39 protein-coding genes (2 of these 39 cut by a window edge) are annotated in these 57,671 nt (G+C 43.5%); 26 read left to right on the top strand and 13 right to left on the bottom strand.

Annotated features, from left to right (window positions below):
- On the bottom strand, positions 1-400 hold the 5' portion of the coding sequence (locus HMAT_RS24400) for an Hsp20/alpha crystallin family protein (RefSeq protein WP_104385453.1). The gene continues 47 nt to the left of window position 1, outside the view; only the first 400 of its 447 coding nucleotides appear in the window; its start codon is at positions 398-400; the stop codon falls past the left edge of the window.
- Positions 401-828: 428 nt separating this feature from the next.
- On the opposite strand from HMAT_RS24400, the gene HMAT_RS24405 reads away from it, so the two are divergent.
- The 4 genes from HMAT_RS24405 (at position 829) to HMAT_RS24420 (ending at position 3,655) form a co-directional block, all read left to right on the top strand.
- Positions 829-1,425 carry a hypothetical protein gene (locus HMAT_RS24405; RefSeq protein WP_104385454.1) on the top strand — a complete coding sequence of 199 codons (597 nt, stop codon included), beginning with the start codon at positions 829-831 and terminating at the stop codon, positions 1,423-1,425.
- Positions 1,426-1,546: 121 nt separating this feature from the next.
- On the top strand, positions 1,547-1,816 hold the full coding sequence (locus HMAT_RS24410) for a hypothetical protein (RefSeq protein WP_158656117.1): 270 nt from the start codon (positions 1,547-1,549) through the stop codon (positions 1,814-1,816).
- Between the two features lie 127 nt (positions 1,817-1,943).
- Positions 1,944-2,954 (top strand): hypothetical protein, encoded by a 1,011-nt coding sequence (locus tag HMAT_RS24415; protein WP_104385456.1) that lies wholly within the window; start codon positions 1,944-1,946, stop codon positions 2,952-2,954.
- Positions 2,951-3,655, top strand: a complete 705-nt coding sequence (locus HMAT_RS24420; RefSeq protein WP_104385457.1) for a hypothetical protein — start codon at positions 2,951-2,953, stop codon at positions 3,653-3,655. The genes HMAT_RS24415 and HMAT_RS24420 overlap by 4 nt, the downstream gene beginning before the upstream one ends.
- Here HMAT_RS24420 and HMAT_RS24425 read toward each other — a convergent pair.
- A complete protein-coding gene (locus HMAT_RS24425; protein ID WP_104385458.1) occupies positions 3,622-4,833 on the bottom strand; it encodes a serine hydrolase in 1,212 nt (403 codons plus the stop codon). The genes HMAT_RS24420 and HMAT_RS24425 overlap by 34 nt on opposite strands.
- A gap of 101 nt (positions 4,834-4,934) precedes the next feature.
- Positions 4,935-5,564: a helix-turn-helix domain-containing protein gene (locus tag HMAT_RS24430; RefSeq protein WP_104385459.1), complete on the bottom strand. Its 630-nt coding sequence runs from the start codon at positions 5,562-5,564 to the stop codon at positions 4,935-4,937.
- Positions 5,565-5,932: 368 nt separating this feature from the next.
- On the opposite strand from HMAT_RS24430, the gene HMAT_RS24435 reads away from it, so the two are divergent.
- The 14 genes from HMAT_RS24435 to HMAT_RS24500 all read left to right on the top strand — a co-directional run bounded on the left by HMAT_RS24435 (position 5,933) and on the right by HMAT_RS24500 (position 32,001).
- Positions 5,933-6,496 (top strand): DUF4468 domain-containing protein, encoded by a 564-nt coding sequence (locus HMAT_RS24435; RefSeq protein ID WP_158656118.1) that lies wholly within the window; start codon positions 5,933-5,935, stop codon positions 6,494-6,496.
- Positions 6,497-7,027: 531 nt separating this feature from the next.
- On the top strand, positions 7,028-7,279 hold the full coding sequence (locus HMAT_RS24440) for a hypothetical protein (RefSeq protein ID WP_104385461.1): 252 nt from the start codon (positions 7,028-7,030) through the stop codon (positions 7,277-7,279).
- Between the two features lie 179 nt (positions 7,280-7,458).
- Positions 7,459-9,078, top strand: coding sequence for a DUF6377 domain-containing protein (locus tag HMAT_RS24445; protein WP_199768756.1), 1,620 nt, complete (start codon positions 7,459-7,461; stop codon positions 9,076-9,078).
- A 225-nt stretch (positions 9,079-9,303) separates the two neighbouring features.
- A complete protein-coding gene (locus tag HMAT_RS24450) occupies positions 9,304-10,713 on the top strand; it encodes an SGNH/GDSL hydrolase family protein (protein ID WP_104385462.1) in 1,410 nt (469 codons plus the stop codon).
- Positions 10,714-10,717: 4 nt separating this feature from the next.
- Positions 10,718-13,291 (top strand): glycoside hydrolase family 38 C-terminal domain-containing protein, encoded by a 2,574-nt coding sequence (locus HMAT_RS24455; RefSeq protein WP_104385463.1) that lies wholly within the window; start codon positions 10,718-10,720, stop codon positions 13,289-13,291.
- A 25-nt stretch (positions 13,292-13,316) separates the two neighbouring features.
- Positions 13,317-15,656, top strand: coding sequence for a GH92 family glycosyl hydrolase (locus tag HMAT_RS24460; RefSeq protein ID WP_104385464.1), 2,340 nt, complete (start codon positions 13,317-13,319; stop codon positions 15,654-15,656).
- Positions 15,653-18,346, top strand: coding sequence for a glycoside hydrolase family 2 TIM barrel-domain containing protein (locus HMAT_RS24465; RefSeq protein WP_104385465.1), 2,694 nt, complete (start codon positions 15,653-15,655; stop codon positions 18,344-18,346). Before HMAT_RS24460 ends, HMAT_RS24465 begins: the two co-directional genes overlap by 4 nt.
- A gap of 29 nt (positions 18,347-18,375) precedes the next feature.
- Complete coding sequence (locus HMAT_RS24470; RefSeq protein ID WP_104385466.1) at positions 18,376-20,652, top strand: GH92 family glycosyl hydrolase; 2,277 nt, start codon at positions 18,376-18,378, stop codon at positions 20,650-20,652.
- Positions 20,653-20,739: 87 nt separating this feature from the next.
- Positions 20,740-22,467 carry a RagB/SusD family nutrient uptake outer membrane protein gene (locus HMAT_RS24475; protein WP_104385467.1) on the top strand — a complete coding sequence of 576 codons (1,728 nt, stop codon included), beginning with the start codon at positions 20,740-20,742 and terminating at the stop codon, positions 22,465-22,467.
- Between the two features lie 14 nt (positions 22,468-22,481).
- Positions 22,482-22,934: a DUF5004 domain-containing protein gene (locus HMAT_RS24480; protein ID WP_233789570.1), complete on the top strand. Its 453-nt coding sequence runs from the start codon at positions 22,482-22,484 to the stop codon at positions 22,932-22,934.
- Positions 22,931-23,920 carry a DUF4961 domain-containing protein gene (locus tag HMAT_RS24485; RefSeq protein ID WP_104385468.1) on the top strand — a complete coding sequence of 330 codons (990 nt, stop codon included), beginning with the start codon at positions 22,931-22,933 and terminating at the stop codon, positions 23,918-23,920. The genes HMAT_RS24480 and HMAT_RS24485 overlap by 4 nt, the downstream gene beginning before the upstream one ends.
- A 26-nt stretch (positions 23,921-23,946) precedes the next feature.
- Positions 23,947-27,054, top strand: a complete 3,108-nt coding sequence (locus tag HMAT_RS24490; RefSeq protein WP_104385469.1) for a SusC/RagA family TonB-linked outer membrane protein — start codon at positions 23,947-23,949, stop codon at positions 27,052-27,054.
- A gap of 16 nt (positions 27,055-27,070) precedes the next feature.
- On the top strand, positions 27,071-28,885 hold the full coding sequence (locus tag HMAT_RS24495; RefSeq protein WP_233789572.1) for a RagB/SusD family nutrient uptake outer membrane protein: 1,815 nt from the start codon (positions 27,071-27,073) through the stop codon (positions 28,883-28,885).
- A 71-nt stretch (positions 28,886-28,956) separates the two neighbouring features.
- Positions 28,957-32,001, top strand: a complete 3,045-nt coding sequence (locus HMAT_RS24500) for a TonB-dependent receptor (RefSeq protein WP_104385470.1) — start codon at positions 28,957-28,959, stop codon at positions 31,999-32,001.
- A 137-nt stretch (positions 32,002-32,138) separates the two neighbouring features.
- Here the strand turns inward: HMAT_RS24500 and HMAT_RS24505 are convergent, their stop codons facing one another.
- Positions 32,139-34,736, bottom strand: a complete 2,598-nt coding sequence (locus HMAT_RS24505; RefSeq protein ID WP_104385471.1) for a family 78 glycoside hydrolase catalytic domain — start codon at positions 34,734-34,736, stop codon at positions 32,139-32,141.
- Between the two features lie 298 nt (positions 34,737-35,034).
- Here HMAT_RS24505 and HMAT_RS24510 point away from each other — a divergent pair, with 298 nt between their 5' ends.
- A complete protein-coding gene (locus HMAT_RS24510) occupies positions 35,035-35,559 on the top strand; it encodes a hypothetical protein (protein ID WP_104385472.1) in 525 nt (174 codons plus the stop codon).
- Positions 35,560-35,683: 124 nt separating this feature from the next.
- On the opposite strand, the gene HMAT_RS24515 is transcribed toward HMAT_RS24510, so the two are convergent.
- The gene (locus HMAT_RS24515) at positions 35,684-36,598 is read right to left on the bottom strand and encodes an AraC family transcriptional regulator (protein ID WP_104385473.1); all 915 of its coding nucleotides are present in this window, start codon (positions 36,596-36,598) and stop codon (positions 35,684-35,686) included.
- Between the two features lie 70 nt (positions 36,599-36,668).
- Positions 36,669-37,520: an SDR family NAD(P)-dependent oxidoreductase gene (locus HMAT_RS24520; protein WP_104385474.1), complete on the bottom strand. Its 852-nt coding sequence runs from the start codon at positions 37,518-37,520 to the stop codon at positions 36,669-36,671.
- Between the two features lie 454 nt (positions 37,521-37,974).
- Between HMAT_RS24520 and HMAT_RS24525 the strand changes: the two genes are divergently transcribed.
- Together HMAT_RS24525 and HMAT_RS24530 are read left to right on the top strand one after the other, a co-directional pair.
- Complete coding sequence (locus HMAT_RS24525; protein ID WP_104385475.1) at positions 37,975-41,085, top strand: TonB-dependent receptor; 3,111 nt, start codon at positions 37,975-37,977, stop codon at positions 41,083-41,085.
- A 47-nt stretch (positions 41,086-41,132) separates the two neighbouring features.
- Positions 41,133-42,743: a RagB/SusD family nutrient uptake outer membrane protein gene (locus HMAT_RS24530; protein ID WP_158656119.1), complete on the top strand. Its 1,611-nt coding sequence runs from the start codon at positions 41,133-41,135 to the stop codon at positions 42,741-42,743.
- A 90-nt stretch (positions 42,744-42,833) separates the two neighbouring features.
- Here the strand turns inward: HMAT_RS24530 and HMAT_RS24535 are convergent, their stop codons facing one another.
- A complete protein-coding gene (locus tag HMAT_RS24535) occupies positions 42,834-44,243 on the bottom strand; it encodes an alpha-L-fucosidase (RefSeq protein ID WP_104385477.1) in 1,410 nt (469 codons plus the stop codon).
- 131 nt (positions 44,244-44,374) lie between these two features.
- Here HMAT_RS24535 and HMAT_RS24540 point away from each other — a divergent pair, with 131 nt between their 5' ends.
- The 3 genes from HMAT_RS24540 to HMAT_RS24550 are packed head-to-tail and all read left to right on the top strand — an operon-like array spanning position 44,375 to position 47,079.
- Complete coding sequence (locus HMAT_RS24540) at positions 44,375-45,793, top strand: sensor histidine kinase KdpD (protein ID WP_104385478.1); 1,419 nt, start codon at positions 44,375-44,377, stop codon at positions 45,791-45,793.
- Positions 45,762-46,484: a response regulator transcription factor gene (locus HMAT_RS24545; RefSeq protein WP_104385479.1), complete on the top strand. Its 723-nt coding sequence runs from the start codon at positions 45,762-45,764 to the stop codon at positions 46,482-46,484. Before HMAT_RS24540 ends, HMAT_RS24545 begins: the two co-directional genes overlap by 32 nt.
- A 10-nt stretch (positions 46,485-46,494) precedes the next feature.
- Positions 46,495-47,079 (top strand): Crp/Fnr family transcriptional regulator, encoded by a 585-nt coding sequence (locus HMAT_RS24550; RefSeq protein ID WP_104385620.1) that lies wholly within the window; start codon positions 46,495-46,497, stop codon positions 47,077-47,079.
- A gap of 90 nt (positions 47,080-47,169) precedes the next feature.
- Here HMAT_RS24550 and HMAT_RS24555 read toward each other — a convergent pair whose 3' ends face one another.
- The 3 genes from HMAT_RS24555 to HMAT_RS24565 form a co-directional block, all read right to left on the bottom strand.
- Positions 47,170-47,724 carry a cysteine hydrolase family protein gene (locus HMAT_RS24555; RefSeq protein WP_104385480.1) on the bottom strand — a complete coding sequence of 185 codons (555 nt, stop codon included), beginning with the start codon at positions 47,722-47,724 and terminating at the stop codon, positions 47,170-47,172.
- Positions 47,725-47,739: 15 nt separating this feature from the next.
- Positions 47,740-49,017, bottom strand: coding sequence for an MFS transporter (locus tag HMAT_RS24560; RefSeq protein ID WP_104385481.1), 1,278 nt, complete (start codon positions 49,015-49,017; stop codon positions 47,740-47,742).
- A gap of 74 nt (positions 49,018-49,091) precedes the next feature.
- On the bottom strand, positions 49,092-49,694 hold the full coding sequence (locus HMAT_RS24565) for a TetR/AcrR family transcriptional regulator (RefSeq protein ID WP_104385482.1): 603 nt from the start codon (positions 49,692-49,694) through the stop codon (positions 49,092-49,094).
- Between the two features lie 346 nt (positions 49,695-50,040).
- Here HMAT_RS24565 and HMAT_RS24570 point away from each other — a divergent pair, with 346 nt between their 5' ends.
- Entirely contained in the window at positions 50,041-50,856 is an 816-nt protein-coding gene (locus HMAT_RS24570) for an AraC family transcriptional regulator (RefSeq protein WP_104385621.1), read from the top strand.
- Here HMAT_RS24570 and HMAT_RS24575 read toward each other — a convergent pair whose 3' ends face one another.
- The 3 genes from HMAT_RS24575 to HMAT_RS24585 all read right to left on the bottom strand — a co-directional run bounded on the left by HMAT_RS24575 (position 50,857) and on the right by HMAT_RS24585 (position 55,712).
- Complete coding sequence (locus HMAT_RS24575; protein WP_104385483.1) at positions 50,857-51,981, bottom strand: MBL fold metallo-hydrolase; 1,125 nt, start codon at positions 51,979-51,981, stop codon at positions 50,857-50,859.
- A 287-nt stretch (positions 51,982-52,268) separates the two neighbouring features.
- On the bottom strand, positions 52,269-53,855 hold the full coding sequence (locus HMAT_RS24580; RefSeq protein ID WP_104385484.1) for a sulfatase: 1,587 nt from the start codon (positions 53,853-53,855) through the stop codon (positions 52,269-52,271).
- A 24-nt stretch (positions 53,856-53,879) separates the two neighbouring features.
- A complete protein-coding gene (locus HMAT_RS24585; protein ID WP_305852150.1) occupies positions 53,880-55,712 on the bottom strand; it encodes a hypothetical protein in 1,833 nt (610 codons plus the stop codon).
- A gap of 253 nt (positions 55,713-55,965) precedes the next feature.
- Here HMAT_RS24585 and HMAT_RS24590 point away from each other — a divergent pair, with 253 nt between their 5' ends.
- Positions 55,966-57,671 carry the 5' portion of a hypothetical protein gene (locus HMAT_RS24590; RefSeq protein ID WP_158656121.1) on the top strand. Its footprint extends 904 nt past the window's final position, so 1,706 of the gene's 2,610 nt are visible here — the first part of the coding sequence; it begins with the start codon at positions 55,966-55,968; its stop codon lies off the right edge, out of view.

A 57,671-nucleotide genomic window follows, 5' to 3' on the forward strand; every position in this document is an offset into this window, starting at 1 on the left:
TTTTAGGTATTGTCAATCGTAGCATACCATTTTCATAGCGTGCCTGGATATTATCCTGATCAACTACATCCTTCTGAAGCTCAAAGCCGCGCTGGAAAGATTGGTAACTGAACTCCCGGCGTGTATAGTTGTCTTTATGTTCCTCATTTTGTTCCTCCTTAGCGGAAGCTATGGTCAATAGGTTGCCATCGAGTGTCACCTTGAAATCGTCCTTTGCCATGCCTGGAGCAGCGACCTCAACTTCGAAGGTGTCTCCGTTTTCCTTGATGTTGACCGCAGGAACGGTGGTGCTTGTGGATGAGTAATTTTTGTTGTCCCAGTTTAAAAGCTCACGGTTAAAATTATCAAACATGGGCGAAAAAAGTGAAAAATTGTTCCAGTTTCTTTTTGCAAGTTTCATAGTAACCTCCTTTTAATGAAGTATAACAATAATTAAAATTTGCCAGCCGGCCGACTGTAATAAATAATCTACAAAAAAAATACCGAGCTTAAAAAACTGAAATTTTTGCACCAAAACTGTCAAATTTTACATGATAAATTGACAGAAAAAATAGAGCTTTAGGCAAAAAGGGACCTAATTGTAGCTTTTTTAAACTATTTCCAACTGAATATTGTCCTTATAATAATCCATTTGATGGATAACTTAGTTATAAAGGTCAGGATTCTTGTATGTTCCTGGCCTTTTCTTTTTTGTGGGAAACTTTCAGCTCCCACCGATTGTTTATAAGATAGGTAATCAGCACATCTGATCGTACAAGCTGTCGGATTTGACTTGGTTCAATGTGCATCTTTTGATTAGCGAGTAGGTATTTATTTAAAAATTGATATATGAAACGGGAACAAATTGAAACCTGGATAGCCGAGGGATACAACATTCTGGAACATAAGAAGCCCAAAATCGTCCAGGGGGATGTCTGGGAATATCTGAATAAATGTGATGGACATGGCACCGATGTGTATGCCCTGTCGGAATTGGCAAACTGGTCGGATCGGGAATTGTCGGAATTGGAACTGCGTAAATACGCGAAAGAGTACGGACAATTGGGGGAGAAGCAATTTCTGCGCAATGAAGCCATCCGCACGAAACATGTTGATAAATATGTTGCATTCCTCAAGCTGTTTTATCCCAATAGTGTTGAAAAGGAGCTTGAAGAAGCTAAATTTTTGGCTGAAAGGGTACGGCAAGTTACCAAAGAAGAGATGGAACAATGGGTCGTGTCCAACAATATCAATGTCCTATTGTCTGATTTGAACTGTCTGGATGAATCAGCTATCATGACAGGAATGGTTGTCCCCTCCGAAGAACTGGTCAGCTATACTGATGGGGGACTACAGGATACTATGGACTGTCACGTGACGCCCATGGAATTTTTTAGCCACACGAACCATACTGCTTACTGGATAGATCCAAAAATAAAAGCCTAGCGTATTTATGCTAGGCTTTTAGAGGTGAAGCTGGCTGTCTGGATTTATATGTTTAGCTTAGCCGATGAAATGAGCCTATAATTGTCTTTTACCAGATTCATTATATTTGCTAAAAAAAGCTATGTCCAACGCCAGATTGAGCTTAATCGCTACTTGCCTACATATTGTCGTTTCTATATTGCTGTTTAATTATATGGAGCAGCTGAGCCGGCATGATCTTGATGGGATAGGTATATTTCTAATATTCCTATTGGTGGTATTGGCGCTCATTTTTGCAATAAAATCAAGATTGACGACTTTGGGCTTGTTCCTGCTTTTTGTCAACAGTGTCTTTCTGCTGATCTGGCTCGTTCTCCTTTATTTTGCGCTGACTTTTACCTTTAAGGTATAACTTTGGTCTCAACAATATTTTGCTGAAGTTCGCGAATCGTAACTGAGCTAATGCGGATATTAAAACAGACCTGCCTTCCGCGATGTTATCCCTATCTTTATGACCAAAGAGATTATAAAAGCAAAAAATGAACGTGAAAACAGCAAAGTTGTTAAGTCTGCTGATGTGGATATGCGGTTTGGGAAACAGCCTATTTGCGCAGAAATTCTATCCAAGAAATTTCATTCTTCTCTATACGGATGAAGGGGTTCAAGCGGATAAAATTGCTCAGTTAAATCAAAGTTACCTCCTACCAACGGGATTCCAGCGGGTGAATGATAGCCTTTATATACATCCGCAGACGAAGGAAAGACTGTCACTGTCCACCAGGCAGCAGGATAATAAAAATGAACTGCTGCTGACCTACCTTACTGCTGTTGATCTTAGCGTTTTTAGGGCGCGCTTGCTCGATTATGAGCCTAAGCTTGAGCAGATCGACGCGCATACCTATCAAGCTACATTTAACAATCCGGTGGTTAAGTACATGATCCCCGGGGATACCGTCATTGACAATAAGCGGCTTCATACCATAAAATTTCTGTTGATCTATGATAAAGGACAAAAATTTCCTTTTTCTTCGGATAATTATACATTTCCGGCTACGGAGACTTACCCGCTTCAGCATACCACCTGGTATCTTACAGCCAAATACGAACGATCACCATCAAATTCGGAGTACAATGAGATGAGACTTATATTCGGCAAAGAGAAGACGGCCTATAAGATTGATTTTGTGGATGACATCAATTTTAAGATAACGTATACAGATCCGAAAAAAAAGACACATGTGTATCAGGGCGAATACCAAAACTACAAATCTGACATATCCTTTTTTAACCGTCAGGGAGGATGGTCGGACAAGGATAAATCAGGTAGGGCGCTTGCAACCCCGGGCGAACAGTATATGGGTAAGGAGTCATTTTATGAAGATCCGAAAAAGTTTGCGGAGGCCGCAGGAACGGCCAGATACCTCCGCTTTATCTTTTCAAATAACTATCAGTCTATCTACCATCCTGATTTGGACCTGATGGAATTGAGCAAGCGGGAAGCCAGGGAACAGGAAGATATTTTAAGTATGCCTAAACAGGTGGAAAAATGAGGAAACTACTAATCTTATGTAAGCTGACTGTCTTGCTGTGTATCTCATGTAAACAAAAGCAATTTGATTTGACTGATCTGCGATTTCCAATCGAAAAGAAACAGCTCAATACGCTGGGCGTGAAAACAGATCCGTACAAAACTTTTCTTGAGGAGGAGACAATGAAATTCATCAGTGACAGTAGTTCAGTTATGCGGTTTGGTGGAATAGCATTGGCCGGTAATCTCAATCGTTATGATAAGCATATCTATGCGTCCAATAAGGTGGAATTTTTTGAGGATCGTGAGGATAAGACTATTCAGGCTTATAAAATAGCTATTCAGACGATTGAAGAAACGGAACTATTAGCTGGTTATTTTGATCAGCAATTCGGGACAACAGACTTTTACTACAAAGATAAAGAGGTGAGCTGCAGAGTATGGGAAAAAGAGGGGATGTTGTACTATCTCGGAATACAATTCGATGTATATGACCCCGAGCGGATAGCTAAACATCTCAAAACTGCGCTGCTATTTGTGGTCAACAAAACCAGTCGGAATCTCATCAGAGAAGAGGCTCCCCAAAGTAGCTATTTCCGCTTTTATAAATATTATCTCGAAGCGAAAGAGCAGCCTGAATATAAAACATTTACCTATCGGCAGTATATGCAGCTAAAAAGTAGTCAAGATCAATCCGAAGGTTGGGAAACACCAACAGGATAATACTGCTCCCATTTCCAGGGAGTAAAAGTATCGCCGATCAGCTGTGCGAGCAGGTCTTTAAACAGCATGCTGCCATTGACACTATTGCAGATCATCACAATGGAAATGCCCTGGTCAATAAAATTGATGTTGTAATTTTTCCATGCATCATCACCGCCTTCTTTAAAGAAGGCTCGACCATAGGGTGTTTTGAGTAGTCCCCAGCCCAGTCCATAAGCAAGTTGAATCGCTTGGTTTTCGCTTGTTGTTTCGTTGCTGATTGGCGGGAACTGGGTCTTGGAAAAAATGCGGATCTGTGGACGGATCATTTCCTCAAAGGTATTTTTTCGGATGCCTTTCCCTTGGAGGATATATTCGATAAAGCGCGCATAATCACTGATGGTCGTGACCAGGGAACCGCCCGCAACAGCAACAGTCTTTTTGCTTTTTACATCCTGCTGTCCACGTTCATGGTGACCTATGGCCAGATCATCACCAAAACTGCTGTGCCAGACATAACCCGATCTGCGCATGCCAATGGGATTAAAGATGAGTGCGCTGGCCAGATCGTCAAAACTTTGACCGCTTATTTCCTCCAATACCAATTGAAGAAGTTTGAAGCCTTCTCCGGAATAGGCATAACGTGAACCGGGCTCAAAATAGATTTTGACAACTCCGAGCGAATCATAATCCGGATTGGTTGCTGTAGGATCAAACCATTTTAAATTGGGGAAACCGGTTGTATGGCTGAGGCACATGCGTGCTGTGATTTTTTTCCATCGTTCGTCTCCTTTCAGTCCAACAAAATTCGGATATTCGGGGATCTGTTTTTTGAGGTATTGATACAATGGTCTGTCCAGATCCAATAGCTTGTTATCGACCAATTTCATACAGAGATACCCGCACACGGCTTTGCTGAAGGATGCACCATAGACAATGGATGCGGTATCGAGCAGTTCGCCACGAAGTTTATCCTTATAACCGTAGGTTTTGAGGTAGACAGTCTTTTTTTTATTGAGAATAGCAAGGCCAATTCCGGGTACATTGGCCTTAACCATGAGCGCATTAACGATGCTGTCAACGGAAGCTCCAGTGATCGTCGTGCCATCCAAGTGTGTGATAATGGTACTTTGACAGATCGCTTGCAGGTTATAGGATAGGAGTGCTATCAGGCTGATAAAAAAATAGATCCTTTTCATGGCTTTTTTATTTCAAATATCTGAATAAGCCCATTGAAATTGTGACGACAACTACACGACAACTGCGCGACATGTCGCATGAAAGGCATAAAAACCTAAAACTAGCAGGTTGGAATCTTTAAAAATGGAATTGCAATAAAGTATCTTGGGATTTGGTTGTTCAGTGCACGTATGCCATTGACAATACAGCTGACAAAGGTATAGAGGTATATCAAGATGAACAGGGCGAATCCAACGGGAAAGTAGAAGACAAGCAATACGATCAGCAGCAGCAATAGCAGGCTCATGGTGAGTTGAAAGTTGAGCGATAGCCGTCCGTGGTAGTCGTATAAGCTATTGCGGTCTCTATAATTGATCCAAAGTAAAAGTGGAAGCAATAGATTGCTCAACGGAAAAATAACACCTGCTAAGGGTATAAAATGGAAAAAGCTTAGAATTCTGGTTTCTGCAATTGTTGTTACTTCTTTCATTTCGCTATTTTCGAATGTTGGTATGGTCTCGGCAGGTTCTAAGGTTTGCGTATCGCGGGAACTGGAATACAGTTCGGCCACGGATAGTTCAAGCGCTTGCGCCAGCTTTCGTACAGAATCACCATAGGGGATGACCTCACCTTTCTCGATACGTTGAATCGTACGGCTGGTAAGACCAGACAGCTCCGCTAGTTCCTGTTGCGTGAGTCCTTTCTCCAGCCGTATGCGGGCTAAATCAAAAGTTTGTTTTTCTTTATCCATCGATCGCCAATACTGCCTGGGCTTGTTTTTTAAGGCAACTAAATATAACCATATTTTAAGTTGCGTGCAAGCGGTCTAATGTCTAGAAGCTTGTGCGAAGTTACTGAAAGCGATATCGCGAACTCCCGCAATCAAGGACAGTATCATCAATAATCTCGAAAAGAGGGTATTGGGAAGGAAAAAAAAGGTGTTAAAAATATAAGTGTCTCATTATGAGTGTTCACATTGTTAATTTGTTCATTTTTCTTAAAAGATAAAGATTAAAATGATTATTTAAATGCCCGATGAACGATCTTGGCATAATATCTGTTGATATAGCAGCATATATTAATATAACTAATCTTAAATTGAGAAAAGGGCTACAAGTAATGAGTAAGAAGTTTTTTGCCGTTTTATTGTTTTGTGTCGTTACAGCATTTGTGCAAGCACAATCAATGAAAATAACACCGAAGGATTTTGTAGATGCTAGCGATGAGTCCAAAAACTATGTCGTGTTGAATTTCGCCGGTAGATCACAAAATGATCTCTATAAAGCGGCGCTAAAATATGTGAATTCATATTATAATAATCCGGAGAAAGTTACGACGAAAATAGAAGGAGAGCAGATTGTCATTGATGCTATGGAGCAGAAAGCTGTTTATACCACCTATCTGGGCTCAAAAACATACTATGATTTTTATTATAAAATTACATTAGACTTCAAAGATGCGAAAATAAGACTCGCACCGAATTACAAATATTTTGAGTCACCGGGTGGGATTGAATATCCTCTGAACGGCACGAATAACTTCATGTCAAAAAATGCGTTGTATGGTAGCAATGGTAAAGTGGCCAGAAAGAGCTTACAGGAGGGATTAGATGCGTTCATCAATAAGTATATTGCTGAATTCTCAAAGAGCATCAACGATAGCAAGTCCAATGACAATTGGTAGAAAAACCACCAAATAATATATAATGAGAGAGCCTCCGGATGGAGGCTTTTTTGTTTTCTCAGGCGGCTTTGGTCCGATGGATTTGTTGTATATTTTTACTAACTTAATTATGGAATAATGTCAGTTGCACCACCTGATTATAAAAGGGAGATTATGATTCCCATTATTATGATACGAAAATGTATTCATCTGAATTTTGCGGTTCATGATGATCATCCACCTGATATTCGGTATGTTTTTGTAGATGCTAGGAAAGAAATATAAAGATTATCTTTCAAAAAATCTGATTTATAACGATTAGAAAACTACTGCAGCTTTTTGTCATTCTTTTTGACTTCTTTTTATAAGCTGTAATCAAAAATCCCAAGAGGGAATCATTGACGATCCCGGAGAACGGAAATACCCAACAATGTAGGTGATTCGCTTTGGCGTAGGGTAAATAATGAGGACGATTTCAGTGCTTAAAATAAAGTTTCAACTAATTATTGGCTTGTCTTAAAAATGCCTAAATAATATTACTATGCGCTATTAATGGCGAATAAACACCAATTTCCAGAAGTTTATATGAATTTATATGAAATGCTTATATGGGAGTGGACAATAAGTGGAATAGAAGTTAATGGTAAGGATAGCATCTCTAGAAATCAGGCATTATTTTATCTACTCAAGGCTGATGAGCTTGGTGAAAAAAGTGCCGTTTATAGTGTGTATAAAGAGTTTAAGGATAGTATCAATCCTCCTAAATCGATCACCTATCTAAAGAAAATTCAGAAGTTTTACTAATTATTTTGCCCAGTTACCTAGCTGTATCCTGGCAAAGTGAACCTCTCTTTAATAGCATCAGTGTTTGTCGCATCGTGCGCTATTTTTAATGCAACAATAAAATTAACTAGATAATTGTGGGGTTTCGCGAATGAATTTTTGTTTATATTTGAGTGACGTTGATCAATTATAATAACCTAGTGAAAGCGAGACAACTTATTCTTCTATGCATTTTTGCGATAGCTTACTGTACACCACTGTACGCGACCAAAGTAGATTCCTTATTGCAGGTCCTGGACAAGACAATAGGTAATCGGGCGGTTTATTTAGATGCCAAGATTCACCGGATAGATTCAATTAAAGGCCTGTTAAAAAGCCATTCGGCGGCTAAAGAGCGCTATGAGATCCAAAACCAGTTAATTTTTGAATACCAGACCTTAAACTGCGATTCTTCGCTTACCTATATTGGTAGCAATATCTCGATAGCCAAACAATTGAATGATAAAATGCTTATGACCGAAAGCCAGACCAAATTGGCTTTTGTTCTCTCTATCTCAGGATTATTTACCCAAGCATGGGACGTACTTAAGCAGATCGATTATGATGGACTGCCGCAGCACCTTAAAGTCCTCTACCACTGGAGCTATATCCGCTATTATGAAAACCTGATCAAATATACTGACCATGATACCTACAATAGCGCATACGAGGTTGAAATTGCCAAATCTAGAAATAGCCTTATGAGTCTGCTTGATCCAACTTCGGATATGTACCTCAAAGAAAAATCATTTAAGCTCAAAGCAGACGGTATGTTCAAAGAGTCCCGCGATATCCAGCTGAGATTGTTTAAAAAAGAAAAAATCAATACGCATGGCTACGGGATGTCTGCAATGGGCCTTGCCATGATCGCCAAAGATATGGGGGAAATGAAATTAGCCGAAGAATATCTTGTCATGGCCGCAATAACAGATGTAAGTCTGGCAATTAAAGAAAATGAGTCATTATTGACCCTGGCAATTTACTTAAATAAAAAAGGCAACGTAAATAGAGCCTTTACCTATATTCAGGCTGCGCTAGACGATGCAAACTACTATAATTCGCGCTTCCGCAATACCGTGATCGCACGTACCCAACCTATTATTGAGGCAACCTATCTGGCCAAGATAAACCAACAACAGAAAAACCTGCGTCTTTATGCAATCGTGATCAGCATATTTGCCGTTATTTTAATCCTTACGCTCTATTTCTTGTTTAAACAGATAAAGATTGTATCCCGTGCCCGGAAGAATCTCAATATGACCAATGAGCAGCTGAAGCTCGTCAACCATAAACTGGACGAGGCCAATCTCGTACGTGAACGCTATATCGGCTATTACCTCAATCAATGTGCGGTGTACCTGGACAAATTGGATGATTTCAGAAAAAATGTATACCGCAAGGTCAAAAGCCGCCAGCTCGAAGACCTGCAGCAACTTACCTCTTCCAGTACATCACTGGAAAAATATACGCAGGATCTTTATACTGATTTTGACCGGACTTTTCTGGAGGTATACCCCAATTTTGTCGATGAATTTAATAGCCTACTTAGACCGGACGAACAGTACCAGCTGAAAAAGGATAAACTCAATACCGAACTCCGTATTTTTGCCTTGATACGACTGGGGATTTCTGATGTCAACCAGATCGCCATATTTTTACGTTATTCAATGCAAACCATCTATAACTATAAAAGCAAAGTAAAGAGTAAGGCCATCAATGATGTGGAACATTTCGAAGAAAAAGTACGAAAATTGGGTGCAGTATCCACAAATCAATTCTAAATCATTTACCAAAATAGTTTTCTTGTTATTTTGTAACTGATTGTGTGTTAGATTTTTGATTTAATTTCTCTGTTTCAATAGTTTACTAAGAGCCCTACTTGCAGTTGCAAGTAGGGCTCTTGCGTTATACATTTGTTTCCAAAGGAATGCCGATAGAACCAATACCAATTTGATAAATCTATTTTTACGTTTTACCTATCGTCAACCTTGTACAATTTTAATCTTATGGGAAATTATTCTAGAAAAATCTTTTTGGCAGGATTCACTGTTCTTGTCTCTTTGGGGGTAGCTGTCCGGACTGTTGCGCAACAAATTCAGCCTTTTAAAGATGGCGACCGAGTGGTCTTTTTGGGAAATAGTATTACAGATGGCGGCCATTACCACGCTTATATCTGGCTGTATTATCTAACACGTTTTCCCGAGATGAAATTGAAAGTATTCAACGCAGGGATCGGTGGCGATCGGGTGGTCGATATGCTCAGAAGATTGGATGACGATGTTTTCAGCAAGCAGCCCACGGTATTGATTACCACTTTCGGTATGAACGATTCAGGCTATTTTGAATACAACGGTGATCAGCCTGAGCTTTTTGCGGATACAAAGGTAAAAGAGTCGTATGACGGCTATAAAGAAATGGAAAGACGATACAAAGGATTGGTAGGTACTCGTCTGGTATTACTTGGAAGCACACCTTATGACGAAAATGTGGTCATCAAGGATAATAAGCCATTTAAAAATAAAAATAAGGCAATGAAACGCATCGTCGATTTTCAACGGGAATCGGCTAAAAGCAATGGTTGGGAATTCTATGATTTCAATCAATCCATCAGCGCAATCAATACGAATTTTCAGCAAAATGATCCATCCTTCACCCTATCGGGAAGCGATCGTGTGCACCCTGATAATAATGGGCATATGGTAATGGCTTATTTATTTTTAAAAGCGCAGGGATTTGTCGGTCAGGGGGTAGCAAGGGTAGGCATTGACGCAACAAAACAACGTGTGACAGAAGCTGAGAACTGTATTGTTGACAATGTCAAAAAGGCTGGGAATAACCTCAATTTTGATTATCTCGCGGCGGCATTGCCTTATCCCATGGATACAATCGCTCGAGGATGGGGGGCTAAATATAGTCAGCGCGATGCGGTTAATATTGTCCCGTTTATGGAAGAAATGAATCAGGAAGTTTTGCAGGTAAAAGGTCTTAAAGGAGACTATAGCTTATGGATCGACGATCAGGAAATCGGAGTGTGGTCTGCTACGGATTTGGACAAAGGGATCAATTTGGCAAATCAGACACGGACACCCCAATATCAGCAGGCGTTGAAAGTGATGTTCCTCAATGAAGAACGTTGGGAGATTGAACGCCGTTTCCGTGATCTGGCTTGGGTACAGTACAATTTTTTTCTTCCAAAAGGACTTTTGAATGCAGACAATCGCAAAGCCATCGAGGTCATGGACCAACATGTAGCAACAGATGGTTGGTTGCGTGCAAAACGAGATCTCTATGCCAAGGCGATGCATCCTGAAGTTCGTGCGGCATGGCGAAGCCAGATTGATGATCTACAGCAGCGGATGAATGAAATAAATCAACCTATTAAACGGTCTGTGCGTCTTGTACAGCTGAAAAAATAATGGCATGACTGGGTTGAAAAAAATTGCAGTTACTTTGTTTATTGTGTTGGTATCAGCAGTTGGTCTGCGGGGACAGCAACAAGCTTATTTTGTCGATGGTTACCATGGTGGGATTTACGGACACTACCCCCTTTGGGTAACGACATTTATGCTCGACCATCTGGAAGCAGCGCCAAGCTGGCGAATTGGACTTGAGATTGAACCCGAGACCTGGGATACGGTCAAGATCAAGGATCCTGTTGGTTATGCACGCATGAAGGAATGGGCCAAGGATTCACGGCTGGATTTCACAAATCCGACCTATGCGCAACCTTATCTATATAATATCTCAGGCGAAAGTATTATCCGTCAATTTGCTTATGGTATGGCCAAATACCATAAGCATTTTCCGAAAATTAAGTTTACAACCTATGCTGCGGAAGAACCTTGTTTTACAAGCAGCTTGCCTCAGATTCTCGAGCAATTCGGATTTCAGTATGCGGTACTTAAATGTCCAAATACCTGCTGGGGCGGTTACACAAGAGCATATGGTGGTCAATTTCTGAACTGGGAAGGGCCTGATGGCACGGCAATCCTTACTGTACCCCGCTATGAAAATGAGGCTTTTGAAAAAAACTCAACCTGGCAGACAATGGCCTGGGCCAACAAGGTAGACTACTGGAAGAGCTGTTATGATGCTGGAATTACCAATCCCGTGGGGATGTGTTACCAGGATGCGGGATGGAAAAATGGCCCATGGATGGGAATAGGGGAAAAGGTGAAAAATAATGTTCGTTACACAACCTGGACGGAATATTTTCAGTCGATCCCGGCTGGACTAGCTGTTCCCAGCTGGAAAATGGGACAAGAGGACATTTTGGTTAACTTAATGTGGGGTAGCCAAGTGTTACAGCGCATTGCCCAACAGGTACGCCAGGCTGAAAATAGCCTATTGCAGGCTGAAAAAATCGGTGCCATGGCTTTTATGGATCATGGCTTTGTACCGGATAGTAAACTGCTGGACGAGGCCTGGCGGACCTTGATGATGGCACAACATCACGACTCTTGGATTGTGCCTTACAATAAGCTGCATAAGGACCAGACATGGGCTCAGGCAATCGAGGACTGGACCAGCAATACGCTGACCATTGCAGGTCAATTGATCCAGCAGGCGCATGCTTCTTATGCCACTTCAATACGGAGTGGCAAGGCTGAACTGGGCTACATACGGGTTTATAATACGCTTGCCCAGCACCGAAAGGAATGCGTACGGGTGATGTTACCTGCACATGTGGATGATGTCACCGTATGGACAGGAAAACAGGAGGAATTGCCCGCGCAGTGTCATCAAACCGATAAGGGTAAAGTCCTGGAATTTGAAGCAGAGGTGAATGGCTTTGGTTATGCTACTTATCAGCTTAAGGTGGCTCAACCTATTAAGCCAGGCCAATCTAAATCGGGTGAACAGAAAAACACCGTCCGTTTTGACGACGAAGGCAACTGTATTCTCGAAAATGAATTGTACAAGATTGTGCTGAACAAAAAGCAGGGTGGAACGATCAGTAGTCTGATTGCCAAATATGCAAATCACAAGGAATTTGCAGCACAGGTCGGGGCTTATCGGATGGGAGAAATCTCAGGACATTTTTATGAGGCGGGGAAATTTTATTCTTCTAAGGAAAGCCCTGTAGCGTTTGCTGTCGTGCAGGATGATGGGCTGAAAACAACGGTGGAGGTAAAAGGGAATATCAATGGACATCCCTTTGTACAGTTGTTGTCTCTAGTTGCAGGGCAGCAACGCATAGATATGGACCTGACCATCGAGTGGAAAGGCAATGTAGGCATCGGTGAATATAAGCAACAACAGAAATGGACAGATAACAGACGTGCTTTTACGGACGATCGCTATAAGTTGAAAGTCATGTTTCCCTCAACTTTAAGGCAGGGGAAAATAACCAAAAATGCACCTTTTGATGTCACCGAAAGTGGCTTGGAGGATACCTTTTTTGGCCAGTGGGACCAGATTAAGAACAACGTTGTGTTGAACTGGGTGGACCTATTTGACGAAACTAGTCAATATGGGTTCGCAGTACTGACGGACCATACGGGGTCGTATGTACATGGTAAGGAGTTCCCTTTGAGTCTGACTGCACAATACTCGGGTTTGGGATTGTGGGGGATGGATTATAAGATTACTGGGCCATTACACATGCGCTATGCGTTGATACCTCATGAAAAAAATTGGAATATAGCGCGTATCACAGACCGAAGCAAAGCATGGAACGAACCGCTATTGGCATCCTATCATCCCAATATCGAAGCCAGAGATCGACAGTTGATCGCACTCTCGGAGGATCATTTGGAGATATCGGCCTTGCAGTTGGACCATGGACAACTTAGCTTACGCCTGTTTAATACGGACAATAAACAGGCTTCATCAACTGTCACCATAAACTTTCCCGCGACTTTGCTGCAGGAAGTCTTGCTAAATGGTGAGCAAAAAAGGAATATTCCCCTGAGCAGAATAGCTGACGGCAGGAAAGCTTTTGTGGTACAGCTGCCACAATTTGGAATCAGGACCTTTAAAGTCAATAAATAGAACCTTTAAAAAACGATAAATCAATATGAATAAATTATATGGACTGCTATCTTGTTTTGTTGTCGCGCTAATCGTGTCTTCGACATCGTGTGCTAGTCGCCGAAATCATCTTGTTTCCGGTCCAGCAGACTATGTCAATCCATTTATTGGTGCGAGTACAAGTGTGGGTGCCGCAGGTACATATCACGGTCTGGGAAAGACTTTTCCGGGGGCAACGACGCCTTATGGCATGGTGCAGGTGAGCCCCAATACCATCACAGGGGGGGATAACAGCCCCGGGTATAGTTACGAGCATCGCAGCATGGAAGGTTTTGCCTTTACCCAGATGAGTGGCGTGGGCTGGTATGGTGATCTCGGAAATTTCCTGGTCATGCCCACCATCGGTAAATTACAGACCATCGCCGGAAAGGAGGATGGTACGTTGACTGGTTACCGCTCGTCTTACAACAAATCCAGTGAGGTTGCTCAGGCTGGATACTATGCGGTTGATCTCGAACGGTATAATATTCGCGTGGAGGCTACCGCTGCCCCGCATAGTGGTATGCTTCGTTTCACCTTTCCCCAAAGTAAGGAATCACGTATACAGATTGATCTGGCGCGTCGCGTCGGTGGCACGGCGATACAGCAATATGTCCGAAAAGTAGATGACTACAGTATTCAGGGATGGATGCGCTGCACGCCTGAGGGTGGTGGCTGGGGCGATGGCGACGGTAAGGCGGATTATACGGTTTACTTTTATGCACGTTTCGATAAACCACTAAAAAAACACGGGATCTGGTCGGCAGAAATTCCCGACAACTGGACTCGTAAGCGTGACGATGTACAGTCCATACCTTACCAAAGTCGGGTGGCCGAAGCGAAAGTGTGGCCCGGAAGAAACGAAATGGAAGGCAAACACCTCGGCGTGTTCTCCGAATTTGAAACCAGTCAGGGTGAGCAGGTCAATCTACAGGTCGGGATTTCATTCGTCGATATGCAGGGGGCAAAAAATAATTTTGAAAAGGAAATAGCAGGCAAGAATTTCGATCGCGTCCGTCGTGAAGCGAAAGAAATGTGGGATGCACAGCTATCAAAAATTGCCGTCAACGGCGGTACAAAGGATCAAAAAACGATCTTTTACACCTCGCTATACCATACCATGATTGATCCGCGCATCTTTACGGATGTCGATGGACGTTATATGGGTGGTGACAACAGAATCCACCGTAGTGAGGGCTTTACCAAACGGACAATTTTTAGCGGCTGGGATGTATTCCGGTCACAATTTCCATTACAGACATTGATCAACCCTACCTTGGTAAATGATGAGCTCAATTCATTGATCAGTCTGGCTGATGAATCTGGAAAGGCTTATTTTGAACGTTGGGAATTATTAAATGCGTATTCAGGCTGCATGATTGGTAATCCTGCGCTATCGGTATTGGCAGATGCCCATGTGAAAGGAATACGCAATTACGACGCATCCAAAGCATTAACTTTTGCAATCAATACCTCCAAAAGATTTGGAAATGATTCGTTAGGCTACACTCCGGGGGCATTGAGCATTTCGAATACGCTGGAATATGCATACACCGACTGGTGCATTGCGCAGCTGGCAAAAGGATTGAACAAGGCTGATACGGAACAAGTTTATTTGACCAAAAGCCAAGCCTACCGAAAAATATTTGATCCAGAAAAAGGCTGGTTCAGACCCCGGAAAAGTGACGGATCATGGGAAGAATGGCCCGAGAATGCACGCACTAAAGAGTGGTATGGTACCATTGAAAGTAACCCATACCAGCAGGGCTGGTTTGTGCCACATGATATTCCAGGTATGATCGAGTTGATGGGTGGGAAAGAGAAGACCTTAGCGGACCTAAAGGATTTTTTCGAGAAGACGCCTGAAAAAATGCTCTGGAACGACTATTATAATCATGCCAATGAGCCAGTGCATTTAGTTCCGTTTTTGTTCAACCACCTGGATGCGCCTTACCTCACCCAAAAATGGACCCGTTACATCTGCGACAACGCGTATAGTAATACCGTAGAGGGGATCGTGGGAAATGAGGATGTAGGACAGATGTCGGCCTGGTACGTGCTGGCCGCATCGGGGATACATCCCTCTTGTCCGGGCTCAACACGTTTTGAAATAACAAGTCCCATATTTCAGGAATTGTCTTTTCAGCTGGATCCTAATTATTTCTCGGGTAAAAGGTTTCGCATGATCGCTCACGATAATTCGCCGGACAATATGTATATCCAACGGGCGGTCCTAAACGGAAAGCCCTATGCTAAAAATTATATTGACTTTAAAGATATGGTGGCCGGAGCAACTTTGGAGCTGTATATGGGACCTAATCCAAACAAAAACTGGGGAATCAAATGAAAACAAGACTAGTATATATACTGCTATTCCTGCAGCTGGTACTTGTAGGCTATGGGCAAGTACGCGAGATTTCGCTCAATAGTGATAATCCTGCGATTCGCTGGGAAATAAAGCCCCAATCGGATCTGCCTTATTCGGGGCAGGAAATAGCACAACCTAATTTTCGGATCAAAGACCCCGTGCGCGGTATTGTCCCGGGTGTCGTCTTTACGGCTTATGTGAATCAGGGACTTGTACCGGATCCCAATTTTGCGGACAACATCTACCGCGTGGATGAACAGTTATTCAACCGTCCGTTCTGGTACCGTACAACTTTCCGCCTACCCGCAGACTATAGAAAGGGACAGCGTGTGTGGATCCATTTTGACAATACCAACCGTTATGCTGATTTTTTCTGCAACGGAGTGAAACTATCGGGCGTAGCTGGCTCTACCAAAGATGTCAGTGGCCATATGTTGCGCAGCAAATTTGATATTACGGATCTCGTGCGCGAGGGACAGGACAATGCAATCGCGGTGTTGATTACCGATGCCGATCAGAAAAAAACACGTACAGCAAAAGAACCTTTTGGTGTAACGGCAAGCCCCACATACTTGGCTGCAGCTGGCTGGGACTGGATGCCTTATGTGCCGGGACGCTTGGCCGGGATTACCGGCAATGTATCGTTGCGTTTTACAGGTGACGTCAGTATGGAAGATCCCTGGATGCGGTCCGACCTGGAAAGTAATGAGTTTGCCTACCTGGACTTTTCGACTGATCTAAAAAATACAAGCGATCAGGCCAAAGAAATAACGCTCGAAGGAATCGTTATGCCTGGGGATATCCGATTTTCTAAAAAAGTGAAGGTCGCTGCAAACAGCACCCAAAAGGTATATATCACCCGCAATGAGGTAAAGGAATTTCTCATCAAACAGCCCCTGCTATGGTGGCCAAATGGTTATGGGGATCCGAATTTGTACAGTTGTTCGCTTACCGCAAAAACTGGTGATGAGATCTCGGATCAGAAGCAGATCCAGTTTGGTATCCGTAAATATGAGTACCATTATGTGCGCAATAAAGCGGGATGGCCAGTGCTGAATTTCTATATCAACGGAAAAAAAATCTATCTCAAAGGCGGGAATTGGGGAATGAGCGAATACTTACTCCGCTGCCAAGGGGAAGAGTACGGTGTCAAGGTCAAGTTGCATAAGGATATGAACTATAATATGATCCGCTTGTGGGCAGGCTCGATTACAGACGATGCTTTCTATGATTATTGCGATCGCTATGGGATTATGGTATGGGATGACTTTTGGCTTTATGTCGCTTATAACGATGTTGCCAATGATGAAGACTTTAAAGCAAATGCGCTAGATAAAGTAAAACGATTGCGAAATCATGCCAGTATTGCGATCTGGTGCGGAGCCAATGAAACTCGTCCGAAACCCGAATTGGATAATTACCTGCGTGCTATTGTGGCTTCGGAAGACCATAATGACCGGTTGTATAAGTCTAGTTCCAATCAGGATGGGCTTTCGGGAAGCGGATGGTGGGGCAACCAACCTCCGCGGCATCATTTTGAAACTTCGGGAAGCAATCTGGCCTGGAACGATCCTCCTTACCCTTATAGCAGCAATTATGGCTATGGCCTACGCACGGAAATCGGAACGGCTACTTTCCCCAATTATGAAAGTATCGTGAAGTTTATTCCGAAAGACAAGCTTTGGCCATTGCCTACGGATGAACAACTAAAATCGGAGGACGAGAATGTGTGGAATAGGCATTTTTTTGGTAAAGAAGCTTCTAACGCGAGCCCCATACAATATAAAGATGCGGTCAATAAACAATATGGTGAATCGACGAATTTGGCTGCATTTGCTGAAAAGGCACAATACCTTAACCTGGAAGTGATGAAGGGCATGTATGAAGCCTGGAACGACAAACTCTGGGACGATGCAGCAGGTATGCTGATCTGGATGAGTCAGTCGGCCTACCCTTCATTTGTATGGCAGACTTATGATTACTATTATGATGCAACGGGCGCCTATTGGGGGGCGAAAAAGGCCTGTGAGCCGGTACATGTACAATGGAATGCATTCAACAACAGTGTTAAGGTCATCAATACAAGCTTAAAGAGCCTTGATTCGGTATGGATTTCGGCGCGGATCTTCGATATGAGTGGCAAAGAGATCAAAAAATATGACCTGCAAACCCGCGCTACCATACAGTCTAATGTGGCGATGGAGGTCTTCCGGCTAAATTTTGATGGCGAACAAGAAGCTAAAGCCTTGTCGGATCTACATTATATAAAGCTTACCCTGAAGGATAGAAACGGCGTTTTGCTGTCTGAAAATTTCTATTGGCGAAATGGCCGCAAAGAGCTGGATTATACCAGCCTAACTAGCTTACCGAAGGCCAAGCTTGAATTTGACTATAAAAAAGAAGCGGGCACCGACGGTATTGTACTCCGGATCGTTAACAGTGGAACGACGGTATCATTTGGTAATCGCTTGCGCTTGGTTGATGCAGCAACAAATGAACGGATTTTGCCGCTCATGATTTCGGACAATTATTTTACCCTGATGCCGGGCGAGGAAAAATTTGTTCGGCTTACGGAATCTCATGCAGAGCAATTGAAAAATGCGAAGCTGTTATGGAAGCAATATGGTCATGCCGAAAAAGAAACATTGAAATTAAAGAACATCTTTTAAAGATGATACAAATTTAAATAGCTGTAATTATGAAACAAAGATTATGTATTTATCTGACCACGCTTTATACGATGTTAAGTCAGGTGTATGCGCAGCAGGCGGATCTGGTAAAGTATGTGAATACCCTCCAAGGGACAGATTCTGAATGGAGCCTGTCCTATGGAAATACTTACCCTACGGTAGGACTGCCTTTTGCGGTGCATTTCTTTTCAGCACAAACGGGGAAAAATGGAGATGGCTGGAAATATCAATACAAAGCAAACAGCATACGGGGATTTCAGCAGGTTCACCAATGCAGTCCCTGGATGGGCGATTATATGGTTTTTTCTTTGATGCCAGGCCTTGGAAAACTGGAAGTCAATGAGGAGCGCCGGGCGCTCTCTTTTAAGCATGAAAATGAGATCGCCAAACCGCATTATTATGCCGTCAATTTTGACAACGGCATCAAGGCGGAATTGAGTCCAGTGGAAAGAGGGGCGCATATGCGCTTTAGTTTCCCGAAAAAGGAAAAAGCATTCTTGTTATTGGATGGCTTTTTGGGCGATAGCGAGATTAAGATTATACCCGAAGAACGGAAGATTGTCGGGTATGTGCATAATGGGCGTTTTGTGCCCGAACATATGAAAAATTATTTTGTGCTGACCTTTGATCAGGATTTTAAAGCTTATGGCACCTGGGAAAATGTAGAGGGCAACATTCAGGCCGCACAACGCTATGATGCTGGGAAAGGTAAAGGTGGGTATCTGGAATTCCGCCCGGGGGCCAAAGTGGAAGTGAAAATCTCTTCATCCTATATCAGTCCTGAACAGGCAAATCTCAATTTTAAACGCGAACTGGAAGGACATAATACCTTTGATGTAAGTAAAAAGAAAGCTTTTGATACCTGGAATGCATTGCTGAATAGAGTAAGAGTAGAGGGAGGGACGGAAGCAGAGATGGCAACATTTTATTCTTGCATGTTCAGGGCCAACTTATTTTCACGGAAGTTCTATGAAATGGATCCGGAGGGTAACCCCTATTATTTCAGTCCTTATGATGGGAAGATCCATAAGGGGTACATGTTTACTGATAATGGTTTTTGGGATACCTTTCGTGGGCAATTTCCTTTGAGCAATCTCTTGCATCCGGGCATGCAGGGGCGTTATATGCAGTCCTTGCTGGACGCGCAAAAGCAGGTCGGATTTTTTCCGACCTGGTCCAATCCCGGAATGTCCGGCGTGATGATCGGCAATCATGCCATTTCGTTATTGACGGATGCCTGGATGAAGAGGATCCGAACCTTCGATGCGGACAGTGCTCTGGCTGCCTATTATCATGAAGCGACGAATAAGGGTTTTTGGGGCGGATCAAATGGACGCGAAGGCTGGAAGGAGTATTTTACCAAAGGGTATGTTCCTTATGGGGATATTCACGAAAGTACGGCAAAGACGTTGGAATATGCCTACGATGACTTCTGTGGTTATCAGTTGGCCAAGGCTACGGGCAACAAATTCTATGAAAATATCTTTGCGCGACAGATGTATAACTACAGGAATGTATTTGATCCTGCCGTAAACTTTATGCGTGGCCGGCTAGACAATGGGCAATGGCGTGAACCCTTTGATCCTGTAGAATGGGGTGGCCCTTTCACTGAAGCAAATGCCTGGCAATATACCTGGTCGGTGATGCACGATGTGAATGGCTTGATCAATCTGATCGGTGGGGTGGATAAGTTTAATGCAAAACTGGATACGTTCTTTACCATGGAGCAACGTGTCAATTATGGTAGCTATAAACAGGAAATCCATGAAATGCGCGAAATGTTGTTGTCAAAAATGGGGCAATACGCACACGGCAACCAGCCAACACAGCACGTCCCGTATTTGTATAATTTCAGCGGTCAGCCCTGGAAAGCACAAAAATATGCCCGTATGGTGACATCGCGCCTTTATAACGCGACAGAAAAGGGGTATCCGGGTGATGAGGACCAAGGACAGATGTCTTCCTGGTATGTTTTGAGTGCTATGGGGATCTACAGTGTCTGTCCCGGAACGGATGAATATGTATTTGGAAGTCCGGTGTTCAAAAAGGTGACCATCAGTCTCGATAATGGGAAAACATTTACCATTAAGGCGGATAATAATAGTCCACAACATGTCTATATCCAATCAGCAGCACTCAATGGAGCAGCCTACGACAAAAATTTTATCCGATATGAAGATCTGCTGAAAGGGGGCGAGCTTCATTTTGTCATGGGGGATAAACCCAATTATGAAAGAGGGATTTCGACGGCTTCAAGGCCATTTTCCCTGAGTTCGATCGATTAGATCTTTTGAAAAAATTTGATGTCAGCGGGCTAGGTTCGCTGACATCATGATAGCATAACCAATTATTTTACTGTTTTACAAAAAATTATGAACAAAAGCCAATTGACATTTTGCGCACTGGCCTTCCTGGCCTGTACGGCTTGTAGTAAACAGGGATTTTTAGATCAGACGCAATCATCAGATCTGAATGAAGAGGTCGTCTTTTCGGATAGTACATATACCATTAACTTCCTGTCTGGAATATATGGTGATATTGGGTTTGCGACTTGGCCCAAGCGCTTTGGTGGGGGCGGGCTTGATGCCAGCACAGACGAAGCGGAAGGCGCTGGACTGGGCAGCATCAATACCTTTATCCAGTTTGCTACCGGTACCGTCAACTCCAATATTATCACCAATGATGCATGGGCAAAACCCTATACCAATATTCGTAGGGCAAATATTATGCTTAAAAACCTGCATAGGGCACGCTTTGGTACGGCTATTAAGGTGCGGGTAAAAGCCGAAACCCGGTTTTTAAGGGCCTATTATTACTTTATCTTATTGGAACATTATGGTGGTGTGCCACTGATGGGAGATAGTGTATACGCAGCGAGTGATGTGATCCCGGCCAAGCGTAATACCTTCGATGAATGTGTGAGCTATATCGCGGCTGAATGCGATGCCGCAGCGCAGGATCTCCCATGGGAACATGCGGGTGAAGACTATGGACGCATCAATAAAGCAGCCTGTTATGGGTTGAAATCTCGCTTACTGCTTTATGCTGCGAGTCCGCTGTTCAATGGTAGCCCAGTGACAACAGAGGAGGCGTTGAAGGATGTCGTTGCCTATCCCGTCGTGGATGAAACACGCTGGCAGCGGGCCGAAGCGGCAGCAGCGCAGGTCATTGAATCGGGACATTATAGTTTGTATGTCAACAATGATCCCGAACCTGGATTTGGCTTCTATCAGCTGTTTCAACAGCGTAAAAATTCAGAATATATCCTCGCCAAAATGCAAGATTCCAACCGGGATCTTGAAGGGATCTGGAACCCTCCAACTTTTGGGGTAAGCAATCCGGGAGCTTATCCTTATCTGGAAACGGTGGATGCTTTTGGGATGCGGAATGGTTTGCCTATTAACGATCCCAATGCTGGATACGACCCGAAAACCCCTTATAAAAACCGGGATCCCCGCTTGGCAAATACCGTAACCCGGGATCAGTCTTTGGTCTTCCACCGGGATGGATTGGCCCGGAGACCAGTCAATATCTATATCGATAAGACCAATCCAAATAACGTGACTTCGGGACAGGATGCTATCTACCGGGGCACGCCTACAGGATATTATACCTATAAAATGGTCAATAGGGATGTAGCGGCGGATTGGTTTAATACCTATACGCCACGCTGTCTGCCAATCATCCGATATGCCGAAATCTTGTTGAACTATGCTGAAGCACGCAACGAATCGCTTGGGATCCCGGATCAGAAGGTCTATGCGGCGGTGGAGGCAATCCGAGAAAGGGCAGGATTGGATCCTTTTGTATTGCCTACTGGCCTAAACAAACAAGCTATGCGCGAGATTATCCGGAATGAGCGACAAAAAGAACTGGCCTTTGAAGGACACCGTTTTTTTGATGTACGCCGTTGGAAGCTGGCTGAATCATTGGAAAATAAACAGCTGCATGGCACCGAACCTGTCCGTACAGCATCGGGGACAAGCTATAATACCATCAACGTACGAAAACGTGTCTTTGACAAACGTATGTATCTCTGGCCTATCCCGCAATCTGAAGTAGCTAAGTCCTTAGACTTGATTCAAAATCCAGGTTATTAAAAAAAATTAAACGGATGAAAATATATAAGATACTTTCATGGCCCTTGATGCTGATCCTATGTTGGGGAATAAACTCCTGTAAGGATGAGCTGGGCAATATCCCCACTGAGGAGGCGGAAAAAGATATTACTGGAAACTGGAAAGTAACACAGCTGACCCGAAATGGTGAAAACCTGAGTAAGCGTTTGAAATTGGACAATTTTAAGATCGATTTCAATGCAGACGGAACCTATACCATAGCTGATGATCTTCCTTTTGTGGTCAGCGGTTCGGGAAGGTACCGTCTGGATGATCCACAATATCCCTTTAGCGTAGTGCTCAACCCTGCAGGAGGGAAGGAAGAGGTGGTCCTCAAATTCCAATTCCCTGTGGTCAATGGCAAACGCCAGCTCAGTTTAGTCATGAGCCTTGGTTGCAGCAGCAATACCTATCAATATGATTGTGAACGTTTAAACGGGGGAATATGAAAAAGAACACACATTATTCGACATATATCTACTGGGCAATGGGCCTCTTCTTGGCTATATTCTTAGCCCAATGTGGCCTTAAAGCCATCTCAGTAGTGGTGCCAAAATCTGCAAAGGCAAATCAGCGGGTAACTTTTACAATGCATTGCGGAGCCGAGCCCCGTATCCAGGGTGGAGGTAGTTATAGCACGCAGCTGGTCGCGGGGATCATGGTGCCCAAGGGGTGGAATGCACGCAAAAACCTGACGATGTCCTTTACCAGTCCAAAAGGAAATGGTACCATGCGTATTATTCCGGACAGCGAACTCGAACCTGTATCAGGACTGAGCTGGCATCAGGCCGCCAAGAAAATGTTCGGTATAGGTCCCAATCTGGTGGATGATATGGAATGGATTGTTTTTAGGAGTACGCAGGCCTATTCCTTTGTTAATAACGAAGATATCGATTTTACGGTGAAGGCGGAATGTAACGTTGGAACCGAAAATATGTTGCTGTCTTTGGGATTCTATATCGGTTCTTCCATCGAAAATCTGCGCCCGGAGGATACCGATTATAAGAAGTTTACGTTCTCAAATGCTTTTGAAGTAACTGATGGTGAGGGCGATCTTATCGATTTCATCAATCCACAGCTGGGTACTGTACAACCGGTCAAAAGTCTGGACAATGATATCATTACCTTGACTTTTGATGGCGGGGTTACCAATACGGTATTGGATCAGGAGACGGCCATATATCTCCATGTTAAGGCGATGGACGAATCAGGAAAGCTGATTGCCGAAATCAAGAAACAGACAGCGGATACCAAATTGACGGACATCGGTGGTAAGAAATACCGCATTGATATCTGGCCACGTGGATTTTTTAAACTCGACAAAGATGTGCACATCGCCCGGTTGGAATACTTCTATTCGGACGTTACGGGAACTAAAAGTGTAGGCTATGGTAATACGGATGAGCCTTTTAAATATACCTTCCGCTGTGAGTGATTGATAACCTAATAAACGAAAGACAAATGTTTAATCATTATATAAAATTAAGTGTTGTCGGTGTGCTGTTGGTTATTGCCGACAAGCAGACCGTACAGGCCAGCTGGTATCCACGACTCCGCGAGATTGTCTCAGGCTATGCGGACGGGGTGATCGGAAAATTTCCGAAAATTCTGGATGAATATGGTAAGCCAATCTCGGGTGCCAAAGTCTTTGATGCCGAGCGGCAGCTTATAGGCGAGACCGATGAAAATGGAGATTTCTCTTTGACAGGTGGTATTATACATGAAGCCCTGTGGGTAGAATATCCAGGATATTATCGAAAGATGATAAAAGGAGATTCCGAAAAATCGGTGTCTCTGGTGCCAGCTGTACTTCAGCGCGCAGACTCTTTGTATATAAGCTATGACAAAAAGAAAAGTTCGGAGCTATTGGGAGCTGTTTCGGTAGTCTATAACAGTCAGATCAAAGATGTGCCAACTCCTTTGTATTTAAATGCACTCACAGGCCGCATACCTGGTCTGTTTACGCAAGAAGTCAGCGGATTTAGGTCACCGAGCATGACAGCAATCACGGCTAATGATCTGGCGGGATCTCTTCCTTCGGATGCCGTGAAATATCGTTCCAGCATCGGTGACAATACTGAAATTGGCTTCAGCTTGAGAGGACAGAGTCCGATAACTTTAATCGACGGTGTGCAGCGAGATATCTATTCCATAGATCCCGAAAACATCGAATCGGTGACCGTTCTCAAAGATGCACTGTCGAGCATTTTATTGGGACAACGTAGTTCCAGAGGGATATTGCAGGTAACGACGAAAAAAGGACAGGCAGGACCACCAAGGATCAGCTTTACAGCACAAACAGGAATCCAGCAATCGCTTAAAATGCCACAGCCATTGAACGCCTATCAGTATGCCTATCTCTATAACGAAGCATTGCTCAATGCAGGGCGGCAACCCGTGTATAGTTCGGACGATTTTAAGGCCTTTAGAGATGGAACCAATTCCTTGTTCTTCCCGGATGTCAACTGGTACGATGCCGTCGTACGGGACAATAACCCGATCACCAAATATAACCTGGGTGTGAAGGGCGGAATCAAAAATGCACGTTATGCCCTTTCGCTAAGCTACCTGAACCAATATGGTCTATTTAAATCGGATGATAAGTTTGACTATGAGACCAATCTACAGAATAAACGTTATCTCATCAATAGTGCCATTGATGTGGATGTGACCGATGACTTAACGATTGGTCTACAGTTTTTTGGAAAAATACAGGATGGCAGACAGCCGGGGGCAAAAACAGGAACGATCTTATCGACTTTGTACAATACACCGAACAACGCGTATCCAATTTTTAATCCCGACCAATCTTATGGTGGTTCCTCCGTGTATCGGAGCAATTTGTACCAGCTTACTACGGGATCGGGTTATCTGTTGGACAATACGAGGGACCTGCTGGCTAATCTGGATTTTAATTACAAGCTTGACAAATTTGTTCCTGGACTGTACGCAAAGGGTAAGCTAAATGTTTCATCAACCTCGTCGAGTCTCATTGACCGCAATCGCCAACAGCCGGTGTATGACTTAAGCTATAACGAGCAAAAAGAGCTCGTGTATGTACGGTATGGAACGATAGCGGACCAGCCTAATTCATTTGCGACCACGTCGACAGCAAATTTTTTCTATTTCCAGGGGGCACTGGGGTATGATAAACAAGTGAGTGAGAAACATCGTGTCGGAGCCAAACTGTTTATGGATAGGCAAACGGCCAATTATCAGTTTGACTTACCTGCGATCTACACCAACTTTGCGGCGACAGCAAACTATGCCTATCAGGATAAGTACTTTGCTGAAGTAGCCTTAAACTATTCAGGATTCAATCGTTTTATGCCGGGAAACCAATATGGCTTGTTTTATGGTTTTGGGTTGGGCTGGGATATGATGCAGGAAGACTTTCTGAAGGAAAAAGCGGATTGGCTTTCTCAACTGAAATGGAGCGCTACATTTGGGCGGACGGGAAATACCAACGAAGCCGCCCTAGGTTATTACAGCTGGCGAGCTTCTTATGGACAAGACGGAGCGAACGGCTATGATTTCGGCTCAGAATATGCTTACACCAATAGCTTGATCGAAAAAGGGCTTGCCAACATTGAAGGAACCTGGGAAAAGGGAAATAAATTTAACATCGGTTTGGATGCTGCATTCTGGCATTCGACACTGAAATTGACAGCCGACTATTTTAGAGATACTTATTTTGACCTATTGCAACAGCGCGGATCGACCATTGACTTGATCGGTATTGGATATCCGAATGAAAATATTGGTAAAAACCGGTATGAAGGGCAGGAAATCAGTTTGACCTATCAAAATAATTTCGGTGAGTTTAACTATTTCATTACCGCTAATGCCTCACGGATGAAGACCCAAGTGCTGTATATGAACGAGGTCTTTCAGCAATATAATTGGAACAGGCGCACGGGGATGCCCGTAGGCCAGACATTTGGTTACCGTGCGGATGGGCTAATCCAGACGCAGGAAGAAGCCGATAATGCACCTTTGTTATCGGGAAATAAGGTGTATCCTGGTGATGTCAAACTGGTGGACCTGAATGGAGACGGTATCATCAACCAGTACGATCAAACGGCCATTGGCAATACAAAACCACTCGTATATTTTGGCACTACCTTAGGATTCAATGTCGCAGGCTTTGATTTCAGTGTATTGCTTCAGGGGGTATTAAACCGTAGTTACCAACAAACGGATTATTCCTTTGGGAATACTGGCGACGGACAGGGATTTGATTATATGCTGGGACGTTGGACACCGGAGACCGGTACTGCTGCATCCTATCCAAGGCTGACGCTGGGACCCGATCCGACCAATACACAAAATATTTCGAGCTACTGGACCCGCTCGGGGGAATATCTTAGGGTAAGGAACCTGGATGTCGGCTATACACTGCCCTTCAATTGGACACAGCGAGCGAAGCTATCCTCGGTACGCATCTTTGCAAACGCACAAAACCTGTTCACTTTTACCCCCTATGGACGTTTGGATCCTGAAATATCATCTGGTACAGCTTATCCAGCACAGCGGATCATAAGCTTTGGTGTAAACGTGAAATTATAAACCTTAGAAATCGACAATGATGAAATATTCCTATTCAAACCACATACATGCTGAGGAGCAAGAAGTATCATGCAGATCGTCTGAAATGAAACTTGTGTCCAAAGTGGACCGGGGCTTCCGGATAGCCTTTAAATTACAAATCATTCGTGTGACGTATGATCAGCTAAAATGGATGCTCGTAGTCGGAGTTGCGATCGGGATCTTCTCCTGTAAAAGCGACCTAGAGGAAGAGCCTATCGAGCTGCAGACACTGGACCAGGTGTTTGACCGACGGGATTCGGCCGGTGTAAATGCAAACCGGTTTCTGACCGATTGCTACCGTTATCTGCCCAGCCTAGGGAATCGGGTCGGTGGAGATTTCCTGGACGCAGCCACGGATGATGCTGTTTCCTCCAATCCGACCAACACATCGGTACAGCAGTTGGCAACAGGTTCTTATACTTCGGATAATTATCAGGACAACCTTTGGGCATCTTGGTATCAGGGGATTCGAAAGACCAGCATTTTTATTCAAAATATCGATCGTGTACCGGTAAAGGGACAACTCGAAAATGGTACGCCCATGCCGCGGGTATGGAAAGCAGAAGCAAAATTTATGCGTGCAATATTTTATTTTGAATTGGTCAAACGGTATGGCGGAGTGCCGCTGATGGGTGATAAGGTATACCAGCTGACCGATGATATTGAGTTGCCGCGGGCAAGTTTCGAAGAATGTGTCAACTATATCGTAGGAGAATGTGATGCAATAAAAGATAGCCTACGTGTAGATCCATTTAATCTTGCTTTTTATGGAAGGCCGACCAAGGCGGCTGCCATGGCATTAAAATCCCGGGTGCTCCTGTATGCTGCGAGTCCATTGTTCAATGGTGGAAATATCGATGGGCAGAATGATCTCTCCGGGTATACCGCATTTTCAGCTGCGCGGTGGCAGTTGGCGGAGAATGCGGCCAAAGATCTGATGGACCTAAATATCTTCAAGCTTGAACCTCTGTTTAAAGATGTCTTTATCACACGCAACAATGAACGGATCTTTGGGAAGCAAGGCGGAAATAATACCAGTTTTGAAAACAACAATGGTCCTGTGGGCTATGCCAATGGGGTGAATAATGGCCGAACTAGTCCCACCCAAGAACTTGTAGATGCCTTTGGGATGAGCAACGGACTGAAAATTACGGACGAAAATTCAGGCTATGATCCAAATGATCCTTATGCTGGACGGGAAAGCCGCTTCTACGCAACTGTTTTTTATAATGGGGCACCTTGGTTAAATCGGGCTGTACAGACCTTTGAGGGTGGATCCGATAAACCGGGCGGATCCAAGCAGCAAACAAAAACGGGCTATTACCTCCGTAAGTTTATGGGGAATTTTGAATCCCTTGCAAACTATAGTAATGTAAACCACGACTTTATCCTGTTCCGTTATGCTGAAATATTGTTGAATTATGCTGAAGCACGAAATGAACGTCTGGACAGACCTGATGTCAATGTCTATCGTGCTGTTGAACAAATACGACAACGGGCAGGACTGACTCCCTATCAGCTTCCCAATGGATTGACCAAAGCAGAAATGCGGGAGCTGATCTACCTCGAACGGAGAAAGGAACTGGCCTTTGAGGAGCATCGCTTTTACGATGTGCGAAGGTGGAAAATAGCCGAAGAGGAATTTAATAAGGAGCTTCACGCCACAGTCATTTATCAAACGGGAACCGGGGCGATCAGGCACTTACTTCCTATTCTGAAAATGACATTTGATACGAAAATGTATTTGGCTCCTATTCCGTTTTCGGAAGTGATCAAAAATCCAAAAATGGTACAGAATCCAGGCTGGTAATTGGCTTATTTACGTAAGCCGAAGCAGGCTGCGCGAATGGCTTTAATCATGAATAAATAAAATATAAACGGATGAAAAAGAGCATATATCTGTTAACAATAATGGTTTTGACGCCATTTATACTATTGGCGCAATCCATTGTGAATGGTATTGTCAAAAATAGTTCGGGTCCCTTGGTGGGTGTATCGGTACAGGAGAAAGGAGGGGGAGCAACACAAACAGATCAAAATGGACGATTTAAATTGACCTTACGTGGTACTAAGGCCTTGGTATTTACAAGTATAGGATATAATACCCAGCAACGAGACGTGAAGCAGGGTGATAATATCGAAGTGATCATGCAATCAAGCAGCCAGGATATTGATGAGGTAGTGGTGGTGGGATTTGGTACGACTAAAAAGCTGACCAGCACGGGCGCTGTCAGTTCAATAAAGGGAGCAGATATCCGTCAGGTCCCAACATCGAGCGTACAGAATGCATTGGCTGGAAGATTGCCGGGGTTTGTTTCGGTACAACGCTCCGGGCAACCTGGCAAGGATGCTTCGGATTTTTATATCCGCGGTGTCAGTTCATTGAATCCAGAAGGAAACCAGCCCTTGATTATTGTTGATGATATCGAATATACATATGAACAACTTTCGCAGATCAACGTCAATGAAATCGAAAGTATTTCGATTTTAAAGGATGCATCGACGACGGCTGTTTTCGGTATCAAGGGGGCAAATGGTGTATTGGTTGTCAAAACGCGGCGGGGCGAATCGGGAAGGCCAAAGATCAATGCGCGTGTCGAGTCGGGTATGCAGAGCCCGGTTACAAAATTGAAATTTTTGAATGCCTATGAAAGTGCGCTCTTATGGAATGAAGCGATAGCAAATACGGTGGGAGACAATTCCAATCAGCCTTTTAGTGAAACAGATTTGGCACATTTCCGTTCGGGGGACGATCCTTATGGCCATCCCGATATTAATTGGTACGATCGGATCTTTAAACCATCGAGCCAACAGTACAATACAAATATTGATATTACTGGTGGCGGCGAAAGTATTAAATATTTTGTATCAGGAGGGGCTTTCTCCCAAAATGGAAACCTTTACAATTTTGAGAATGAAGGTGACAAAGTTAATAATAACTATTATTACCGTCGTTTCAACTTGCGGTCGAATCTGGATGTACAAGCGACGAAGACGCTCAAATTACGATTGGATTTCCGGGCGAACTTCAATCGTATCAATTCACCGAGGGCGGGAAATATCGTTGGTGAGGTGTTCAATTTTAATAAGATAAGACCTTGGTCGGCACCATTTATCAACCCAGATGGTTCGTTCGCCTATGCCAGTGATACGCAGGAGTTGCTACCGACGATCAATGCGCGCCTGGCAGCATCCGGCTATAGCTTGGATCGACGTAACGATATCAATATTTTATTTGGCGGGACTCAGGAACTGAATGCTTGGTTGAAGGGGCTTTCATTTTCTACCCGTGTAGCCTATGCCAGCGTGGAGTCGAATGGTCGAGAGCAGGCCCGCGATGAGATACCTGTGTATCGTTATGACCCGAGTTCGAACGGTTACCAGCTGAAAGGTGGGGCACCTTATGTGCTGGGCAATTATACGTTGCGGGCCTACCAGGGGGATTACAACAGTCGGGTGAATGTTCAGGCCAATTTCAATTATGCGCGAACTTTTGGGGATCATGGGGTGACAGCACTCCTGCTGTATAATCGGGAATCCTATAAAACAAAGGGGGATAAGAAAACCAACTGGATTCCACAGAATTTTGAAGGCTATACCTTTCGCGCAGGGTACAACTTTAAAGAGAAATTCTTATTGGATGCGACAGCAGCATACAATGGCTCGGATCGTTTTCAGGCGGCACAACGTTATGGCCTTTTTCCGGCGGTGTCGGCAGGATACAATCTAGCAAAGGAATCGTTTTTCAAAGATGCATTTAACTTTGTAGAGTTATTTAAATTGCGGGCTTCCTATGGAATCGTGGGTTCTGACAAGGTCGCCGGTGACCGTTATCTTTACCAGCAGGTATACAACGAGGGTGGAAGCTATTCTTTTGGTGAAACCCATCAGCCTTCACTTATTATCACGGAAGGAAATCTGGGAAATAATAATGTCACTTGGGAAAAACAGAAGTCATTTGATGTAGGACTCGATGTCAATCTATGGAAAAACAAGTTTTCCATGACCTTTGACTATTTCAATAACCTGCGGTACGATCAGCTCGTCACTTCACAGTCGCTTTTCCAGCACATCGGTGTAGGGGTCTCACCATCAAATATTGCGAAAGTACGGAACAGGGGTGTGGAGTTGGAACTGAATGTAAACAACAATATCGGTGCATTTAATTATAATATTAAAGGTGTATTGACGTATTTCAAAAATAAGATCTTGTTTCAGGATGAACCGGCACCAGCTTATCCTTGGTTGCGGCTGACAGGGCAACAGATTAATCAGCCATTGGGTTATCTGTACGATGGTTTTTATACCGAAGAAAATATCGGTATAAGTCCAAAACCATCAGGAGGATATGAGGTGCGGCCTGGCGACCTGCGGTACAAAGACCTAAATAACGATGGTATAATTGATGACTATGATCGAACGGTGATCGGTAAACCCAATATTCCGAATACCAGTTTTGGGCTTACCCTGGGGGGAAGTTACAAAGGTTTTAGTTTTAATGTGCTGCTACAGGGAACCACTGGGTACAGTTTTAGCGTTCAGGGAAGCGGTATTGAGCCCTTCCAGAGCCAGTTTCAACCGATCCACCAAGAGCGCTGGACTGCGCAAACAGCCTCTACAGCTAAATTTCCACGCTTAACGACTAATCCGACAACGATTAATAGCCCATCAACCTATATGTCTGATTTTTGGCTTATTGATGCAACCTATTTACGTTTGAAGACAGTTGAACTGGGCTACCAGTTGCCCAATAAATGGTTGCCATTTAAGATGAACAATGCGCGCTTATATCTGAGCGGATATAATCTGCTGACTTGGACGAATTATTCCTTATATCAGCAGGATCCTGAGGTGACCTCCAACAGTGCTGGAGATGCGTATCAGAATCAACGTGTCGTCAATCTGGGTATACAGATCGGGCTTTAACAGTAAGTGATCAGGCTTAAATAATAGGCTTACAGGTTTAAATAATAAGCGAGACCAAATAGTTTTGGTCCCGCTTATTATTTTGGTGGCAATTTGGCGGATCCGGATTACCCACTTATAATCTTTCAATAGTTGGATTATTGGTGGTAATTGATAGCGATATCCTTCATCTCGAATCCTTGTGGTGCCTTTACAGTCGCAGTACTTCCAACAGGAAGGGTAATATCTAGCTTTAATTTATGCTTTTTGATGGACCAATCTACTTTAACCTCACCATAAGGAGTCTCAATGGCTGTTTTTGCCCAAGTAAGGCCTTTGGGAATCTGCGGACTAATGAGGATATGTTTATATCCTGGTTGTTTTTCATCAACACGGATTCCACCGATAGCTTGGTAAAACCAAGTTCCGATACCATTATAACAATTATGGATCCGGCTACGCTCTCCACTCCAATATTCCCAGGTCGTGGACGCACCCTGGTCAAGCATAAAAAGGTAGCCGGGATAATCCCGCTGCTTGAGCATAGTATACATAAAGTCAACAGAATTGTTGTCCGTGGCCCATTGCGTGAGAATTGGTACGCCAACGAGCCCTACGGCGATATGGTTGTTGTATTTTTCGGCACTTTCTCTTAAAAGCTGTTGTTTTACTGTTGCATAGGAAGCTTTGGGCGTGATTCCGAGCAGCATGGGATAGCTCATGTCAAGTTGAGAGCCTGTAGCATATTGGTTTGTCTCTTTATTAAAAAATACCTGATGGATCAAAGCGTCCAATTTTCCTTTTCGTGTGGCAAAGTCCTGTGCTTCTTGTGGGAGCTGGAGGACTGTGGCTATTTTCTCCATCGTAGCCAAGCATTCGCTCACAACACAATTGCTGACTAGGTCGACCGAGCGAGCAGCTCCCGCATCTACGCCAGCTGGGGCAAGCCAGTCTCCTAAAAACCAATCGCGGTATTGAGTATCTGGCCAGCGTGTAAGGAGCCCATCTCTGCTATGACGCTCTACATAAGAGAGCCATTGTTTCATGGCAGAATAGTGGCGTTGGATCAACCGCGGATCTTGGTAGTTGACATAAGTACGCCAGGACGCCATAATGAAAAAGCTGCACCAATAAGGCCCACCGCCACCTGCGCCAGGATTGGGTGCTACATGTGGTAGGCTGCCTCCCTCGCGCATGCTATCCGACCAGGCCTGTAGCCAGTTGACAAATAGTGGCGAACTTGCAAACATGGTTTGTAAGGTATTGGTGGATGAATTTCCGTCGCCACCATATCCGGCCCGTTCCAAATGTGGGCAGTCGACCATATATCCACTAAAAGAAAGACAACGCATGGTGTATTGGATCATCGTGTGGATGGCATTGAGGTCCGGATCCGAACAGATAAAAGAAGAGGTCTGGCGAAAGTCAGTATGGATTAAATGCGCTTTAATGTCTTTCTTTTTGGGGCTATGTCCGAGGTTGGAAATTTTGATGTATTGGAAAGCATGGTGATTGAACTTGTTGCGAAAAGTTTCGCGATGAAGTCCCAATGCAATGTAGCTATCCTGTTGTCCCTGAGGTATAAAATTACCAGCAGTGTCCAAGGCATCGCTATAATCGAAAACAACGGTCTGATCTTTCTTTAAACCAGTCATCTCCAGTTCGAACCATCCATTTAGTGCTTTTCCGATATCAATCAGCCAACTGCTATCACTGAGCTGTTTGATTGAGGTGGGCCGGTAGGTCGCTTGAATGCTATTCGGCTCGGTCATTTGTGGGCTAGCCTGTATACCGGGAAGTGCTATCGTGGATACTGGCGACCAGGAGCGATGGCCTAAAGCAATAGCGTTCATATCTGTTGGATTTAGGCTAGCCTGGACACGCTCGCCTCCAAATTGTAGTGCCTGCCAGGGACCTGTATCGGCGTACCCAGTGACTGAACCTTGCCAGGAGGAGTCGGAGACAAATTTTGTTTGCCAGTGACCCGTGTTGCGAATGTCGAGCTGAGCGCGGACTAACGCGCCATCAAAAGCAACGTTGAAACCTGTGGTTTTCTTGTACCAGCCCGTGCCAAGCCAAAGTACAATGCTGTTTTCCCCCTTACGAAGATAGCTGCTGATGTCATACGTATTGATCAATGAACGATTGTTCAAATGGGATACGGCAGGAGAAAGTACGTCTGAGCCCACCTTTTTCCCATTGATATATACTTCATAGTATCCGAGCGAATTGATATGTAAAAAAGAGAGTGCCACGGCATCCAGATGAAAGTTTTTTCGGAGCAAAGGGCTATGCACACCTTTTAATCCAATATACTCACCTTGCATAGGCTGATCCTTCAGAAGTCCAATGCCAAACCGTTGGATATCACTCCAGTCGGATTGCTCGCCTTGGTTGCTCCATATCCTCACTCGCCAATAGCAAAGGGATCGAGACGCAAGGGGCTTGCCTGCATAAGGCACCATGACAGATGCGTCGGAGGCAACCTTGTTCGATTGCCAGAAATCTGCTTGATGATTTTCAAGTAAGGCTATGCTATCGGATGCAACTTGAATTTCGTAAAACTGCTGTCTCATTTCTCTACCGGGAGACTTTATTTTCCAACTGAAGTGGGGGCTGGTATTATCCAATGCATTTGGATTGATCAGGTTCTCACATCGAAGATCGTATAACTTGATGTTTTTGGATTTGCTGTAACCAAAAGAGGTCAGTAAACTCATTAGGCATAACGACAACAGGGCAAATGAATTGGTCATGTGAGGTCTAGTATTTGGTTTCCATAAAGTTAGGGAGCAAGTTGTATGTTTTTTAGTAGGGTAAATGTCCTGGTAAACTTTTTAAAACTTGTTTTTAATGCATGTTGTTGTTAATTAGTGTTTTATAGGTGTTTTTGTTTTTTTGTTTGGTAGATGTATTTATTCTGCTTTATGCTGAAAATATAAACAATCGATGGATCGCTAAGGTAAATTTTTGGTTATCTTTATAACAATGCTAAACCATTGGTTCTGATTGTATAACGAACTATATTTTTTGAACACTCAACTATATAAAAGTATGAAAAAGATCGAATTTATCCCACTTGTCGGGATTGACATTAAAAATATAGGGGCACTACCTTTAGGTGCGGGGCAAACAGAGGTGCAGGCGTTATTGGGGGAGCCTTCGGATGCGCTGGATGGTCAATATTATTATGATGAGCTCGAATTGCGGCTGGATTTCAATGACCGTGGGCAACTCGAATTTATCGAAAGTATCAATGGCCCTTATCCCGAAAAAACTGAAATCAATATCTATGGTGTCAACCCCTTTCAGCTGGAAGCCGAGGAACTGCTTCATATTCTGAGTGAAAAGAATAGCGGGCCTGTCGATGATTCGGAAGCGGGATACTGTTACACCTTTTTGAATAGTTCCGTCGGTGTGTGGCGGCAGATGACCGAAGAGGATATCCAGGAGGACATGGAAGCGATAAAAGCCGAGGGTGAATACGAAGATAATGTCGATATGCTGCTCGAGGATCTGGAAAAATCCAAGTTTTTCTGGACCATCGGAATTGGTGTGAAAGGATATTATGCCGATTAATGGTGCTGTTAAAATAGCAAAGACTCAATGGTCTATGGATTGGAGGAAATAGCGGAACATCGGTTTTTCCAGACTATGCGGGCGAATTGGAAACGGATAACTCGACGTTTTGCAGGCAGTAATTTTACTGAAACGCCTGCCTAAATTCTACCGGGCTCTGTTGAGTGTTTTTCTTAAAGACCTTACTGAATGACTGAGGGTGTTCAAAGCCTAACTCGTATGCTATTTCGCTGATCGATAAAGAACTGGTGCTCAATCGTAGTTTGGCGTATTCAATCATTTTATGCTGAATATGCTGCTGTGTGTTTTGCTGGGTATAGATACGCAGAACACTGCCTAGATAATTGGGGGATAAGTTGAGCTGCTCAGCCAGAAAACTGACGGTTGGAACACCGTACTCCCGCAATTTGTCCCGGTCAAATTGCGCTGAAAGTAGCTGTTCGAATCGTGTGACCATTTCCTGGGTTGATTTTTTTCGTGTGATAAACTGGCGCTCGTAAAATCGTTCGGCATAGATCAGTAACCGTTCGATCTGCTTGAGAATAAGTTCTCGGCTGAATTTGTCAATATTAGACTGATACTCTTTTTCGATATTCTGAAGAATATCCACGATAGTAGCTTCTTCTTTATCCGAAAGAAAAAGGGCCTCGTTGACTTCATATTGAAAAAAATCGTAAGTATGGATATGTTTTGCCAGTTCACTGTTCCACAAAAAATCAGGATGAACCAAGAGAATCCAGCCACTTGGCTCAGCACGGATCTCTTGATTGATCTCAACTGTTAGAAATTGTAAGGGCGACACAAAGGTCAGTACCCCTGAATCAAAATCATATTGCTGTTGTCCATACTTAAATTTGGCGTTTACATTTCGCTTTAATCCAATCGAATAAAAGTGCTGGATCCAATTTAATTTGCTGTCATTGATCGGGTAGTGCACCTGACTATAATCTACCAGACTGATCAATGGATGTTCGGGCTTGGGCAGTCCGCAAAAGCTATGGAACTCCGAAAGGGAATGAAAGCGAAATGTATTCTCCATAATTGTAAATTTACGTATTTTATCCTTTGTTATTACGGGTTATTCTTCGATACCCATCGGCTTTACTGCGCTATTTAACGGATTGCTCAAAACCCGTTGATACCGTATAGCTTTTCCATTTTTCAATCTCGGCAATCAGGGAGCTGATTTTATTTTTGGCAAGTTCATAGGCATCTTCACCCATTAGAAAATGGAACGGAGGATTTGACAATGTGCTCAGTTCGATCAATAACATAGCTGCCTTTTGTGGATCATTGGCCTGGTTGCCGTGGATCTGCTGTAGATGGGCGGCCTCTGTTTCTCTCGCTGAAACGTAGGCAGCTATCGGATTCGCTGCGGTATGGATGGAATTTTCGGATAGAAATTCGGTTCTGAAATAACCCGGATAAACAAGCGTTGTGTGTACGCCAAAAGGCTGCATTTCAACAGCTAGGGCTTCCGTAAAACCAGCGACGGCAAATTTGGTGGAACAATATACGCCGAATGCAGGGAAATTGCCGACCAGGCCGCCGATGGAAGCAATGTTGAAAATATGTCCGGATTGCTGGCGGCGGAAATAAGGGGCAATATGGCGGATCGCATTGAGTGAACCAAAGACATTAACATCGTAGTTGCGTCGTGTTTCCAGATCACTGAGTTCCTCTAGAGTACCTGTTTGCCCATATCCGGCATTGTTAACAAGAACATCTATCCTGCCGAAGTAATCAATAGCCGACAGCACCGCCCTGTTGACATCTGCATCGTTGGTGATGTCTACTTCAAGGGGCAGAAAATTTTCGTGATCGCCAATTTCATCTTCCAGCGTCTGTTTTGTTCGTGACGTCGCCACAACAAGATAATCCTGGGCAAGTAATTCTTTTACCAAGGTCAGCCCAAGCCCTTTAGAGGCGCCAGTGACAAACCATACTTTTTGTGATTTCATCTGTTTTTTTGTTTTGGATAATTTGATGTTTACAAAGGTGGCGATTTGGTGCTTTTTGGAAGTAGGCAGATCGACGGATCTTGTAGTCAAATCGTGGATTTGATTTTTGCTAAGCGTATGGGTCTTTTTGGTCTGTGATATTCATTTTGCATTTTACTGTTTGATCTTTTCTCTTTTGTTGAAATACTCGAAATTAGGAGCCCAATTTTGCGGGGGATTGAACGAGTTTAAGAAAATAGGGAAAGTAAAAACGTGCAAGCTGCGGATGGATAAAGGAGGTAAGAACCGCGGACAGCTCCCTAAATATTTTAGGTGATAAAAATTGAATTCACCATTAAGTTTTTATTAGGCTTTCATTAGGTTTCCATTAAGCATAGTGCCCAGCTGTGTATAGTATCTTTACGCGTACTAAAAACCTTATACCTATTCAAGTAACTAATAAACTTTTTATGTTATGAATCATTTTTTTATTCAACCAAAGAATCAATATAAGCTTCGTTGGAAAGCAAATTGTCATTGGTCAATTTTGCTATTGACTTCGGTAGCATGTTATTCGCCAGCCAGATCGGCTGAAATGAAAATTACCAAACCCATATTTAATCACCTCAGTCTACAGGATTCGTTGATTTTAGTGACTGGACAGGTAACAGAAATACAACAGGGATTAATTGGTATTTCTGGAGCTACTGTAGCTGTGAAAGAAAGTAAAGAACAAAGCCAAACGGATAGCAAAGGGATGTTCAGTATTCGTGTGCCGAAAAATGGCTCACTTGTATTTTCTTATGTAGGCCATCAAACACAGGTTGTTCCGGTACAAGGTCGAAAAATGTTAAATGTAACTTTGCAGCCTTCGCAAACCAGTCTAAATGAGGTCGTCGTGGTTGGCTATGGCACACAGAAGAAAGCGAATTTGACGAGTTCTGTTGCTACGGTTTCGAGTGAGGACCTTGAAAATCGTGCTGTTCCTTCTGTGATCAATATTCTCCAGGGACAAGCCGGTGGTTTAAATATCCAGCAGACGGATGGAAATCCCGGTTATGGCTCAACTTCGGTGGATATTCGTGGTAATAGCACTTTGTCGAATAATCCGGTTCTATATATTGTTGATGGTATTGCTGTGAACAATATTAATTATCTCAATCCAAATGATATTGCGTCTGTCAGTATTTTGAAAGATGCTTCGGCGACGGCTATTTACGGCGCCCGAGCGTCGGGTGGGGTACTTTTGGTAACAACTAAAAAGGGCAAAAAAAATAGTAAACCAAATGTACAATACAGTGCGATGTTTGGTTCGCAACGACCGGTGAGACTTCCTAAATTTGTTGAGGCGCCGCAATTTGTAGATCTGTACAATCAGGCCCAGCTAAATGACAATCCAAATGCTCAGGTAAAATTCACCCCCGAATTAGTTGAAAAGTACAAATCTGGAGCGTTGCCGAGTACAAACTGGATTCCTTATATACTTGACAATCAGGCAATGCAAAACCAGCATAATTTAAGTGTGTCCGGTGGAAGCGAAAATGTAGATTATTTCGTTTCGGGAGGCTACCTAAACCAAGGAGGATTGATTAAAAATGTGGAATACAAAAGATACAATACGCGGGGTAATGTAAATGTCCAGGTATCGAAAAGGTTGAAACTCGGTGTTAATACAGTGCTGACCAAGGAAGATAAACAACAGCCTGCTTATGGTATAGGCAATGCACTACAGTGGTCCTATATTGTTCCTGTAACCGAATATCCGTATACAAAAGGAGGAAATGACAGAAGTTACCGTGGTGGTGCTCAGCCTAATGATATCATGACAAAGGGCGGGGTCAGTAATGAAAATCTCAACACCATCAACACGAATTTTCTTGCTGAATTTAAAGTTCTGGATAATTTGATACTGAACGGTACATATAGTTATAACTATACCAATAGTTTTACTTCAGCATTTTTTAGCAGACATCCGCTTTATAATGATGATGAACAGATTGTGGTGTATGTGAATGATCCCAATAGTGCGAATAAAGTAAATTATGCGCAAAGCCATCCTACTGGAATAATTACATTAAACTATAGTAAGACCTTGGGTAATCACACGTTAAAAGCTTTGCTGGGATATTCTCAAGAATCCGACCGCTATGATTACAATGCTATTACACGTTATGATTTCTTAAACAATTCCCTTGATCAAATTGATGCAGGGTCATCTGATCCAACATTGACCAATGTGTCCGGAAACGCAACATCTTACGCTGTCAGATCTTGGTTTGGACGGGTAAATTATGATTATAAAGGGCGTTACCTATTGGAGGCGAATGCCAGATATGATGGCACCTCGGTTTTTCAAAATAAAAAATATGGCTTTTTCCCATCGGTTTCTACTGGCTGGATTATTTCAGAGGAGAACTTTTTAAAACCTATCACGAATGTTTTAAATTTCGTTAAAGTTAGGGCATCTTATGGTCAGGTCGGAAACCAAAATGCAAGTGGATTATACCCTTGGGCGAATACCATTGGACAGGATCGATATATTCTGAATAAAAATAGCACCACCACCACCTATTATAATAATTCGCCGAATCCAGATTTGACTTGGGAGGTCAAAACAACTGCAAATGTTGGGTTGGATTTCACAATTCTAAATCATATAGATGTGAACGTGGACTTATTCAGAGAACGAACATCAGGAATTTTACGATCGCCTGTTGTGCCAAGTACTTATGGAATTGGAGCACCTCAGCAAAATGTCGGAAAGCTACAGAATCAGGGTTTTGAGGTAAATATCGCTTACAAGAATCATGTTAATGATTTTCATTATCATGCTTCCGTTAATTTCTCTGATAATCGTAACAAAATCCTTGATTTAGGGGGGACCGGCCCCAGTTACGGCGATAACCCGCTTATTGTGGGACAATCGAGATGGATCTGGTATGGTCTGAAAGCAGAGGGGCTTTTTCAATCCGTAGAAGAGATAGCGAATCATGCAACCCAGACCCCAAGAAATATCCCCGGGGATATCAAATTCAGGGATATCAATGGGGATGGCAAGATTACACCTGATGATCGCGTGATTTTGGGACAGGCAACTCCTCAGTATCGTTATGGAATTAATTTGGGTGGATCCTACCGTGGATTTGATATCGGAATATTATTGCAAGGGGTTATGAGCAATCTTGCCCGTGTTAGCGGTGGAGCTCAAGTGCCTTTTTTCTTTAATGGTGATGGAAATATGCTGGAATCGCAGTTAGATTATTGGTCACCGACTAATCCGGATGCACGTTATCCCATATTACGTACAGATCAGTCCATTAATAACAGTCAGTTTTCGAGCTGGTGGTTGTTTAATGCTTCCTATCTGCGTGTTAAAAATATTCAATTGGGCTATACCATGAATAGTAAAATCGTAAACAAGCTCGGTCTTTCCTCTTTGCGGTTTTTTGCATCGGGAGACAATCTATTCGTTTTCACAAATAAAGACTTTCCAAAAAGTTTGGATCCGGAAATCTCAAATTATGGTGATGGATCCAATTATCCACAGGTTAGAAATCTGAGTCTGGGTCTAAATCTATCGTTTTAAAAGAAAGGAAAGTTGATTTTTAGAAATATAAAATAATGCGTAATCAAATGATAAAGTTAACACAATTATTAGGTATCATGGCGCTCTGCATCATGACAGGAGCTTGTAAAAAAAATATGTTGGATCATGTTCCTCTGAATCAGATCACAGATGAAACGTATTGGCAGTCTTCGGAGGATGCGGTAATGTTCGCAACCCGAATGTATACTTTTATGCCTCAGGATAATTTTGTATATTATGAGGGAATGAGCGATAACGGTATTAGCAATGATCTGACAACAAAACGCTTTGGCAACAGCACCCAAGATCCGACCATCAGTGGAAAAGAATGGAATTATTCACCGATGCGACAGGCATTTAGTTTTTTCGAACACGTAGACCAGGTTCCGGGCATGGAGGTCAATTTGAAAAAAAGATTGATTGCAGAAGTTAAATTTGTCTTAGCATACCGCTATTTTATTATGACTACACTCTATGGAGATATTCCTTTTGTTAATAGTCTGATTAAGGATCCAAATGAAGCAGATCTACCTAAAACTGCTAAATCGGAGATTATAAAAAGTGTTATTCAATGGCTGGATGAAGCCACAGCAGATTTACCACAGTCTTATACAGGTGCAGACTTGGGGCGGGCGACCAAAGGTGCGGCAATGGCTCTTAAAATTAGGGCTTGTCTTTATAATGATCAATTTAGTCAGGCGGTGGTTACTTCCAGAGAACTGATGGCGATGAAGACTTATAGCCTCTATCCGAACTATTATAATTTTTTCCAAAAGGATGGTGATTATTCGGCAGAGGATATTTGGTCCTTTGGGTATACCTTGTCCGTTAAGCAGAACAGCCTGAGAGATATTCTGGGGTCTCAGGCCTTAATGAACGGTCGTAATATTCTTGGGCCTACGGCGGAATTGGTAGATGATTATGAAAGTAAAAATGGATATTATCCTTTCACTAAGGATCCCGGTTATAAGTCAACAGACCCCTTTGGCAATAGGGATCCGAGGCTAAGGGAGACGATATTGTGTCCGGGGGACATGTTCCCTTATCCTTTTTTTTCCAATATAAATCAGTATGACCCATTTAATAATGCTGGTGATAGAATCGGTGGTGACCTTGGTTCTCGGGCAGGTTTTTCATGGACCAAAAATGTGGACAGATATGATTATGTCCGATCCGGAACAAACAATTGGAAAGCTTTTCGCTATGCCGAGGTTTTATTGAATTATGCTGAAGCACAAAATGAATTATCAGGACCTTCAGATGAAGTTATCGCCGTCTTAAACCAGATTCGGACCAGAGCAAATATGCCATCTGTCGAGCAGACTTTTGCGTTGAATGGCTGGGCAATGAATCAATCTAGTTTACGTACTTTTATCAGACATGAACGAAGGATAGAATTAGCAGGGGAGGGACTTCGGTATTTTGATATACTGCGCTGGAAAATAGGAGAACAGGTTCTACAGGGGCCGATATATACCGTTCATGCGCCGGATGGCATTGCCTCTATAAGTACAGAAAACGGCCATAAAAATAAATACTTGAAAACTGTAGTTGATACACGGTATTTTAATAATCCAAAATTTTATGTCTGGCCGATACCTCAATCTGCAATTGATGCTTCTAAAGGGGTATTGGTTCAGAATCCACTATGGAAATAAAGGGAATGGTAAAAGATGAAAACAAAAATTCCCGAGACGCTTTGCGATCGGGAATTTTTGCTGTTTTATATAGTGGTGTATAGCCTATGTTTACCTTCTTTCTTGGTAAACACCGATCTCATTTATGACCGCGCTACCCTTCTCGGGGTGGATATTGAAGCGTAATTTTTCTCCAAGGACTTCGTCAAAACGAAAGATCTTAATTCGGCCTTGTTGCACTGGTGTGGCTGAAATGGAATGCCATTTACCACCTTTGAGGTAAGATAAACTATAGTGTGATGGATTGTCTTTACCCTCGGTGATGACCACACTATTGAAAGCTTTGCTACGCTCAAAATCCAATTCGTACCATACTTCTTTTTTGGCTTGTGGATTGGATACCCAAGCGCTACCAAAATTATCATCATTGGCAAAATCCATAATATTCATATCTTCACCCCAGCTGCTGTAAGAAGCGACTTGTTTGGCAATATTGTGATCAACAATTGGAGCCTGGTAGCTTGGCAATGTGCTGTAATTAGGTTTGTTTTTATACAATGTACCGATGGTTTTTAAGGCATCAAGGGCGTTTTGATCCATTAAACCATCACTATTGGGAGCTACATTGAGCATAAAGTTGCAATAGGCATTGTTGTAGGGAATAACGAATTTCTCCACAAGTTCCTTCACATCCTTTACTGGTGCGGTTGGAAATGATGTTTTCCAGAACCAATTTTGCTGTAAGGGCAAACAGGCCATGGCTGGCAGCTTATTGTGTTCTTTGGAGATAAACTGTCCCGCTCCCTGTTCATAGGATTTGATGTCGGTATAAAATAACGCATCACCCGGATATTTAGCCGAATTGAGATCCATCAACAGGCATTTGGGCTGTAATGATTTGACTAAATAATAAATATCATCGAAAGGAACATCATCGTACGAAATACGCGACCAAGGGGCATCCCAACCATCAATAACCAGGGCATCGATCTCACCATATTGTGTCAATAATTCTGTGAGCTGATCCTTGATCAACTGGATATGTGCTTTGGTAATCGTATGCGGGCGTATCCCCTGATGCATGTCCAGAATGGAATAGTAAAGCATTACGCGTAGACCATTTTTACGGAAGGCATCGGTAAACTCCTTCACCACATCACGGTGTAAAGGGGTATTCATAACGTTGTAATCCGTGGTTTTGGTGGCCCAGATCGGAAAACCGCTATGATGTTTGGTGGTGAGACAGCCATAGGTCATATTGGCCGACTTAGCTGCCTTGGCCCATTGGTCCGCGTTGAGTTTCGGTGATTTGAACAGATCCAAAGGAGCATTGGGATCAGACCAGTCCTGTTCCATAAAGGTAGGCATGCCGTAGTGAATAAACATTCCAAATCCTAAGTTAACAAAATCGAGCTGGCTCTGCTCAAGAACTTTCTTCGAAAAACTGGACTGTGCGAGTAGTGTATTACCCAACAAAAGATAAAATAGGCTGTAAAGTAGTGTTTGTGAAATTTTGGACATAATTTGCTAATTTGTTATAACTATAAAAGTACAGTTAATCGGTGTATCATCGGCCTAACAAAAGCTTAATGAAAGCCTAATAAAAACCTAATAGGTATCTTGAATCGGTAAATAGATGCTATTTTTAAACTATGAATAGCCTCAATAGAAATATATATCCTTGGGCATTTGGGACAAGCTTCTTGATCTTAACGGCCTTAATTGGCTTTTTGATCTTCAATACCTATCAACTTGAAGATAAAAACTATCAGATTGGACAGCTCAATCTGATCCAAAATGAATACGGTGCAGCTGTTATGGATGATAAGATCTTTCCCGGTGGGGATGCCGTATTTCAGGCGGAATTGGTTCCGTATCTTCAGACCTGGTTTAAGAAAGTCATGGAGCATTCGCCAGATGCACATCAGTATGGTAAGCTACGGATGGAACAGTTTCTCGCTAGCATGCGCAAAAGGCAGTCGCTGGACAGCATCTTTTCTCGGATCGTCCAGCAGCAGCAGCTCGATACAGCGCTGGTTTACTTGTTTCATTTTGATGAGCTGGAACTCTACAACCCAAAAGAAAATGCCTGGAAAGTATTTTACAAAAGTACGAGTGCTGATAACATGTCGGCCATCAGTGGCTCACTTAAACGGGGTTCGCTCAATAATCGGGTGTTCCAGTTGGCCGTCAGCGACAGAGCTCCGATTCCTTACCGTTTTACTTATAGTCTCTATGTGGATTATGAAAATCGCAACTGGCGGATCGTACAACAAATGGCACCCGTGTTTTTGCTTTCCCTGGCCTGTATAGCTGTTATTGTGCTGCTGAGCTACAGAACTTACAGAAATTGGGTCAATCAACGTAAACTTGTCGATCTGAAAACAAGTTTCTTGAATCATATGCGGCATGAATTCAATACACCATTGACAACAATCTTGGTCAGTGCGCATAGCCTGATCGATCGGGAAGCTGATCCGGGCAATAAAGAGGTGGCTCAGTTGGGGCGCGTGGTCGAAAGGCAGGCAAAACGGCTCAAGGACTATTTTGAACAGGTGATGGGATCCGTTGCTTTACAGGAACAGCAGGCAAAAATTGTACAGGTTCCCCTTGACTTATTTACAATGGAAATCTTGGACGAACTGCGCCTGCGTTACCAAGGAGAGATTGAAATCGACTATATACCACTAGGGCAGGAACTGCTACTGCAACTGGATGAAGGCTATTATTTTTCAATACTGGACAATCTGATCTCAAACGCCATCAAATTTAACGACCATTCCATGAAAACCATTCGATTGAGCTGGGAGAGCAAAGTTGAACAATATTGCCTGAAGATTGAAGATAATGGACGGGGCATTGCCCCATCGGATAGGAATGCGCTATTTACGGCTTTCTATCGTGGGCAGTCTTCGGGAGGTAAACCCGGACTTGGATTAGGATTATACTACGTGAAATCTTGTCTGGATCGCTTAGGTTGGACAATCCGTTTGGAAAACAGACCGGGTGGCGGCACTATTTTTTATATTTACATTGACAATGGGGATTTCAATAGCAAAAAACAGGATTGATATCCTGCTGATCGAAGATGAACCCGATCTGGGCGAGGTTTTCTCACGCTATCTCCGCTACAAGGGATTTAGTGTGGTCTGGGCATGCACGATGAAAGCCGGACTGGAGGCTTTTGGGGAACATGTGGTTAAATTGCTGATTATAGATGTGCAGCTACCGGACGGGAATGGTTTTGATCTCGCTCAGGAGATTGTACAACTGAAGGGCGGGCAGCCGATTTTCTTTTTGACAGCCCTGCACGAACGGACATCACGTCTCAAAGGACTATCTCTTGGGGCAGTGGATTACATAGCTAAACCCTTTGATATGGATGAAATATTGCTTAAAATTCGCAATTTGTTGGCCGTAGCTGCAGCTCCCATACCAGATACCCTGTCAGAGACCGGACTGCGGATCGGGCAGCTGTCGCTCGATATGGAGCGTTATAGCTTGATGGATAGCGAAGGAAAAGCACAAAAGTTGACCATCCGCGAAGCGGAATTACTGCGCCATCTGATCTTACATAAAAATCTGTTGGTCAACAAAAAGGATCTTCTTTTGCTATTCTGGGGGAATACAGATTTTTTTAATGGCAAAAGCCTGGAGGTTTTTATCTCGCGTATCCGTAAATTGCTGCAGATCGATAAGATGCTCCATATCGAAAGTATTTATGGTGCCGGTTATATTTTACATGAAAATAAACCAGTTTAACAAAAATGATATGCTATACGAAAATATCCTCAACAACGTATCCAAGTGTATAACACTGGCAGATGAAGAGATAACACAGTTTACTGATTTGTTAACTACACGCAAAGTCCCCAAGAAAACCATGCTGTTGCAGGAGGGGGAGATCTGCCAGTTTGAAGGATATCTCCAGAAAGGCTGCGTACGGATCTATTATCTGGATGAAAATGGTTTTGAGGTGACCTTGGCCTTTGCGGTCGAAGATTGGTGGATCAGTGATATCGCCTCCTTTCATTACCATTCACCTTCGAGCTTGTATATGGAAACATTAGAAGAATGTGAACTCCTTATGCTGACACCGGAGACCAAAGAAAAACTGCTGGATACTATTCCAAAGTTTGAACGGGTCTTTCGTATGCTGGTGCAGCGCAGGCTTGCTGTGCTACAAAATAGGCTGATCCACACCATGGCCAGACCTGCAACTGAACGCTATCTTGAATTTATCGACTTATATCCGACGATATCGCAACGGGTACCACAATATTATATCGCATCTTATCTTGGTGTTTCACCCGAATTTGTCAGTATCATAAGGAAAAGACTTGCTACAGGTAAGTAATACGCACACGGTGCCTTTGTGATGACTAAAAAGCGTCGAAAGGTATCGTGTGCGTATTTAATCTGTCCGAAAACAAGGCTGAGGACGGGATTATACGGCCCAGTTGGCCAGTGATACCACTTCGGCTTGTCTCGGAAAGACACGGTCCATCAAAAACTTATGAACCTCTCCGTCCTGATCCATACAACAATCCGAAATAACCGTGAGCTGATAATCTTTGTCGGCAGCTTCGCGCAAGGTCGAGAGCACAACGCCGCTGGTAGAAATCCCCGTGAGTACCAGATGCGTAATCTGCTGACTACGAAGGATAAGCTCGAGATCACTTCCGGTAAAGGCGCTGAACCGTTTTTTGACTACACGGATATCCTGATCTTGGGGGGCAAGGGCAGGGTGGATACGCATCCACTCCTGCATATCTAGAGCAGCAAGCATATTTTTTACTGCTGAAAAAACTTTGTTCCTGGGGCTTATTTCGGGCATTCCCCGCGAAAAACCTACGGTTACATAAATGATCGGCAATTGCTCGATACGAGCCTTTGCGATAACCTGCTTCGTGTTTTCGATCAATTGTGCTGCCTCCGGGAGCGATTGTAGAATTGCTGATTGCATATCCATGACCAGCAATGCGGTATTGTCATTTTTCATTGTGTGATATAATGTTTAAAGTGATTGTTTGTCTGATTCTTCCAGTATAATTTGTTCGGATTGTAGCAATGCTTTTTGCTTCGGTACCAAGATCTTCCAAAAAATATAAGCGATGATCAGGCCGGCAAGTCCCTGAAAAAAGAGGGTGGTCGGTGCACCGATTTTTTCGGATATTGTACCAATGATAAGACTTCCCAATGGAAGCATGCCGAAAATAGCGGTCAGGAGGATGCTGATGGCACGTGAACGCATTTCGGGTGCAGCTTCGGATTGTACAATAATATTGCAGGCTGTAAATTGCACAACTGAGCCTAATCCTGTCAGGGCTGCAAAAAACATGGCCGGAATAAATAGATGCAGCTGAGAAAAACAGATCAATCCAATACTGAGGATCAATGTGCTTCCGATCAGTACTTTACGCATGGATGCGGTGGCCCGCAATGACGCAAGTATGATTGTCCCAAGTACTGCTCCCGCGCCAATAAAACTGGTAATATAACCAAAGGTCTGTGCATCTCCCTTAAAGATCTCCTTCGCGTAGATCGGGATAAGCGTGTCATAAGGAAGGACAAATAGCCCAACGATACTCAGCATCAGGATGACCCAGCCGATCGTAGACTCCTGTCTGATGTAACGAAATCCCTCAGCTAGCTCGGTAAAGACATGCTTGGGGGGCTGCATTCTCGTCCCTATTTTGGGGAACTGCATAAAAGAAATAGATAGCATTACAGCAGCAAAGCTAGCGGCATTGATCAAAAAACAGATTCCTGCGCCAAACTTGTGCAGGACGATTCCGGAAAGTGCTGGACCGACCAGTTTTGCCAAACTGGCCATCGCCGAATTGAGAGACAGTGCACTCGGTAAATCGGATGGCTCCTGCACAACTTCATTGATCATGGACTGTCTTGCAGGAACGTCATAAGCGTTGATAATCCCTAACAAGACACTGAGGCCAAGAATCGTCCATACATTGCTGTGGCCTAGCATAACAAGGACTGCAAGCAGGCTTGCCTGGATCAGCGAGGCAATCTGTGTAATCTGAATGATTTTGTAGCGGTTGTAGCGGTCTGCCGCAACCCCTCCAAATGCGGAAAATAGAAAGGAGGGAAACTGTTCGGCAAAGATGGTCAGTCCGAGCATAAAAGCGGATTGTGTCATGCTGTATACAACCCAGACCACAGCTGTGCGCTGCATCCAGGTACCAAGTTGGGAAACTGAGCGACCAAAGAAATATAAACTGTAATTTTTGCTCCTAAAAGCACGAAACGTGCTTATATTACTGATATGCTGCATGATCCTGTTAAAAAGATATATTAATTATACGTTTTGACAAAAAATGTTTAAATGTCAAAACTGTTTCAAAAAAATTATTTAAGCCATTTATCGACCATAGCAACCAATGTATATATCGTCGCATTTAGGCCTTCGAAACTATTTTTCAATAGCATTTCGCGTTTTATTCCTCTGATGCCGCTTAGGAGTATAAAAATAAGGTTATCTTCCTCTGTTACTGTTAGCTGTCTGATTTCCTGTTGCTGCATACTTTCATGAAGCGCTGTCGAAAGCATTTTCCTTTCGGCTTGCATCAGCTGTTGATGCACGAAAGCCATGGCCTGTGTATATTTTGTTTTTTCAGCGGCATTCATGCCTACTTCAATAGCGGTAAAGAATGGTTTTTTCGCCTCGGAAGTTCTTATTTTGGTCTGGCAGAATGCTTCAATTTTAGCTTCAATAGACTCTTGTGCATTCATGGCTGTCTGTATTTCCTGTACAACTTCTTTGACCAAAGCGTCCAATACGGCGTCAAAAACCTCTTCACGGTTTTTAAAGTAATAGTATACTGCTGTTCGGGTCTTGCCTATTGCTTTGGAAATGTCGTCCATCGTCACCTTCTTAAGACCATATTTGAGATATAGTGCTGAAGCTGCTTGGAGTATCTGGTCGGCAAGTTGATCCCGTTCGTTGTACATGTTGTAAAGGTATGCGTTGATACAAATATAAGTTGTTTTGACAAAATAACAAAATTTGTCAAAATGCTTTTATCCGATAGTTCATAGGAGATGTGGTACTGATTAGCGTCGTTTTTTCTTCATGAGATGGGAAATGAATATGTTTCAGGGTTTCGTTTCCGACGAATTGATCGAACGTTGTGCAAATAGTCATTACTTTTGAAATGAGCTTTTGGGAACATTTAATTTGAGCTGTACGGAAAATGAAAATTCCAAAAAGCAAAGGATATTTGTTATCTTGGGAGATAGGTTCCGCTTTTTGTACGGGGGCGGCTTATCGCTGTACGAATTGATAAAATTGAATATAATGAATATGGAAGAAAAAGATTTTGGAAAGGCTTTTTTATATTCCTGTTATGTGGATAAGGCTTTTGGTCATGAACAGTTTATTCCTGAACATGTGGTGCTGTTCCAGCTATCCGGTGAAACCCATTTTGACCATGAAAAGGGAAAGCTGGTGACAAAGGAGGGGCAGATATTGGTCGCCCGGAGAAATCAATTGGCAAAGGCGTTCAAACATCCTTCGAAAAATTCGGCTTATCAGTCTATATCCATCATGCTCCATGCGGACCGGCTCAAGAAGTATGCCCTGGATCATCAGCTCTCTTCGGATAGGAAGCAGCAGTCGGATACAAATATTCTCCTGGACGGTGATGTCTTTATCAAAAGTTATTTTGAGTCGCTGGCGCCTTATGCGGAGGCTTCGGACCGCGTCAGCCCCCAGATGGAAACGATCAAGATTTACGAACTGATCACCTTGTTATTGGAAAGATATCCATCCTTAAAAGACCTGTTGTTTGATTTTTCCGAACCGTTTAAGATTGACCTGGAGGAATTTATGGTCAAGAATTATAAGTATAATGTTCCTTTGGAGAATTTTGCCAAATTATCCGGCCGGAGCCTAGCAAGTTTTAAACGTGATTTTGAAAAGATATTCCGCACTTCGCCCCGCAAATGGCTGCAGGAAAAGCGTCTTTCGGAGGCTTACTATCTGATCGAAAATAAACGAAAAAGACCTGCGGATATCTACCTGGATCTTGGCTTTGAAAACCTTTCCCATTTTTATGCTTCTTTTAAAGACAAATTTGGGATAACACCGTCGACAATCAATTCCATCGCATGATCAGTTCTTCCACCAATAGCTAGGACCGTCATGGGCATGATCCAGATCGACAACCTCACCGATACGTGGCGTAATCAATGTTTGCTGCTGCTGCAGGGCCTCTTTTGAAATGCGCTCCAACGGTTCATACCATGCATGGTTGGCAAGGACAAATTTAGAGGAGTGAACGGGTAATAGTTTCGCTGCCTGTAGATCTTTTGCCGCCCGCACCACTTCTTCGGGCATCATGTGGATATATTTCCAACTCAGGTCATATTGTCCATTTTCGAGGATGGCCAAATCAAATGGGCCCAGCTTGTCACCGATTTCTTTAAAATGGGTATCGTAGCCACTGTCTCCGCCAAGGTATAATCTGCGGCTTGGCGTCACAAGCACATAGGAGGCCCAAAGTGTGTTAGCCGACCAGATGCTGCGACCGGAGAAATGCCGTGCCGGTGTGACCGTTACATGAAATCCATTTCCCAGATCGATCTCTTCCCACCAATCTTTTTCAATAATCTGATCGTTACGATAGCCCCAATATTCCAGATGTTCACCCACACCAAGTCCAACGATTATTTTGCCAACTCGAGGTTGCAGCGTTTTGAGCGTTTTGTAATCCATGTGATCGTAATGATCATGTGAGATAAAAAGGTAATCAATGGCTGGAAGGGCATCGGCTGTGGTTACATCAGCTCCTGCAAAGGCTTTGCCACTGCCCGGTATGGGCGATATACTACCGCTTAGTACCGGATCGACAAGGATCGTTTTACCATCTGTACGCAATAGATAGGAGGAATGCCCCAGCCAGACCAAACCATGGGTTTTGGCAAAAAGATTATCCCAATTGACAGGAACCGAAGGTATCTTGGCTTTGGGGCTGGTCTCGTCTGATTTTTTGAAAAGGTAATCGGACAGGGCTATCGTCCAGCTTTGTGTCAGCTGTGGTGTCGGACTGCTGTTGCGAAATTTACCATCCTTGAATTGCTTAGAGTGTTCGATACGCTTAAGTCTTTCGCCTGAAGGCCTTTTGCCAAATTGGGGATGCATCATATATAAAGTGATTAAACCGATGAGAACAACAAGTGTCAGGGCGGACCATTTCAAAAATCGGAAGAAGCCTGTAGCCTTGTGTTTTGTTTTCATCTTAAACTTATTTTATAACACAAAGATAGGCCGGTGGGGCAGCAATTGTTTTTGTGTAAAGCTCAGTTTTTATGTTCTGTACGGCTCATGATGTGCCGTATGGTTCATTCTTCTGTTTCCCATTGTTTGAGCCTCAGGCAGCAGCGCATCTATTCCGCGGCTTACAGCGGCTTATTGGTTACAGGTGTTTACGAACAGACTGTATGATTTTGCCTTTGCAATTGGATTGCAAAGGCTTTTATAAGCGTTGAAACCAAAATAGAAGACTATTTTGTTACCAATAAAAGCTATTGGTCAACAGATTTAAGTTGATCAGGATAGGGGACCTGTTGTCCGGTAGCCTTGTAAGTCGGCAGCTGTGCCTTCCATCTCCGAAGTTGATCGGAAAGGAGCTTGCTAAGTGCTTTGGTTTTCTCCTTCATTCCGGGAGCGAGGTTGTTGCGTTCACCGATATCTTCCTGCAGATTATAGAGCTCTAATTTTCCCTGTTTCATGTCGTAAAGCAGCTTGTAGTCGCCTTGGCGTACAGCAGAGAAGAAATTGATACCGGGGCCATCGGGTACGGTCCATTTATTGGGAACATTCCAGATAAGGGGGCGACTATTCCAACTTTCGTCGTTCTTTCCCGTTAACAGGCCTGTCAGGTCCTTGCCGTCTGGTTTTTGTTGTATGAGTTGATACTCTTTTACTTTTGCCATTTGGAGGATGGTTGGAAATAGATCTTCGACCATGACCGGTGCCGAGCTGCTGCTCCCGCTATGTCCGCTGGCCTGTTTAATCAGCAGTGGAATACGGATGCCGCCTTCGTAAAGTGAACCTTTACCGGCTTTGAGTGGCAGATTCTGTGTATGGGCTTCTCCCGAACGCGGGGGGCTGAGACTGAGTCCGCCATTATCGCTCAAAAAGATGATCACTGTATTATCGTACACGCCTTTGTCTTTTAGAAACTGAACAATATCACCCATACTTTTGTCATAGCCTTCCACTAAAGAGGCGTAAGCTGCTTCGGTAGAATCCAGACCCTGGTCAAGGTATCGCTGTACAAACCGTGGATCGGGCTGAATCGGGACATGGACAGCATAGTTGGAGAAATGAAGGAAAAAGGGTTCTTTGCGACGAATAGGTTCGGCAAGTGCTTTCAGCGCTTCCTGCGTCAGTGCCTCGGTCAGAAAAGTGGATGAACCATGGTATTCCATCAGGTCCGGTACAGCCTGGTAACTGGTTTTGCCCGGAAGATTGCCATAGTTCTGCTCGCCATAGTAATTTTGTGGATGTCCCGCCGAATGGCCCGCCACATTGACCATAAAACCCAAATTGAGCGGACTGGCACCTGGAGTACCAGCTGATCCCCAGTGGGCTTTACCGATATGGATGGTATAATAGCCGTTGGCCTTAAGGATACTTGGAAATGGCGTAGCATAGACCGTATGGGGAATATTGGGTACAGGGCTCAATCCATTGATATTCCAGTCCGGCGGATTCAATAACTCATCCTTACTATCTGTCGGTGTATTGGCTTTGGGACTTGTCCAGTTTGTAACCCGATGATGTGCTGCATTTAAACCTGTTAGAAAGCTCACACGCGAAGGAGTACACACCGGTGTTGCATAAGCATTGGTAAACTTGACGGCATCTTTGGCCAGTGATTCGATATGTGGTGTATGAAACTTCTCATTAATAGCTGTTTTGGTGGTATAGAATGGTTCGGACATGTCCTGCCAGCCCAGGTCATCCACAAAAAATACCACAATATTGGGGCGCTCGGTTACTTGACGTTCTTGTGCACGGCCCGGGCTTTGGGCATGAGCCCCTGATCCTATGCTGCTGCATAGCAGCGATAAGATCAGTAATCTATTGTTTTTGAAGGATAACATAGCGACAAAAGGTTGACTACTGATCTAATTTGTTAACTCACTTTTCTGCCCATCGATGGTGTTATTCGAAATTTCATCGTGAATGACACGCTCGAAGAATAAGGTTTTTTTATTCCAGTGGAACGCAGGATACGCCCTGTTTGTCCGGATCCGATTGTTGCGAAAAACAAGACCATCCACGGATTTCGCATAGAGGATAGGTTTGTCAAAGGTCTCAAAAAGATTGTCTTCGATGACTATACCGCTATGAAAATATTTTTTTTGATTTTTAAGATCCGGAATTTCAGGATAGATCGAGATAATCGCATTGGTAAATTGAAACATATTGGTCAGGGCATTGATAAATGTATTGTGCCGGATCACAATATCATGACAGCTGCCGGTCTCATACCAGCCATTGGCATCGCCGCAGAGCAGGATTGCAGTGCCTGAGGTATGGTCAAAGAGATTCCCTTCAACAAGGGTTTTTCTCGGTGTACTGAACAGAGCACCACGTGCACGATTGTGACGAATGGTATTTTCGCTGAAAACAACGCGGGGTGTCCAGGTGAGGTTTTCAATACCGATCGCTGTTTTCGCAGGATCTATTTCCGGATCGAGCGCTTGTTTGAAAGTAATCTTGAATTCACGGATCGGATCACGCTCTTTATCCCGCAATATCTGAATGGATTGAATCTGGTTTTTCTGGTCCCAAAGTTCCATCGTCCCCGATTGGATAAACTGTACGGTATCTCCGACATTACCCCAGTCAAATCCGTAGGACTGGTCATGCATATAGCGGCCGATCAGTGTTTTATTGTCCAGTCTCGCGGTGATGTTGAGGTAAGTGCCGTGGATATTGATCGCATCGTCCATCATATTTTCATATAGCCCATTCTTCGAGACAATAACACCTTTACAACCTGAAAAATGGGTCGCATCAGCCTGCGCTGTAAAATACCGCGGATCTTGATCGTCACGCAGCGCAACTTGAAATCCTTCGAGGCTGATATTTTCGGTGAGCTGTGCCAATAAACCCATGCCTTCGGCATAATGCACGCTGATATGTTCGAGTTGAATGTCTTTGCCTTTATGGACAAAAACACCAGGGCTGGGGCGATGTCCTGCCCGCATGGCCACGATGGTGCCCGGAATAAGCTTTGGATTCTTCCATCGCTCCGCTCGGATAACACCCGGCGAAAGCTCGGTCACCTTTGTTGTCCCTACGCCAATGTCACTGGTATTGTAAACAATACGTTTGGTTTTTTCTTCAAAGGCGATGCCTGATGTTGGACACATTTCCCAGCCTTCACCGGTATGATAAAATACACTGTCTTTGATCTGATAGGTCACCCAGGGAGCTGTCTTGTAAACGATTGTGCCATTAATCGTATCATTTTTCAGGATCTGGACCTGGCAGATCTGGGGGCGTTCAAAATCTATATGAATATTTTTAAGAGTCAGGTTTTTATTCTCGATCAGGGCAATCGGCAACATCCGGCCATGGTAAATGAAATCCGAACCCTGGCCATCGATCGTGAGGTTGCTGCATTGTTCGAATGCGATACCTACTATCTTGGGATTATCCTGATCGTGGTTGGAAATATAGTATGTTCGTGATAATGCGCCCTCGGGATAAAAGTCATAGCGTCCTTTTTTGAATTTTAAAACGAGAGACTGATTTCTATTGGCCTTTCTGAGAATTGTATGAAGGACTTTATTGATTGTAACAGCGCTATTGGTCCCGGTATTGGGAAGCACACCGTAATCGGAAAGATAAACGATCTTGGGGGCTTGTGAAGCACTGCTGTTCAGGTAAAAACATATTGCCAGTAAAGTAATCAGTGTCGATCGGATCCAGCACGTGGGTAATTTCATATTGATTGATGGTTTATGCGCTATTGTAGCCAATTGGATGAATGCTTCCCGAATATAGGCATTATCCCTTAACATCCCAATTCTACTCTGGTCCGTAGCGATATTTTTACCCGAATGGAGGCGACGTAGGAGACCATCATATGTCTTTGTTCGTAGTAAAAAATAGGTTGCTTTGACGGGCTGTTAATAGTTGGATAAATGTTCGGTTTCTATCTAAAATTTTATATTTTTGAGATCAGGCTAAATCTAAATTGTGAAGGGAATATCGAACCGTTTTTTGTTGTGTATTTTGTTTTTACTGATCTGCAGGATCGGAGCGGCACAGTATGGATTGGAATTTGCCAGCCACAATAGAGAAGCTGACAAGCGTACAAGCCTACTGATCGGTGCCCGGGAGTCACTTTCATTTGAGCACAAGCTTTCCGTTGCCTTTGACCTGTCTTTTCTACCTTTTCAGCAGGATTATTTCGGTTATATCTTTCGGCTGATCACAGACGATGGTGTCAATATTGACCTCATGTACGACCGGCGTCCTGACCAGGATAAACATTTCAAGCTGGTGGTTGGCGAGGATTTTACACCAGTATCTTTTAATATTCCACCCGCCTGGCTGTATTACAATTGGACGTCTATGCGCCTGGAACTCGATGCGGACAGAAGAGAAGTCTATTTTGTATGTGCTGGAAAACGATACAGTTACAAATTGAATAAAAATTTCGGTACACGGTTCAAACTTGTATTTGGTGCAAATGCCATCAAAAACTTTCAGACCATGGATGTACCACCCATGCGGCTCAAAGATATCAAAATCGAAGACAACGGCCGGCTAAAATTCCATTGGCCATTAAATGAATATGCAGGAAACACTAGCTCGGATGTGCTGCAGAAAAATAAGGCAGAAACCATAAATCCCATCTGGATCAAACAGCAACGGAGCGAATGGAAACAGCAGGCTACATTTACCCTGGAAGGACAGGCAAGCGTGGCCTTCGACCAGACTGAAGAAACCTTGTTTTTTGTGGGCAACAAACGTATTGTAATCGGTAAGATCGGTGGAACAGATTTGCGTACGCAGGAATATGTGGGCGGGAAACTCCTGCTTGTCAATGGCAGCCAGTCTTTATTTGATCCCATACAGAAAAAGGTGCTGAATATTTCCATCGACCAGAAGATTGTTTCGGCTTATGATTCAACTACGCGTTCCTGGACGAAACAATTTGATTTTCCTGCTGTAGGGACACATTATTGGCTGTTCAATAAATACTTCGACCGTTCGGATACCAGTATTTATATGATCGGCGGCTACGGCCATTTTAAATATACATCGGGTGTGCTGCGCTATCATATTCCCAGTCAGTCCTGGGATAGTATCCCCTTTGCCGGTGATGAGATCTTTCCGCATTACCTGGCAGGAATGGGGCAGGGCAAAGACGGCGTGTATCTGGCGGGAGGATACGGTAGCTCCACGGGTGACCAGATGCTGAGTCCCCGTGTATCAACAGATTTTCTAAGACTTGATTTCCAGCAAAGAAAGGCTCTTAAAATCCATGAATTTTCAACCCAGTTTGCCGAAACAGTTTGGGCAAACAGTTTGGTCGTCGATGACAGCCGTAAAGCTTTTTATGGATTGATCTTTCCCAATAACAAGTTCAAAAGCCATCTTCAACTGATAGAGTCTAACCTTAAGGGAACCGAACCCCGATTTTTGGGAAATACAATTCCATTTGATTTCCATGATATTCGTTCTTTCGCTGATCTCTATTATGCACCGAAGTCCAAATCCTTTGTTGCCATCACGCTATTCTATGATGACAAGACTGATCTGACAAAGGCATCGATTTATACCTTGATGGGACCACCCCTGGCCGTAGGGCAGGGGATGCGTACCGTGGTAAATCCACTTCTGTTACGCTACGTATTACTTGGTACATTGACGCTTATCGCACTGCTTATCGGCTG

It is taken from the genome of Sphingobacterium sp. HMA12 (assembly GCF_002933815.1).
GTDB lineage: Bacteria > Bacteroidota > Bacteroidia > Sphingobacteriales > Sphingobacteriaceae > Sphingobacterium.

What these genes read in the sequence shown, in the direction of transcription:
- HMAT_RS24405 (WP_104385454.1), top strand. Translation starts at nt 829, where the DNA reads ATGAAACGGGAACAAATTGAAACCTGGATAGCCGAGGGATACAACATT.
- HMAT_RS24410 (WP_158656117.1), top strand. Translation starts at nt 1,547, where the DNA reads ATGTCCAACGCCAGATTGAGCTTAATCGCTACTTGCCTACATATTGTC.
- HMAT_RS24415 (WP_104385456.1), top strand. Translation starts at nt 1,944, where the DNA reads ATGAACGTGAAAACAGCAAAGTTGTTAAGTCTGCTGATGTGGATATGC.
- HMAT_RS24420 (WP_104385457.1), top strand. Translation starts at nt 2,951, where the DNA reads ATGAGGAAACTACTAATCTTATGTAAGCTGACTGTCTTGCTGTGTATC.
- HMAT_RS24425 (WP_104385458.1), bottom strand. Translation starts at nt 4,833, where the DNA reads ATGAAAAGGATCTATTTTTTTATCAGCCTGATAGCACTCCTATCCTAT.
- HMAT_RS24430 (WP_104385459.1), bottom strand. Translation starts at nt 5,564, where the DNA reads ATGGATAAAGAAAAACAAACTTTTGATTTAGCCCGCATACGGCTGGAG.
- HMAT_RS24435 (WP_158656118.1), top strand. Translation starts at nt 5,933, where the DNA reads ATGAGTAAGAAGTTTTTTGCCGTTTTATTGTTTTGTGTCGTTACAGCA.
- HMAT_RS24440 (WP_104385461.1), top strand. Translation starts at nt 7,028, where the DNA reads ATGGCGAATAAACACCAATTTCCAGAAGTTTATATGAATTTATATGAA.
- HMAT_RS24450 (WP_104385462.1), top strand. Translation starts at nt 9,304, where the DNA reads ATGGGAAATTATTCTAGAAAAATCTTTTTGGCAGGATTCACTGTTCTT.
- HMAT_RS24455 (WP_104385463.1), top strand. Translation starts at nt 10,718, where the DNA reads ATGACTGGGTTGAAAAAAATTGCAGTTACTTTGTTTATTGTGTTGGTA.
- HMAT_RS24460 (WP_104385464.1), top strand. Translation starts at nt 13,317, where the DNA reads ATGAATAAATTATATGGACTGCTATCTTGTTTTGTTGTCGCGCTAATC.
- HMAT_RS24465 (WP_104385465.1), top strand. Translation starts at nt 15,653, where the DNA reads ATGAAAACAAGACTAGTATATATACTGCTATTCCTGCAGCTGGTACTT.
- HMAT_RS24470 (WP_104385466.1), top strand. Translation starts at nt 18,376, where the DNA reads ATGAAACAAAGATTATGTATTTATCTGACCACGCTTTATACGATGTTA.
- HMAT_RS24475 (WP_104385467.1), top strand. Translation starts at nt 20,740, where the DNA reads ATGAACAAAAGCCAATTGACATTTTGCGCACTGGCCTTCCTGGCCTGT.
- HMAT_RS24480 (WP_233789570.1), top strand. Translation starts at nt 22,482, where the DNA reads ATGAAAATATATAAGATACTTTCATGGCCCTTGATGCTGATCCTATGT.
- HMAT_RS24485 (WP_104385468.1), top strand. Translation starts at nt 22,931, where the DNA reads ATGAAAAAGAACACACATTATTCGACATATATCTACTGGGCAATGGGC.
- HMAT_RS24490 (WP_104385469.1), top strand. Translation starts at nt 23,947, where the DNA reads ATGTTTAATCATTATATAAAATTAAGTGTTGTCGGTGTGCTGTTGGTT.
- HMAT_RS24495 (WP_233789572.1), top strand. Translation starts at nt 27,071, where the DNA reads ATGATGAAATATTCCTATTCAAACCACATACATGCTGAGGAGCAAGAA.
- HMAT_RS24500 (WP_104385470.1), top strand. Translation starts at nt 28,957, where the DNA reads ATGAAAAAGAGCATATATCTGTTAACAATAATGGTTTTGACGCCATTT.
- HMAT_RS24505 (WP_104385471.1), bottom strand. Translation starts at nt 34,736, where the DNA reads ATGACCAATTCATTTGCCCTGTTGTCGTTATGCCTAATGAGTTTACTG.
- HMAT_RS24510 (WP_104385472.1), top strand. Translation starts at nt 35,035, where the DNA reads ATGAAAAAGATCGAATTTATCCCACTTGTCGGGATTGACATTAAAAAT.
- HMAT_RS24515 (WP_104385473.1), bottom strand. Translation starts at nt 36,598, where the DNA reads ATGGAGAATACATTTCGCTTTCATTCCCTTTCGGAGTTCCATAGCTTT.
- HMAT_RS24520 (WP_104385474.1), bottom strand. Translation starts at nt 37,520, where the DNA reads ATGAAATCACAAAAAGTATGGTTTGTCACTGGCGCCTCTAAAGGGCTT.
- HMAT_RS24525 (WP_104385475.1), top strand. Translation starts at nt 37,975, where the DNA reads ATGAATCATTTTTTTATTCAACCAAAGAATCAATATAAGCTTCGTTGG.
- HMAT_RS24530 (WP_158656119.1), top strand. Translation starts at nt 41,133, where the DNA reads ATGATAAAGTTAACACAATTATTAGGTATCATGGCGCTCTGCATCATG.
- HMAT_RS24535 (WP_104385477.1), bottom strand. Translation starts at nt 44,243, where the DNA reads ATGTCCAAAATTTCACAAACACTACTTTACAGCCTATTTTATCTTTTG.
- HMAT_RS24540 (WP_104385478.1), top strand. Translation starts at nt 44,375, where the DNA reads ATGAATAGCCTCAATAGAAATATATATCCTTGGGCATTTGGGACAAGC.
- HMAT_RS24545 (WP_104385479.1), top strand. Translation starts at nt 45,762, where the DNA reads ATGGGGATTTCAATAGCAAAAAACAGGATTGATATCCTGCTGATCGAA.
- HMAT_RS24550 (WP_104385620.1), top strand. Translation starts at nt 46,495, where the DNA reads ATGCTATACGAAAATATCCTCAACAACGTATCCAAGTGTATAACACTG.
- HMAT_RS24555 (WP_104385480.1), bottom strand. Translation starts at nt 47,724, where the DNA reads ATGAAAAATGACAATACCGCATTGCTGGTCATGGATATGCAATCAGCA.
- HMAT_RS24560 (WP_104385481.1), bottom strand. Translation starts at nt 49,017, where the DNA reads ATGCAGCATATCAGTAATATAAGCACGTTTCGTGCTTTTAGGAGCAAA.
- HMAT_RS24565 (WP_104385482.1), bottom strand. Translation starts at nt 49,694, where the DNA reads ATGTACAACGAACGGGATCAACTTGCCGACCAGATACTCCAAGCAGCT.
- HMAT_RS24570 (WP_104385621.1), top strand. Translation starts at nt 50,041, where the DNA reads ATGAATATGGAAGAAAAAGATTTTGGAAAGGCTTTTTTATATTCCTGT.
- HMAT_RS24575 (WP_104385483.1), bottom strand. Translation starts at nt 51,981, where the DNA reads ATGAAAACAAAACACAAGGCTACAGGCTTCTTCCGATTTTTGAAATGG.
- HMAT_RS24580 (WP_104385484.1), bottom strand. Translation starts at nt 53,855, where the DNA reads ATGTTATCCTTCAAAAACAATAGATTACTGATCTTATCGCTGCTATGC.
- HMAT_RS24585 (WP_305852150.1), bottom strand. Translation starts at nt 55,712, where the DNA reads ATGAAATTACCCACGTGCTGGATCCGATCGACACTGATTACTTTACTG.